We start from the raw sequence: 54147 nt of genomic DNA on the forward strand, positions 1-54147 counted from the left end.
CGCTGGACGATGCCGAGATCAAATATTCGACCGTTCAGAACTGGTATCCGGGTGACGAGAATGGCGTCGGCGGCATCTACAACTTCGTCACCAAGCGCGCGCTCTGTCAGGGCAAGAACAGCAAGGTGTCGTGGACGCAGGTCGAAACCGGCTCGGCGGTGACGTGGAAATATCCGTCCTGCGTGCTGGCAGGCGACGGCTCGGTCGGCGAATTCTACTCGGTCGCGGTCACCAACAATCGTCAGCAGGCCGATACCGGCACCAAGATGATCCATCTGGGCAAGAACACCCGCTCGACCATCGTGTCGAAGGGGATTTCCGCCGGGCGCTCGGACAACACCTATCGCGGGCTTGTCCGCGTGGCGGCGACCGCCGAGAATGTCCGCAACTTTACCCAGTGCGACAGCCTGTTGCTGGGCGACCAGTGCGGCGCGCACACCGTGCCGTACATCGAAGTGAAGAACCCCAGCGCGCAGATCGAGCATGAGGCGACGACCAGCAAGATCAGCGAGGACCAGCTCTTCTACGCGATGAGCCGTGGTCTGGACCAGGAAGCGGCGGTCGCGCTGATCGTCAACGGCTTCGCGCGGGAAGTCTTGCAGCAGCTTCCGATGGAGTTTGCGGTCGAGGCGCAGAAGCTGCTGGGGATTTCGCTCGAAGGGAGCGTGGGGTGATTTTGTTCGCAGCGCTTTTGTCATTGGCGGGATCGGTGGGGCAGCAAATGCCTGCGCCGCCCGCCAACGAGATCAGCGTGGTGGGCAACAAGCTGCGTAAGTTGCAACTAGACCTCAATGTCGATGGAGGTCGGATGACGGCCTGCCGTGCCAAGGTTTCGAGTGGCGACCGCTTCATCGACGACGTTGCCTGTGAATCGGCCCGTGTTTGTATAGGCAAGCGCTCCTCTGCCCGGATCGGGCTTATGAATTGCATCAATGATGGTGTCGTCGCGGCGGTGGCCCGCGAGCGCGCCAAGGAAGAAAGCCGCAATGCTGAAAATTGAAAACCTCCACGCCGAGATTGACGGCAAGCCGATCCTCAAGGGCCTGACGCTCGAGGTGAATGCGGGTCAGGTCCATGCGATCATGGGGCCGAACGGCGCGGGCAAGTCGACGCTGGGCTATGTGCTGGGCGGGCGTCCCGGTTACGAAGTGACCGAGGGTTCGGTGACGTTCGACGGCGTCGACCTGCTCGAGCTGGAGCCGAACGAGCGCGCCGCCGCCGGGCTGTTCCTGGGCTTCCAATATCCGGTCGAGATTCCCGGCGTGTCCAACGTCCAGTTCCTGCGCGAGAGCCTGAACGCGCAGCGCGGGCAGCGTGACGAAAAGCCGCTGTCGGGTGGTGAATTCCTGAAGCTGGCGCGCGCGCAGGCGGATGGGCTGGGGCTGAACCAGGACATGCTCAAGCGCCCGGTCAATGTCGGCTTTTCGGGCGGCGAGAAGAAGCGCAACGAGATGGTCCAGATGGGCATCCTGAACCCCAAGTTCGCGATCCTGGACGAGACGGACTCCGGCCTCGACATCGACGCGCTGCGCATCGTCGGCGACGGCATCAACCGGATCATGCGCGCGCCCGACAAGGCGGTGCTGCTGATCACCCATTATCAGCGGCTGCTCGATTATGTGCAGCCCGACCGGGTGCATGTGCTGGCCGATGGCCGCATCGTGCGTTCGGGTGGCCCCGAACTCGCGCTCGAACTGGAGCGGGAAGGCTATGCGGGCGTCGAGGGAGCGGCGGCGTGACGACCACGCTGGAACTCCCCTCGACCCGCGAAGAGGCGTGGCGCTGGGCCGATATCGACGCGCTTCGCCGCGCGGCGGAGAGCGAGCGGGCAGTGCCGGTCGCGGGGGCGGATCGTTTCCTCGACTTGGGCGGCGCACGGTTGCTGTTCGTCGACGGCGTGCTGGATGAAAGCGCCAGCGATCTCGGCCCGGTGCAGCTGACCCAGATCGACGCCAGCGACCATCCGCTGGGCAAGCAGGCGCTGGGGCGCGGCTGGTCGTTGCGGCTGGATCGCGATGCGGTCGCCGAGCCCGTGCAGATCGTCCATGTCGCCAGCGGTGCGGCCAACCACCTGCCCGCCGAGATCGTGCTGGCCGAGGACGCGGCGGCGCAGGTCTATGAGACCTATGTCGGGCGCGGCTGGACCAACCGGCTGACGCGGGTGAAGCTGGCGGCGTCGGCGCGGCTGATGCGCGCCGTGCGATTGTTGCAGGACGACGGCTTCGTGTCGCTGCGTGAGGAAGCCGAACTGGGCGAGGGCGCGAGCCTGACCGCGACCTTCCTCGCGGCAGGAACGATGGGCGCGCGGATCGACGGCGGCATTACCCAGACCGGCGACGGCGCCTATGCCGAGTTCGGCGGTGCGCTGCTGACCAAAAGTGAGTTGAAGCAGGAGTGCGCTGTCGCTCTGCGCCATGCCGCGCTGAACGGCCAGAGCCATCAGCTGTGGCGCGCGGTCGCCGCCGATCGCAGCCAGGCGAGCCTCGCCGCACGGGTCGAAGTGGCGCGCGATGCGCAGAAGACCGATGGCGAGCAGAGCTTGCGCGGTCTGCTGCTCCAGCGGACGGCGACGGTGAATTTGAAGCCTGAGCTGGAAATCTTCGCCGACGACGTGAAGTGCGCGCATGGCGCGACCGTGGGCGAACTCGATGCCAAGGCGCTGTTCTACATGCAGAGCCGGGGCATCCCGAAGCCGCGTGCACAGGCGCTGCTGACCCGCGCTTTCGTGGCGGACGCGATCGACCGGATCGGCAACGAGGTCGTGCGCGAAGCCTTTGCGGCGGATGCGGACGCCTGGCTGGAGGCGGCGCTTTGAAAGCCATGACCCAAATCCTCCCCATCACCGATGGGGAGGGGGACCGCCGCGAAGCGGTGGTGGAGGGGCTGGCCGGGCGCTGCCCCTCCACCATGCTGCGCATGGTCCCCCTCCCCAAGCATAGCTTGGGGAGGATTTGATGGTTGCGATGGCATCCCCCCTCGACCGGGTGGCGGATTTCCCCGCGATCCCGGACGGCTGGGCCTATCTCGACACCGCCGCGACCGCGCAGAAGCCGCAGGCCGTCATCGACGCGATCACGCGCGCCTATGACACCAGCTATGCCACCGTGCATCGCGGCGTCTATCAGCGCTCGGCCGACATGACGGTCGCGTATGAAAAGGCGCGCGAGGCGACGGCGCGGTTCATCGGGGCTGGCTCGGCGAACGAGATCGTCTTCACGCGCGGCGCGACCGAGGGGATCAACCTGATCGCGCAATGCTGGGCGGCGACCAACCTCAAGGCGGGCGACCGCATCATGCTGTCGATGCTGGAGCATCACTCCAACATTGTGCCGTGGCAGATGGTCGCCGAGCGGCTGGGCGTCGAGATCGACGTGCTGCCGTTGACGGCAGACCACCGCATCGACCTGGACGCGATGGAGCGGATGCTGACGCGTTCGCACAAGCTGGTGTCGCTGGGCCATGTGTCGAACGTGCTGGGCTCGGTGCTGGATGCACGCCGTGCGGCCGATCTGGCGCATGGCGTGGGCGCGAAGATCCTGCTCGACGGGTGCCAGGCGGTGCCGCGCATCGCGGTGGACGTGAAGGCGCTGGATTGCGACTTCTACGTCTTTTCCGGTCACAAGCTTTACGGCCCGACCGGCATCGGCGTGCTGTGGGCGCGGCCGGAACTGCTCGACGCCATGCCCCCCTATCAGGGTGGCGGGTCGATGATCGACCGGGTGAGCTTCGAGAAGACCACCTATGCCCCGCCGCCTGGCCGGTTCGAGGCGGGAACGCCGCATATCGTCGGCGCGCTCGGGCTGCATGCCGCGATCGACTATGTGTCGGCGATCGGGCTGGACGCGATCCATGCGCATGAGGCGGCGCTGGTCGCCCAGGCACGCGAGGGGCTGTCGGCGATCAATTCGGTGCGGTTGCTGGGACCTGAGGACTCGGCGGGAATCGTCAGTTTCGTGGTCCAGGGGGTTCATCCCCATGATATCGGCACCATATTGGACGAGAGCCGGGTGGCGATCCGCGCAGGCCATCATTGCGCCCAGCCGCTGATGGACGCGCTCGGCCTGCCCGCCACCGCGCGGGCGAGTTTCGGCGTGTATAACGGACCCGATGACGTCGCGGCGCTGGTGGATGGCGTCCGGCGGGTCACGAGGATTTTCGGATGAGCGATTACAAAATCGAGGAAGTGGACAGCGTCGCATCGCCGCCCAAGGCGCGTGTGCAGGACGTGGTCGAGGCTCCGGCGGCCGAAGCTGTGAGGGAACGTCAGCGTGATTACCTGTCGGGCTTCCTCTCGCAAAAGCCGACCGCCGACGATCCGACCCAGCCGGGCGGGGCGCTGTATGATGGCATCATCGACGCGCTGAAGGATATTTTCGACCCCGAGATTCCGGTCAATATCTATGACCTGGGCCTGATCTACGGCGTCGAAGTGACCGAGGGCGGCCATGCGGTCGTCACCATGACGCTGACCACCCCGCATTGCCCGGTCGCCGAGTCGATGCCGGGCGAGGTGGAACTGCGCGTCTCGGCGGTGCCGGGGATCGCGACGGCGGACGTCAACCTCGTCTGGGATCCGCCCTGGGACCCGCAGAAGATGTCGGACGACGCCAAGCTCGAACTGGGGATGCTCTGACCATGGCGACCACCTTGCGCCCGCGTCCCGCCGCACTGAACCTGACGCCCTCCGCCGAGGCGCGTGTCGCCGAACTGATGGCGCGCGCGCCGGAGGGGGCCATCGGGGTGAAGCTGTCGACGCCGCGTCGCGGCTGTTCGGGGCTGGCCTATTCGGTCGATTATGTCACCGAGGCCAAGGCGTTCGACGAGAAGATCGACACGCCGGGCGGCACGCTGTTCGTCGATGGCGGCTCGATTCTGTACCTGATCGGCTCGACCATGGACTGGGTCGAGGATGACTTCACCGCCGGGTTCGTGTTCCAGAACCCCAACGCCAAGGGTGCGTGCGGGTGCGGAGAGAGCTTCACGGTTTGAGGGGACGCTTGGGCGTCGCTTAGGTCGAGCAGGCTATTCCTATGGCCGTTCCCCGGCGAAGGCCGGGGCCCGGTTTCTATCTGGCCGAGATGGCGGGATGCTGCTGCATGGGAGGCAAATGCCCCGCGCTGTCGGGAGCACACCGCAACTGGGCCCCGGCCTCCGCCGGGGAACAGGTCGGATCAGACCCGGTGCTCCAGCTTCAGGCTGGCGCCATCCCACTCTACCGCTAGGTCGCGATAATCCGCCACCGTTGCATGCGGCGTATCCATCGCCCCCCGATGCGTCTCGGTAATCACCACCACCGTCATTCCCGCCGCCTCGGCCGCCGCGATCCCGGCGGGGGCGTCTTCGAAGGCCAGGCAATCCTCCGGCGCGACGCCCAGCCGCTTGGCCCCGAGCAGGAAGCCATCGGGCGCGGGCTTGCTCCGCTCCGCATCCTCCGCCGTCACGAACACGCCGGGTAAAGGCAGCCCCGCTGCCTTCAGCCGCACCTCCGCCAGCCGCTTGGGCGCAGAGGTGACGATGGCCCAGCGATCCGGGGGCAGCGCGGCCAGGAACGCGGCCGCGCTGCCGATCGGCACCACATCGTCGACGTCGAGCATCTCCGCCTCGGTCAGCGCATGCGCCTCCGCGATCGGATCGACGCCGGGCAGGTTCAGCCGCCGGATCGTCTCGACCGACTGAACCCCGTGGATGGTCGGCAGGAACACCGCAACGTCCAGCCCCTGCCGTGTCGCCCAGACGGTCCAGGCGCGTTCGGCCGAGGCGATGGAACTCAGAATCGTCCCGTCCATGTCGAACAGGAAGCCGCCAAAGGCGCGCGTCGGCAGATATATGGTCATGGGGGCGTCGTCGTCCCGCTCAGTTGGCCTGGAACACGCCGCACGCGATGCGGCCGCCGCTATTGCCGCTGGGATCGGTCTTCAGGTCGTCGGCGGCGGCATGGATCACGATCGCCGAGCCGTCCGCATCGAGCAGGCCTGCCATGGTCGCGCCCGGCAGCACGACGCCCAGCGTGCCGCGCCCGTCATTGCCGACGGTCATGTTGGGCATGTCGCCCTCATGCGGCCCCTGCGGGTTCATGCTGCCATGCTGGCGCTGGGTGGGGTTCCAGTGGCCGCCCGCCGTGGTGAAGTCCGGCGCGTCGCAGCGGCCGACCGTGTGGACATGGACGCCGTGCATGCCCGCCGGCACGTTCATCGCGTCGAGGGTGATGCGCAGCCCCCCGGCGACTTCGGTCGCGGTGGCGCGGCCCGCATCCGCGCCGGTGCCGGTCCGCAGGCTCGCAGTCGCGCTGGCGCCGTTCGGAGTGGGGGAGCCCGTCTCCATCTTCGTCTGGTCGCAGGCCCCCAGGCCCAGCGCGACGGTGCCGATGGTCAACAGCGTGAGGTATTTCATGACGCAAGCTCCCTGTTCGATACGCGTAGTTGCGGCGTGTTACCCGCCGGTTTCAAGCGGCCAACGCATCACGGGTTCATAGGATGCGCCGCCATGCCCCAGATGGCTCTGGTAGAGGACCAGATGCCCCATGGTAAAAGGCTCGCTCGACAGGCCCGCATGGACCGCGCGCCACCCCTCGATCTCGGGTGTGCGTCCCGCCGAGCCGGGCAGGCGGGCGAGCGTGATGTGCGGCAGATAGGCCCGCGGTTCGGGCGACAGACCCGCACGGACGCAGGCCTGGTCGACCTTGCGATGGAGATGGGCCAGCGCATCGTGCGGCGTGACGCCTGCCCAGAGCGTGTCGATCCGCCCCTTGCGATCGAAGATTCCGACGCCCGAAATCCGAATGCTGGGGGCGGGGGCGTGAACCTGTCCCAGTGCGGCGGCGATGTCCTCCGCCACCGGGCGGTCCACCTCGCCGATGAAGCGCAGGGTCAGGTGCAACTGGTCGTCGTCCTGCCAGCGCGCCTGGGGAACGCCGTCCATCGCATCGGACAGCAGGTCCCGGATCGAGGGGGGCGGGCGGAGGGCGACGAACAGGCGGACCATGACAAAATATGTCTATCGCATTCCGTCGCGCCCACGGGAACCTCTCCCGCTTGAAAAGCGTCCCCAACAGAGCGATATTTCGCTTAACCGGCATATGGCCGGGCAAAGGAGCAATAGTTCACCATGGCAAACTGGTCTGATCCACGGCCGAGCGCCGCGCCGTTCGGTACCACAGCCACCACGGGCTCGACCGCCTATGATGCGGGTCTGCGTTCGTACATGCTGTCCGTCTACAACTACATGACGTCGGGCGTGCTGCTGACGGGTATCGTCGCGCTGCTCTTCGCATGGGGTGGCCGCGACAGCATGGCCGCGCAGGTCTTCCTGAACGGCGGCGCGCTGAAATACGTCATCATGTTCGCGCCGCTGGGCTTCGTGTTCGCGCTGAGCATGGGCGTGAACCGCATGAAGACCTCGACGATGCAGCTGCTCTTCTGGGCGTTTGCGGTCGTCATGGGCCTGTCGATGTCGACCATCTTCCTGGTCTATAGCGGCGGTTCGATTGCGGGAGCGTTCTTCGCGACCGCAGCGGGTTTCGCGGCGCTGAGCCTCTATGGCTACACCACCAAGCGTGACCTGTCGGCGTTCGGCACTTTCCTGATCATCGGTCTGGTCGGCCTGATTGTCGCCAGCATCATCAACATCTTCCTCCAGTCGGGGACAATGGGTCTGGTGATCAGCTTTATCGGCGTGCTGCTGTTCGCAGGCCTGACCGCCTATGACACGCAGCGCACCAAGTCGCTCTATTACGAGGTGCGCGGCACCAGCATGCAGGACCGCGTGGTCATCATGTCGGCGCTGAGCCTGTATCTCGACTTCATCAACATGTTCATGTTCCTTCTGCGTCTGACCGGCTCCAGCCGCGACTGATCGGATCGACAGAGCCAATCCAACGGGCCCGGCGGGATATCCGCCGGGCCTTTTTTCATGAGAAGGGGATGCGGCCATGCGCCTGTCGATCGACGTGACGCTCGACTATGTCCTGAAGCAACCGGCCGATATCCTGCTCCAGATCGAGGCGGCGGCGACTCCCGACCAGCGGCTGGAGCATCAGTCGCTGACCATCTGGTCCGATCACCCCGTGGCGGCGGTGCGCGGCGAGGACGGGATCGGGCAACGCTGCTGGATACGTGCCGATCATGGCCTGCTCGCGCGCTATGAGGCGGTGGTCGTGGTCGAACGCCCTGTCGTCCGGCTGGAGGGGCTGGCGGCGACCCCGGCCAGGGGGCTCTCGGGCGACCTCATCCCCTATCTGCTGCCCAGCCGTTACTGCGAGTCGGACCGGCTGGAGGGCTTTGTCCGCCAGCGTTTCGCGGGGCTTTCCGGCGGCGCGATGGCGGCGGCGCTGGCCGATTGGGTCGCGACCCGCATGACCTATCAGTCGGGCGGGTCGAGCGGCGTCACGACCGCGCTGGATACCTTCGGTTCGCGCAGCGGGGTATGCCGCGACTATACCCATTTGCTGGTGGCGCTGGCGCGGGCGGCGGAGATTCCGGCACGCTGCGTCGCGGCCTATGCGCCCGGCGTAGACCCGCCCGATTTCCACGCCGTGGCCGAACTGTGGCTGGAGGGCGGCTGGCATCTGGTCGACGCGACCGGTATGGCGCAGGCCGACGAGATCGCGCGGGTGTGCGTCGGCCGCGATGCGACCGATATCGCCTTCATGACCGTGTTCGGCGAGGCACAGCTTTGCGATCAACGGGTTACGGTGCGGCGGTTGGACGGATCGGCTTAGGAACGCTTGTCCGATCTGGCTCGTTGATCCGGTCCACTATGATGGGGAAGTGACATGAACGACAGCATCGACGATCGCGCGCTGGACAGCGTCTCGGTCGCGCCGGGCGGCGAGCAGGCCGAGCAGGGCAACCGCCCGCGTCCCCCCGAACAGGATGCCGGGCAGGATCCCGCCATCACCGAGGATCTGCAAAAGAATCCGCAGGATGTCGACGCCCAGCTCGACGAGAGCCTGGACGAATCGATGGACGCCAGCGATCCGCCCTCGATCACCCAGCCCGGCCGCGACGGCCCGGCCGAGTCGTCGGGCTATAGCGAAGAGGATCGTTGATCCGCACCGCATGACCGGGGGCGAGGGCCGGACACGGCTCTCGCCTCGGCTTCTTCCACACGTAATCTGCCCGCCGTTGCGCGATCGCAACAAACTTGCCGAATATGTCGGGTATGGTCGCAATTCGGGAAATTGATTGCCGCGATGGCCATTCGTCGCAATCTATGTTGCGGCGCGGCGTTTTTCATGTTCGTCTGTCCTGGCTCGTTCAGCGTTGCGTTAACCAAATGGGCGCATGATGATCGGGTCAGTTTCGATTGGGCGGGGTGATGATATGGGATCGAGGAGCAGACCGGCCGAAGGCGCAATGACCTTGGCGGAAATGAAGGAATTTGCAGGCTTCGCGGCGGCGACGCAGCGTTATATCCGCCGGTCGCTCGATATCGGGCTGGACCGTGAAGACGCGATGACCCGCTGGTCGCGCGACGTCGTCGAGGCGGCAAGCATCCGCGCCCAGGCCCGGCTGTACCGCAACCTTCCGGAAATCCGACACCTGATCCCGGTCGATAGCGGTCTCGAGGCGCTGGAGCCTTTCATGGCGCCGTTCGTCACGATTGCGGCCTTCGATCTGGGGCAGGGGCGGCTGACCAGCTTTTCGGCCTTCCGGTTCCTCTATGAGCGGCTGATCGGCGCCGAGGTGCGGCCGTGGCTACCCTCGATTTTCTGCGCGGCGGCGGCCTTGCCGCATCTTCACCCCGAATTGCGGCGGCAGCTCCTCCAGTCGATCAGCGAAGCGGCCGCCACCGCAGCGGGCTGGTCGAGCCGTCAGCCTGCCTTCTTCCCGCACTGGGTCGAGAAGGTCGACACCAACGGGACGTCGCTGGCCAACTGATGGTGCGCGATGGCGGGCCGGGGGGCTCCGCCATCGTTCCTGTTCCTGCCCTTGCAGGGGAGGAATTTACCCTCACCGGCACGCCCGCCAGCCCATCGGCCCGCGATAGGCCTGATCCAGATGGAAATGGTCGGCATGCGCGGTATTGTAATCGGGCGATAGGGTCGTCGCGAACAGGTCGCAGGCGCGGTCGCGGACGCGGCGCAGGAACTGGCCCTTCGCCCCCTGATCCTTCCAGTCGCGCAGCACGCTGATCCGCCGCCCGTCCTTCAGGCGAAAGCCCGCTATGTCGACCGCATTGGCGCGGGCATGCTCGCTCCAGTCGCTGGTGCTGCGGCCGCTGATCCGGCGGCAATTATAGCTGCCCAGATGATCGACCGCGACGACCTCGCTGCCCAGCAGGTCGCGCGCGGCGGGCTGGACCGCATCCCATTCCCACAGCGCGAGCGAGGCCGCGACCGGGCAGGACACGCCCAGTGCGGCAGGGCGATAGCCGATGGCCCTAGCCCCGCCCGCCGTGAAGCGCACCGCATCGTCATACCCGCATTGCGCGCCGTCCGACCGGGCGGGCAGCGGGGTATAGCGGATACCTGCGCGGTCGAGCAGGCCAAGGCATTGTGCTCTGTCCTGGGTCAGTGCGGTCAGCTTGCGCCCGGTGAACATCCCGACCGGCTGGCCCAGATCGAGCGGTGCCCAGGGCACATCCTGCGGATGCCGCCGTGCCCAGCCCCAGAGCAGCAGCGCAAGCATCGCCAGTCCGGCGATCACGACCAGCGCGGTCGTCCATCGCCGGAGCGCCCGCATCAGCCGCGTCTCGCGCTGGCGACGGGTTCCGCCGTGATCGGATAACCCAGATCCTCGGGGATGCAGATACAAGCCACGCCGTCGCGCTCCGCCTGAAAAGGGATGATCCGTCGGATCGGCCAGGCCCGCGCGTCGGCGGCGGCCGAAGCGAAATCGCCGTAAAGCGCCAATCGTTCCAGCGTCCGGCGGGTGGGAAGGATGATGCGGATCGCACCGCCGTCCGCTGCCGCCAGCGCGTCGCGGGCGGTCATCCACACGGCCCCGACCGTTTCCGAACCGTCGATCATAGGGGTCGACGCCTCCCGCGCGATCGCCGCCAGATAGAAGCGCGCATCGAAGCGGCGGACGGGCACATGTTCGGGGCACCAACGGGCAAAGGGCGTCAGCGCTTGCGTGTCGATCGTCAGGCCGTGCTCGGCAAGTGCCTCGGCAAAGAATCTTCCCGCCGTCATGGTTGCACGCAGGCGGGTCAGCGTCGCCGCATCGGGGGAGGGCGACAGGCCGATGCCCAAGCCCACTTCCTCGATCGTCTCCCGGATCGCGGCGATGCGGGCGGCGGTTTCCTCCCGGTCGGGGGCGTCGGCGGGGACCAGCGCATGATCGCCCGGATCGACCCGCCCGCCCGGAAACACCATTGCACCGCCCAGAAAGGCCAGTGCCGCGCCCCGCTCGACCATCAGGATTTCGGGAAGCGCGTCGGCGTCCGGCCCCTCGCGCATCAGGATCAGGGTGGCGGCAGGGATAGGATCGGGAGTCATCGCACAGACAACGCACCAAGGGCGTTGGCGGGTGTCAGCGATGGAAGGGAAGGCGGGGTGGTGGAGCTGAGGGGAATCGAACCCCTGACCTCTGCAGTGCGATTGCAGCGCTCTCCCATCTGAGCTACAGCCCCGCCCCGTAACCCGACCATGGTCGGGAGCGACGCCATTAACCCGTGATTCGGGGCGACGCAACACCGCTTTGACGGCCAGACCCAAAAATTTTGGCCTGCTTTCGGCCTTTCGCATCACTCCGTCCGTCGCGGCTGCCACGTCGCCAACGGAACCTGTCTTGATCTGCCTCATTGAAACACGCGGAAGGCACGGCCCGCCAGACGAGCGGCGTCGGCCCCCGCAGGATCGAATTTCAGGAGGGTTTAGGATGGCTTACGACCGCTATTCCCGCGACGCCAATCGTGGCGACCGCGACTTCGACTATGGCCGGGACTACGGCTCGGGGCGCGACTACACCTATTCCAGCGCCCGTGACTATGAAGCCGCCGGTGCGTTCGACGACGACCGCAACGACAGCCGGAATGACGGCCGCCGTGGATATGGCGCGCGCGATTACGGCAACCAAGGCTATGGCCGTCAGGGCTATGACCGCGACAGCTATGGTGCGTCTCGTCAGGATTTCGGGCGTCAGGACTTTGGCGGCCGCCAGAATGAAGGCCGATACGGTGAAGGCCGCTCGGGCAATTATGGCGCCTATCGTGGCGGCGAGAACCGCTACGACCGCGACTCGGGTCGTGAAGGCTATCGCGGCACGTCGAGCTATGGCGATTCGTCGCGTGGCTATGGCTATACCGGCGACCGTTACGGCCGCGACGACCGTCAGGGCCGCAACGACTATGGTCGTTCGGATTATAATCGTTCGGACTATGGTCGCCAGCAGCAGTCGGGCCGCGACTATGGTCGCCAGCCGCAGGGCTATGATTACGAGGATCGCGGCTTCTTCGCGCGCGCCGGGGACGAGGTCCGCTCGTGGTTCGGTGACGAGGATGCCGAGCGTCGCCGCGAAGCCGATGCGCGCTTCGACGAGCGTTATTACGCCCAGCAGGACCATGATTATAACCACTGGCGCTCGGGCCAGATCGCCGCGCTCGACCGCGACTATGACGAATATCGCAGCGAGAACCGCACCAAGTTCCAGAACGAGTTTTCGAGCTGGCGCACCGAGCGCGAAGGACAGCGCGGCCTTCTGCCCAAGGTGAAGGAGCATCAGGAAGTCGTCGGCTCGGACGGCAGCCATGTCGGCACCGTCGACAAGGTGCGCGGCGACCGCATCCTGCTGACCAAGAACGACAAGGATGCGGGCGGCCAGCACCACTCCATCCCATCGCGCTGGCTGAAGTCCGTCGAGGACAAGGTCACGCTCACCAAGACCGCCGAGGAGGCCAAGGCCCAGTGGCGGGATGAGGAAAATGCGCGCGCCATGTTCGGCGATCGCACCAACGAGAACGACCGCTACGGTCAGGCCAATCGCTATGGTCAGACCGGCACGGGCGGCCAATCGGGCGGTTACGGCCAGAGTGCGACCGGTACGACCAGCTCGGCACAGAACAGCAGCAGCACGACGGGTGCGACCTCGACCACCGGCAGCACGACCGGCACGGGGACCAGCACGGGGACCAGCACCACCGGCACCGGCACGACCACCGGCATCGGCACGACGTCGGGCAGCACCTCGGACACCAGCCGGGGTTATTGATAAAGAAAAACGTCACCGAATGGTGACTTTTCTTGAAGGGCTCGGGTGGACATCACCCGGGCCCTTTCCCATGTCCGCAAGCATCGATGAAAAGGATATGATGATGAAGGCTTGGACCCTGGCGGCCCGCCCCAAGGGCACCCCCGTGACGGACGATTTCGCGCTGGTCGAGCGCGAACTGCCCGCCCTGAACGAGGGCGAGGTGCGGGTCGCCAATCGCTGGCTGTCGGTCGACCCCTATATGCGGGGCCGGATGAACGACACGAAGAGCTATGTCCCGCCCTTCCAGCTCGGCGAGCCGATGCAGGGCGGCGCGGTCGGCGAGGTGGTCGAGAGCCGCGCGGACGGCATCGCGGTCGGCACCTTGGTCAGCCACATGGCGGGCTGGCGCGATGAGGCGGTGCTGCCCGCCGCGCATGTCCAGCCGCTCCCCGATCTGGGCGTCGATCCGCAGGCCTTTCTGGGGCAGTTCGGCATGCCGGGCATGACCGCCTATTACGGCCTGCTTCAGATTGCCGAGGCCAAGCCGGGCGAGACGGTGTTCGTCTCGGCGGCGGCCGGGGCGGTGGGCTCGACGGTGGTTCAGATCGCCAAGGCCAAGGGCATGACCGTCATCGGGTCGGCCGGTGGCGCTGAGAAGTGTGACTGGGTCCGCTCGCTCGGCGCGGATACCGTGATCGACTATAAGTCCGGCCAGTCGGTGGTCGAGGCGCTTGGCGAAGCGGCGCCCGATGGCATCGACGTCTATTTCGACAATGTGGGTGGCGATCACCTGGACGCTGCGCTGGCCCATGCCAGGCAGAATGCGCGCTTTGCGATCTGCGGCATGATCGACGTCTATAACGACGCCAAGCCGACGAGCCTGAAATATCTTGCGCGGATGATCGGCAACCGGGTGCGGATGCAGGGCTTTATCTTCGGCGACTTCAAGGACCACGCGGCCTTTTATCGCGACATGGCTGCGATCCTGAAGGATGGCGGTTTGCAGCGCGAAGAGACGGTGTTCGAGGGGCTGGACAAGACGCCGGAGGCGTTCCTGGCGCTGTTCACCGGCGGTAACAAGGGCAAGATGCTGGTGAAACTGTAAGGGGAGGCCTTCCCTCTTTTACTCCCCTCCCGCAGGCGAGTTTCAGGTCGGTCATGCCCCCGGCATGACCTAAACGATGCGGGGCATCGTTTACCTGAAACTGGGCTGAGGGAGGGCGGTGCGTCGAGCGGCGTCGCTTGGGGCCTGCCCTCCCCCCGGCCCCCTCCCGCTTGCGGGAGGGGGAGCGTAAGCAGCGGAGTTAGTCGCGAAACCCCTCAGATCGCGCCCGAAAACGTATCGCACTGGGCCGGATCGCCGGTCTCGATACCCCGGCGCAGCCAGCGCATCCGCTGTTCGGACGTGCCGTGGGTAAAGCTGTCCGGCACGACGCGGCCCGTCGCTTCGCGCTGGAGCGTGTCGTCACCGATGGCGCGGGCGGCGGTCATGCCTTCCTCGACATCGCCGGGTTCCAGCCGGTCGCGGTTCTTCGCGGCCCAGACGCCCGCATAACAGTCCGCCTGCAATTCCAGCCGGACCGACAGGGCATTGCCCTCCGCCTGGCCTGCCGCCTGCTGCGCCTGGCGCACCTTGTCCGACGTGCCGAGCAGCGTCTGGATATGGTGACCGAATTCATGCGCGACGACATAATAGCGGGCAAAGTCGCCCTTCGCGCCGAAGCGGTTGGCCAGCTCGTTGAAGAAATTGGTGTCAAGGTAGATCTTGCGATCGGTGGGGCAATAGAAGGGGCCGACCGCCGATTGCGCGACGCCGCAACCCGACTGGGCACTGTTCGCATCCGGCTTGAAGAAGCGCAGGCCGGGTGCCTGGAAACGCTGACCCGACTCCGCGAAGATCTTTTCCCAGGTGTTGTCGGCATTGCTGAATGCGCGGCAGGTGTCGCGGCGCTCGGGCGAGGCTTCGCAGATCTGGCGGACGCTCTGGCCCGAGGATGAGTCCGCCGACCGGGTGACGGGCGCATTGCCGCCACCGCCGCCGGTCAGCAGGCCGAGGGGGTTCATGCCGACCACCGCCAGGATGATGAGCACGACGACGATGCCGCCGCAGCCGAAGCGGCTGCCGATCAGCGGCAACAGCCCGAACAGCAATCCGCCGCCGCCGCCGCCAAAGCCGCCGCCACCGCTCTGCGCCTCGCCGACATCGATATTATTGTCATAATCGTCGAGCCGCATCGTCTCACCCCTTTGTCATAGTGCCCGCCTATGCGGGTCTTCGCCGGATGGTTGAACCCGCAAAGCCTTCCGGCGGTTGCACGGGTCGGTATCTGATCGCATGGTGCGGTGCATAGCACGGGAGAATGGCATGTTCCTGAAGGGCAAGACGGCGGTGATCTCGGGTTCCACCTCGGGCATCGGCCTGGCCTATGCCAAGGCGCTGGCGGCGGAGGGCGCGGCGGTCGTGCTGAACGGCTTTGGCGAGGCGGACGCGATCGAGGCGAACCGCGCCGCGCTGGAACAGGCCAGCGGTGCGGCGGCGCTTTACGACCCGGCCGACATGACCCGGCCCGACCAGATCGAGGCGATGATCGAGCGCGCCGCGAAGGAAACCGGTTCGGTCGACATCGTCATCAACAATGCCGGTATCCAGCATGTCGCCCCGATCGCCGAGTTTCCGGTCGAGAAATGGGATGCGATCATCGCGATCAACCTGTCCTCGGCCTGGCATATGATGCGCGCGGCGATCCCACACATGCGGCAAAGGGGCTGGGGGCGGATCATCACCACCGCCTCGGCCCACAGCCTGGTCGCCAGCCCCAACAAGTCGGCCTATGTCGCGGCCAAGCACGGCGTGGTCGGTATCACCAAGACCGTGGCGCTGGAGGTCGCGACCGACGGCATTACCGCCAACTGCATCTCGCCCGGCTATGTCTGGACGCCGCTGGTCGAGAACCAGATTCCCGACACGATGAAGGCGCGGGGCCTCAGCCGCGAACAGGTGATCGACGATGTCCTGCTGAAGGCGCAGCCGAACAAGGAATTCGTCACCATCGAACAGGTCGCGGCCCTGGCGCTGTTCCTCTGCCGCGACGAAGCGAAGTCGATCACCGGCGCCAACCTGTCGGTCGATGGCGGCTGGACCGCGCAGTGAAGTGGCCGCTGGTCCTGCTGGGCACGGCGCTGGCGGCGGGTGGCGTGGCGGCCGCGCAGGCGCAGCGGGTCGAAGAGGCCAATGACTGGCGACTGGCGGCGACCGAGGATGACCGTATCCGCCTGCGCGGCTGGCGCAGCGCCTGGGTCAAGGGGCTGGCACAGGCGCGGGCGGGCGGGGCAACGGCCGAGATCGCCGCGCTGGGGCAACTGGCCGATCCCGACTATTCGATCGCCGACCCCAAGCTGCCCGATGGCGATTATCGCTGTCGTACGGTCAAGCTGGGGTCGCAGGGGCGCGCGACGCTGACCTATGTCGCCTATCCCTATTTCCGCTGCCGGGTGGCGGGCGGCGGCCGGCAGCTGGCCAAGGTCGACGGGTCACAGCGACTGACCGGGCGTCTCTATCCCGACACCGATGCGCGCAGCATCTTCCTGGGCACGATGATCCTGGGCGACGAGGAGCGGTCCTATGCCTATGGCCGCGACCGGGCGCGCGACATGGCGGGCGTGGTGGAGCGGGTCGATGCGACCCACTGGCGGATCGCCTTTCCCTATCCGGCTTATGAATCGGTCGTCGACATACTCGAACTGGAGCCGTTGGCGCCCTGAACCGGGGCGGGAGACGGCGTGACCGGCGCGGCGGGCAGCGGCGGGAGCGAGGCGAGATACTCTTTGCCGTGCTGGCCGATCGGCGTGACCCGGTCGGCATTGGCCTGTGCCACGGCCTTCAGATAGGAACGCGGCTTCTTCATCAGTTCGGGATGATCGAGCCCGACCAGGCCCAGCCGCCGCGCCGCTTCCTGCACGAAATGCACGCAGTTGCGGTCGTTCAGATTGTAGTGCGAGTCGCCCGTCTTCTCGTCCCAGGCCGCGACCAGCGCCAATATGTCGCCATATTGCGCATCGGTCATGACATAGGAAAACTGCGCGTCGCTGGTCGAGATGTAGAAGGGCTTGGAGATGTCCAGCCGTCCCTTGACCGTGCCCATCAGGATGGCGGGCGACACCGACCGGGCGGTAAAGCCGTAATTGGCGTCGACCGGCTGGCCTGTCGCATCCACCGTGCCGCGCAGCGAGAAGAAGGCATGGGGGAAGCTGTTGCCCAGCTCATGGCTCCAGAAGGTGATCGTGACCGCCGCCTGCGCGGGCAGCGCGCAGCCGAACGTCAGGGCCAGGGCCATTGCGAGTCGCAGGAAGATCGTCATGACCGCCCTCATAACCTATGTTGCGGGATCGCCGCAGCCGCATTCTCGTATTTTTCGGGCCGGATATAGATGGACGACAGGCTGGGCACGGCGCGCCGCAGATCGTCCTCCAATACCTCGATCATTGTCTCCGCCGCACCCATGGGCAGGCTGTCGACGAAATCGGCGCTGATTGCGGCGAAGATGCTGTCGGGCGCGGTATGGATCGTCCGGACATGATTGACATGGGTGATCCAAGGACGCGCGGCGACGATGCCGCGGATCGTCTCGACCACCTCCGGGTCGGCACGCTCGCCGATCAGCAACCCCTTGGATTCCCGCGCGAGCAGGATCGCGACCAGCCCCAGCACCAACCCGATCAGGATCGAGGCGATCCCGTCGATCCGGGCATCGCCCGTCTCGTGCGACAGCCAGACGCCGAGCGCTGCGATGACGAGGCCCGCCAGCGCCGCCGAATCCTCGAACAGGACGATGAAGCCCGGCGGGTCCTTGGAATCATGGATGGCGCGCCACCAGCCGCTATTGCCCTTGGTGCGGGAGAATTCGCGCACGGCGATGGCCCAGCTCGCGCCCTCCAGTGCGAAGGCGATGGCAAGGACGATATAGTTGACGGTCGGATCGCGCAGCGGCTCGGGCGACTTGATGTGCAGCCAGCCCTCATAGATCGAGATGCCGGAGCCCAGCGCGAAGATCAGGATCGCGACGACGAACGCCCAGAAATACAGCTCTCGGCCATAGCCGAAGGGGTGGATCGCATCCGGGCCGCGCTTGGCGCGCTTCTGGCCGTAGAGCAGCAGGATCTGGTTGCCGCTGTCGACCACCGAATGCACGCCCTCGGTCAGCATCGAGGAGGAGCCGGTGATCCCTGCCGCCACGAACTTGGCGACGCCGATCGCCAGATTGGCCGCCAGCGCGCCGTACAGGACGATATTCTCGCGGATGCGTGCGGTCAGGCCGGTGTCGGGCATGGCCGGTACAGCGTGCGATGGGGGCGGTTGTTCCGTGGGGTTAACGAAGGGGGATGGCAGAGGGCCTATCCCAAACTCCGTTCAGCCGGAGCATAGTCGAAAGCGACGGGCTTCCCCGGCGAAGGTTCGGGCTGCATTTCGACTATGCTCCGTGCGAACGGAGGCTGGGGCTTGGGTCCCGCCTCCGTTCGTGAGCGGTCACCTCAGGACGCGATCCGCCCCAGCCGATGGTACAGATGCGCGAACTTGATCGAGCGGGGGTCGTCGGCGACGCGCTTGACGTGTTCGGCGATGGCTTCCTTCATCAGCGCGAAATCCTCGGTGGAGAAGACGGCGCGGCTGCGTTGCGGTTCGGTCGGCATGGCATATTCTCCTTCGTTATGGGTGTCAGGCGGCCTGGACGAACTGGGCGGCCTCGGTGGATTCGGCGAGCGCGGTGGTCGAGCTGTCCCCGCCCGCCGCGATCTGCGCGATCAGGTCGAAATAGCCGGTCCCCACCTCGCGCTGGTGGCGGGTCGCGGTATAGCCGTTGGCCTCGGCGGCGAACTCGGCCTGTTGCAGCTCGGAATAGGCGGCCATGCCGCGATCCCGATATCCGCGCGCCAGCTCGAACATGCCGTAATTGAGCTGGTGGAACCCGGCGAGCGTGACGAACTGGAACTTGTACCCCATCGCCCCGATCTCGCGCTGGAAACGCGCGATGTCGTCGCGGTCGAGATTGGCCTCCCAGTTGAAGCTGGGCGAGCAGTTATAGGCCAGCATCTTGTTCGGATGCTCCCGCCGGATCGCCTCGGCAAAGCGGCGCGCGTCCGCCAGATTGGGCTTGGACGTCTCCCACCACAACAGATCGGCATGCGGCGCGAAGGCCAGACCGCGCTGGATGCAATGGTCGACCCCGGTGCCCGGCTTCAGGCGGAAAAACCCCTCAGCCGTACGCTCGCCGGTCAGGAATTCATGGTCGCGCTCGTCCACATCCGAGGTGATGAGCCGGGCGCTCTCGGCGTCGGTGCGCGCGCAGATGACGGTCGGTACGCCCGCTACATCCGCCGCCAGCCGCGCGGCATCCAGGTTGCGGATATGCGCCTGCGTGGGGATCAGGACCTTGCCGCCCAGATGCCCGCACTTCTTCTCCGAGGCCAGCTGGTCCTCGAAATGCACGCCCGCCGCCCCTGCCGCTATATAGGCCTTCATGATCTCGTGGCAGTTGAGCGGACCGCCGAACCCGGCCTCGGCATCGGCGACGATGGGCGCGAACCAGTCGCGCGTCGCGCCGCCCTCGGCATGTTCGATCTGGTCGGCGCGGGCCAGCGTCGCGTTGATCTTCCGCGCCAGCTCCGGCCCGGCATTGGCGGGGTAGAGCGACTGGTCGGGATACATTTGTCCGGCGGTGTTGGCGTCCGCCGCGACCTGCCAGCCCGATAGGTAGATGGCCTTCAACCCGGCGCGAACCATCTGCATCGCCTGATTGCCCGACAGGGCGCCGAGTGCCGGGACATAATCCTCGGTATGGAGCAGCTCCCACAGCTTCAGCGCACCACGCCGGGCCAGCGTATGCTCGACCGTGATCGATCCGCGCAGCCGCGCGACGTCGGCGGGGGTGTAGGGACGGGCGATGCCGTCGAACCGCCCGGCGGGGGCGGGGATCAGATTCTGGAAGCTCGGCATCGCATCGTCCTTTACAATTTGACTGTTCTTGACCGAGAGATTGCCGCGAAAATGCGCGATCCAGAAGACGTGGCGCGCCTCCGACCGCGTCATGCCGTCGCCGATCCTGGCATTGTCCAATGTCGACGTGTAAAGAATTGACATTTTCTCGGACGCGGCGCAGCTTGGCGTGCAAGGAGAGCGGCGATGAGCGGAGCCAAGGTCATTGCGGGCCACGCCGTGCGGCGGCTGCGGCGGCAGAATGGACTGTCACAGGCGGCGATGGCGGAGATGCTGGACATCTCGCCCAGCTATCTGAACCTGGTCGAGCGCAACCAGCGGCCCGTCTCGGCCGCGTTGCTGGTGCGGCTGGTCGAGACGTTCGATTTCGATCCACGCGCGCTGACCAGCGATGCGCCGGGCGGCGGCGCGGCGGCGATGCGGCGGCGGCTGGCCGATCCGCTATTCGCCGATCTGGAGATCGACCGTACCGAGCTGGAGGAATGGCTGGCGGCCGCGCCCGGCGGGGCGGAGGCGTTCGCGCGCGCGTTCGACCGGCTCGCCGGGGCTGGCGGTGGAGCAACGGAAGCTCCGGCAAATCCCGACCCGACCGTGAGTGTCCGGCGCGAGATCGAGCGGTGGCGCAACCATTTCCCCGATCTGGATGCCGCCGCCGAGGGGCTGGCCGACGAACTGCGCATGGGGGCAGGCGATCTCTATGCCACGCTGGCCGAACGGCTGCGCGTCCGCCATGCGCTGACCATCCGTATCCTGCCGATCGACATATTGCCCGAACTGCTGACCCGGCTGGACCTTCATGCGCGCCAATTGCAACTGTCCGAGATGCTGGACGGTCCGGCGCGGGTCTTTGCCTTGGCGACGCAACTCGCCCAGCTCGAGGCGCGCGCCGAGATCGAGGCGCTGGCGCGCGGCGCGGCCTTTGGCGATCGGCTCGCCGAGCGGCTGTTCCGGCGATATCTGCACCGCTATTTCGCGGCCGCGCTGGTCATGCCCTATGCCCGGTTCCTGCGGGCGTGCGAGGCGACCGGCTATGATCTGGACATATTGGCGCGGCGCTTCGGCGTGTCGCACGAGCAACTGGCCCATCGGCTGACGACGCTCGGGCGGGTCGGCGCGCGCGGACTACCCTTTTTCCTGATGCGGATCGACCGGGCGGGGCAGGTGTCCAAGCGCTATGCCGGAGCGGCGAATCCGGTGCTGGTCGAGGCGGAGGGACGATGCCCGCTCTGGCAGGTCTTCGCCGCGTTCGAGCGGATGGGGGAGGCGATATTCCAACTGGTCGAGATGCCGGACGGCAGCCGCTTTGCGACGATCACCCGCGCGCAGGAGCGGGCCGGGCGTGACGCTTCCGGGGTGCGGGCACGGTTCGCCATCGTCCTGGGCGTGGAGGCCGGGCTGGCGGGGCAGGTCGCGGCGGCGCGCGGCCACCCGCTGACCGAGGCGGCAACGCCGATCGGCCCGGGGTGCCGCCAGTGTTCGCGTCCCGCCTGTCCGCAACGATCCTTGCCGATGAACGGCCGGGTCTTGACCGTCAACGAACGGGACCGACCGATCAATACTCTGGTCTTTGCGCAGGACTGAACCAGAATTGGGCAGGCCCGCCGCGATTGCTTCACCTATTTTAAGAGAAAACTGTATACGCGACTGACCATGATCTGGCTTCGTCGTCGCATTCAATCCCTGGAATTTCGCTTCGCGACGATGCTGACGGTCGTGCTGGGCGTCAGTCTGGCGCTGGGTGGATGTGGACTTCTGCTCAACAACCAGTTGCTTAGGATGGTTCGCTCGACCCATGAGATCGCGTCTCTGCTGGACCGGCATGACAAAAGGGATGTACGACTTCGCGACTTCCGAATCCAGGTCGGCGACCTGACGCGCCGGTCGGAAAGGGGGCAGAGCGTCCCTGTCGAGCGCTGGCGGGGGCTGGATGCGACGGCGCGGACATGGCTGGCGGAGCCGGTGGTCCGCAACGACCGGATGTCAGGCCCCATCCGTTCGGCCCAGCTTGCGGCGGTGTCGGCGGAACGGCGCTTCCTGCACACCGCGCGGCGCGTGATCGCCGAGGCGGCGGTCGACACGGCCCTGATGAAGCGGACCATGCCGCTGTTCATTGCCCGGCTGCACGACATGGAGCATCATCGCGAGACGGTGCACGGACGGCTCAGTCGCCGCCTGACCTGGCAAACCCGTGAGGTGGAGGCACTGGCGCAGCGGGTGCTGGCCCGGATGATGCTGGCCGGACTGCTGCTCGTGATCCTGGTCAGCGGGCTGATCCTCTGGCTTCGTATCCGGGTGATGCGGCCGCTGATGGACATCGTTGCCGGGATGCGTGCGATGAGCACCGGACAGTCGCTGGAACCGTTATGGCTGCATCGGCGCGACGAACTGGGCGAATTGGCGCGGGGCATGGACATGCTGGCCCGCGCCGCCGAGGAACGCGAGCGTATCCAGCGGCAGGTCGAGTATCTGGCGCATCACGATCCGCTGACCGGGCTGGCCAACCGCGTCGTTTTTGCCGACCGGCTGGATGCCGCATTGCAGGCGGGCCGCAGGATCGCGTTGCTGGCGATCGATCTTGATGGGTTCAAGGGCGTCAACGACACGCTCGGCCATGCGGCCGGCGACATCCTGCTCAAGCGCGCCAGCGAGCTGCTGGCGGCGTCGGTGGGCCATGACGACACGGTCGCGCGTATCGGTGGCGACGAGTTCGCGATCATCCATCATCTGTCCGCCCAGGAAGAGGATGCCGCGGCGCTCGTCCACCGCATCTATGCCGTCATTGCCGAGGATCCCGCGAGCCCGGCGGTGCGGATGAGCATCGGCGTCGCGCTGTCGCCCCGCCACGGTCTGGAGGCCGACGAGCTTCAGGCCTGCGCCGACATCGCGCTATATCGGGCCAAGGCCGATGGTCGTCACTGCGCCCGCCGTTACGACATGGCGATGGACGAGGAGCGGCGGCAACGCCACTGGCTGGCGCATGAACTGCACGAGGCCGTCACGCGCGGCGAACTTCATCTGGTCTATCAACCGATCGCAGATTGCGCGTCGCGCCGGATCATCGGGCAGGAAGCGCTGGCGCGTTGGGATCATCCGGTGCTGGGGCCGGTCAGCCCGGACGTGTTCATCGGCCTGGCGGAGGAAAGCGGCCTGATCGGCGAGATCGGCCAGCGTCTGTTCGTCGATGCGCTGGCCACGGCACGGGCCTGGCCCGCCGAATGGATGCTGGCGATCAACCTGTCGCCGGTACAGCTTCGCGAACCGAATCTCGCCCAGCGGATGCTGGCCGCCACCACGTCCCAGGGCCTAGACCCGCGCCGGATCGAGGTGGAGGTGACCGAGGGCGTGCTGATCGACAATCGCGAAGCCACGACCGCCAATCTGGCGACGCTACGCGCCGCAGGCGTAGGGATCGTGATGGACGATTTCGGCACCGGCTATGCCTCGCTCAGCAGCCTTCAGCAATTTCCCTTCGACAAGATCAAGATCGACCGCAGCTTCATCCAGGCGATGGATCAGGACGGCCCGGCCCTGTCGATCGTTCGCGCCTCGATCGGGCTGGGACGCAGCCTGAACATCCCCATCGTGGCGGAAGGGCTGGAGACCGAAGCACAATACCGGACGCTGTGCGATCTGGGGTGCGATCAGGTGCAGGGCTATCTGATCGGTCGCCCGATGGCGCATCTGGCCGAGGCGGCATGATCCGGGGCAGGGTGGATAGGCCAGCCCTCAGCTGACGCATTCTCCGATCATGCGGATGATATCATGCCCGGTATAGGGCTTGGGTACGAACTGGACCCCGGCGGGCAGGTCCGCCGCGACATGGCGCTGTTCGCCCGACGTGACGATGATCGAGACATGCGGATGGGACTTGTGGGCCTTTGCCGCCAGCGCGGCGCCGTCGATCGAACCGGGCATCGCGACGTCGGTGAACATGGCACAGATTTCCGGGTGCCGATCCAGCGCGATCAGCGCCTCGTCGGCGCTGTCCGCCTGGATCACCACATAACCCGCATCTTCGAACGCGAACTTCACGTGCATCAACAGAAGCGGCTGGTCGTCTACGATCAAAATGGTCGGAGGCTTCATATAACGTGTATTAATTCTGTGCCGCCGCATCCGTTCCGAAAAGGGTGTAATTTTGCGTTCATGTGAGCGTTATACGCCACTGTCCGTGAGTTGAGCCAATTGCGCCTCCGACAGGGACAGCCGCATGGCGGGCGTCAGTTCGGAAAGCTGCTTCACGCTGGTCGCGCTGGCGATCGGCGCGGTGACGCCGGGCTGCGCCATCAGCCAGGCGAGCGCGACCTGCGCCGGGGTGGCCCCTGTCTCCTCCGCCACCGCATCCAGCGCCGCCAGCACCGCGGCCCCCTTGCCATGCAGCAGCTCGCCCATTTTCGCGCCGCGCACGCTTTGCGACAGGTCGGCGTCGCTGCGGTACTTGCCGGTCAGGAACCCGGCGGCGAGCCCATAATAGGGGACGACGCCGATATTCTCGGTGACGCAGTAATCCTGCAACTCGCCCTCGAACTTGTGGCGGCTGACCAGATTATATTCGGGCTGCAGGACATGATAGCGCGGCAGCCCGGCGTCGCGGGCGGCCTCGTTCGCGGATTTCAGCCGCGCGGCGTGGAAGTTGGAGGCGCCGATCACCCGCACCTTGCCCGCCTCGACCAGCTTGGCAAAGGCCTCCATCACGGCGTCCTGCGGCTGATCCTCGTCGTCCTGATGTGCGAAATAGAGGTCGATCCGGTCGGTGCCGAGCCGCTTGAGCGACGCCTCCGCCGCCGCCGCGATCCGGGCGGGGGCCAGCTTTTCGCCGCCTTCGCCGGCCAGCATCCCGACCTTGGTCGCGATCAGCACCTGGTCGCGCTTGCCGCTGGCCTTCAGCCATTCGCCGATCATCGCCTCGGACTCGCCGCCCTGGTGCCCGTCGACCCAGGCGGAATAGACGTCGGCCGTGTCGATCATCACGCCGCCCTGATCGACAAAGGCGTCGAGCACCGCAAAGCTCGCCGCCCGGTCGGCCGTCCAGCCAAAGACATTGCCGCCCAGCACCAGCGGCGCGATCATCAGGTCGGTCGAGCCCAGGCGGCGAAGCGGCATGTCGGTCATGGCGTATCAGCTTTCGTTATCGATGGGATTTTCGTCCCCAACGTCCGAAGGTGCCATCGCGTTCAGATCGACCGCATTGGCATCGAGCATGGCGGCGGCGTCGTTCAACTGGTCATTCTCCGCCGCACTCAACCCCTTGGGCTGGTCGTTGGAGGAACAGGCGGCCAGCGTCAGCAGCGCGGCGGTCAACAGGATACGGATCATGTCGGCATCATGCCAAAAGCGGGGGGCAGTGGGGAAGGGGGAACCCGGCGGCGGGGTGGGTGCGTTGTCGCGGCCTGGATTTCGATCATGAGGTCAATGCGATGCCCGCTTCCCGATACGCCATGTTGCTCGCCCCGTTCAAAATGGGCCTGGTCGGCGGACAGCGCGCCATGACGCCGCTGGCCGCCGTGTCGATCGCGGCGGCACGCGGGCAATTGCCGGTCGGCAAGGGCGTGCTCCGCTGGCTGGCCAACCCCGTCGTTGCGGCGGGCACGCTGGCGCTCGCGATCGGAGAAATGGCGGGCGACAAGCAGAAGACCGCGCCGGATCGCGTCGTGCCCATCGGCCTGGCGGCGCGCTTCACGACCTCCGCGATCGCGGGCGCGGCGCTGGCCAGCCCGAAACAGCGCTGGCTGGGCGCGGCGATCGGCGGCGTGACGGCGGTGATCGCCTCCTATCCCGGCTGGCGCGGCCGGATGGCGGCGCTGGGGCGCTATGGCCAGACCAAGACGGGCTTTGCCGAGGATGCGGCGGTACTGGCGGGAGCGATCGGCGTATTGCGAGGGCGGCGGGGGTAAGGTCCCCGGTCGACATCCCCGTACGCGCTTAGAACGGCGCGGGGGTGCTTCGGTTTATCCAGACGTAATCGGGGTGCTGCTTACTGAAGCGCACCTCGGTAACGGTATGGCCAACGGTACCGAGCCATATCAGCAAGCCATTCGGATCGGCTGATATGTTCCATGGCTTGAGGCGCGCCAATTCGGCTGGAATTGTCGCCTCTCGGTCGCATAGTCCCGAATGAGTTCGGTCGGCGCATTGGATCACGAACTTCGCCTGGCCGGAACGAAAGCGATCCAGTTGTTCGAGAACGGCGAAACCTTGGGATGCGTCGACGCCCGGATTCAAGTGAACGTAATCGGCCGTCGAGCAGCTCGACCGCTTTGCCCGCGCGATCTCCGTCGTTTTGTAGCGATCGTCGGGCATCGCATGATCCAGCACGTCAGCGGGGTCGGCGCGGAAGCCCACGGTCCAACGGACCCTTGTACAGCCTCGGGCTGTCGCCATCGGACGCTCCACGAGATCGGCGTCTATGGCGCCGGGGGCGTTCATTCCCCCGACTGGTGCGACGAACTGTTCGATGGGGCCATGATTCACGTCTTCCAACAGACGCTCGCCAGCGACAGACGGAGGCAGTTTTTGCGCATCGCCAAAGGATAGGGCCGCTTCTGTTTGCAGGAGCAGGGCCAAAAGGATCATGTGTTCCTCATGCTGACGTCATCGAACCCATGGCCGTAAGGGCGGTTGATGAGAGCCATCCGGCCGTCAAGCGGATCAGGAGGCGGCCCGGGGTGGCTGGATGCCGGTATATTGGACCGACATCATCTTCCATTCCCGGCCGATCCTTTGCTCAACATAGGTCACGCGGACGCTGCGCGTGACCGTGCCGCCATTCGGATTGGGCAGCGTATAGTCGACCGAGCCGATGACGATCGCACTGTCGCCGTGTCGGCGCACGTCTTGCGTCTGAAAGTGCATGGGCGGCACCTGCCGCGCCTTCTCGGGCGCGTAGAAGGTCAGGACCGCCGGTCGCCGGTCGATCTCCCCCAGCGGCGAGACCTCAATATAATCCGCCGCCAGCAACCCATCGAGCGCCTTCGCATCGTAGCGGTTGCGCGCCTCGTTGAAGGACTGGACGAGCTTCAGGATCGCCGGATCGCTCGGCCCTTGCGCGGACGCCGTGCCTGCGAGCAGCGCCAGACCGGCGACGATGTACCAAGACCGCATGTTTCTTTCCCCCCAATGAGGGGAAGCTATCCACGAAGCATCGCCGCGTCCACCGCTGGAAACGCTATCCACTTCTCCTGCGATCGTGCGCTTTCCAGTACGGCCTCGACGAACGCCATGGTGCGCAGGCCCGGCTCCAGGCCCGGATACCAGTTCGCCTCGCCCGGGGCTTCGCCCTTCGCCGGACCACCATCGCGCAACGATCCCGCCACTGCGCGATAGAGGTTGCCGAACGCTTCGATATAGCCCTCCGGATGGCCCGAGGGGGTGCGCAGGCGGGGCAGGGTGGTGGGGCTGAGGCCGGGGCCACCGGCGCGGACGATTTCGGCGGGGCGGTCGAGCCAGCGCAGGGTCAGCGTGTTGGGCTCCATCTGCGACCATTCCAGCCCGCCCGTCTCGCCATGGATGCGGATACGCAGGCCGTTCTCCTCGCCCGCCGCCACCTGCGTCGCGCGCAGCGTGCCGCGTGCGCCATCGGCGAAGCGGAGTAGAACGTTGACGTCGTCGTCGAGCATCCGCCCCGCGACATGCGTCGTCACGTCGGCCGACAGCGCCTCGACGGTCAGGCCGGAGATATGCTCCGCCAGCTGGAAGGCATGGGTGCCGATATCGCCCAGCGCCCCGCCAAGCCCTGCGCGTGCCGGATCGGTGCGCCATTCGGCCTGTTTGTTGCCCTCGCGGTCGAGCGCGGTGCTGAGCCAGCCCTGCACATATTCGACATGGACCAGCCGGATGGTCCCGAAATCGCCGCGCGCGACGCGGGCCCGCGCCTCCTCGACCATCGGATAGCCGCTATAGGTAAAGGCCAGGCCATAGAGCTGGCCCGAGGCGCGTGCGGCGTCGGCAATGGCCCGCGCCTCTGCCAGGTTCATCGCCATCGGCTTTTCGCTGAATACCGGGAAACCGGCGTTCAGCGCGGCGATCGCCATCGGCGCGTGGAGGTGGTTGGGGGTGACGATGGCGATCGCATCGATCCGCTCGCCATCGGGCCGCGCGCGTTCGTCGGCAAGGAGGGCGGCGATGGTGGCGTGGACCCGGTCGGGAGAGAGGCCGAGTTGCTCGCCGCTACGCCGATTGCGCTCGGGATCGCTGCTGAAATTGCCCGCGACCAACTCCCAGTCGCCGTCCAGCGCCGCCGCCATCCGGTGCACGCCGCCGATGAACGCGCCCTCGCCGCCGCCCGCCATGGCCAGCCGCAACTTCCGTCCCGCCATCATCCTCTCTCCTGTCATCCCAATCGCTTATAACGCGATATTCGGTGCTTGCATGGCATCGGTTTAGCGGTAAACTCCGGCAACAACCAGCGAGTCTGGGCAAGAAAATTTCGGGAGAGAGAGGATGAGGCAGCTGATCGGGCTGGCCGCCGCCGTACCGGCCATGGTCGCCGGTATCCTGGCCGTGCAGGCACCGTCTACCGCGCAGACCGCCCCCGCCGCGGGCGCGCAGGCCTTTGCCGCGTGCCGGGCCTGTCACACGCTGAACAAGGGCGGGCGCAACGGCGTCGGCCCCAATCTGAACGGCGTATTCGGGCGGCAGGCGGGCTCGGTCGCGGGCTTCAACTATTCGCCCGCGATGAAGGCGTCGGGCCTGAAATGGGACGACAAGACGCTGGACGCGTTCATCGCCGCGCCGATGAAGAAGGTGCCGGGCACCCGGATGCCGATCGGCGTCGCCGACCCCGCCAAGCGCGCCGCGCTGATCGCCTATCTCAAGGCCGAGACCGCCAAGTGATCGCCGCTGGAGCCCCCTCGTCGGCGATGCGCGGCCCGGGCATCTTCCTGGCGCAGTTCATGGGCGATGCCGCGCCGTTCGACACGCTCGACTCGGCGGCGCGCTGGATGGCGGAGGCGGGTTATGAGGGCGTTCAGATTCCGACCTGGGACGCGCGTTGCATCGACCTGAAGCTGGCCGCCGAAAGCCAGGATTATTGCGACGACCTCGCCGGGCGCTGTGCCGAGGCGGGTGTCGCGATCACCGAATTGTCGACCCATTTGCAGGGGCAATTGGTCGCGGTCCATCCCGCCTATGACGCCGCCTTTGACGGCTTCGCGCCGGAGGCCGTTCGGGGCAAGCCGGCCGAGCGGCAGCTATGGGCGGTCCAGCAACTCCGTTACGCCGCCAAGGCCAGTCGGCGGCTGGGCTTGAGCGCGCACGCGACCTTCTCCGGCGCGCTGCTCTGGCCCTTCGTCTATCCCTGGCCGCAGCGTCCCGGTGGGCTGGTAGCGGAAGGCTTTACCGAGCTGGGCAAGCGCTGGCGCCCGATCCTGGATGCGTTCGAGGAAGAGGGTGTCGACCTCTGCTACGAGCTGCATCCCGGTGAGGACCTGCACGACGGCACGACCTTCGAGCGATTCCTGGAGTCGGTCGGCGGTCACAAGCGCGCCAATATCCTTTACGACCCCAGCCATTTCGTGTTGCAGGCGATGGATTATCTGCAATTCATCGACTTTTACCACGACCGCATCCGCATGTTCCACGTCAAGGATGCCGAGTTCAACCCGACCGGCCGGGCGGGCGTCTATGGCAGCTATAGCGACTGGGTGGACCGGCCGGGGCGTTTCCGTTCGCTGGGCGACGGACAGGTGGATTTCGGCGGCATTTTCTCGAAGCTGACCCAGTACGGCTATGCCGGTTGGGCGGTGCTCGAATGGGAATGCTGCCTGAAGCACCCGGAGGATGGCGCGCGGGAGGGGGCGCCCTTTATCGCCGCGCACATGATCCGCCGGGCGACACGCGCCTTCGACGATTTCGCCGGTGGCGGCGATCCGGCCGCCAATCGGCGTTGGCTGGGACTTTAACGATTGCAAGGACTTGACCATCCGCCCCGGAAGGTAAAGTCTGACAAAAAACATAAGCGGGAGAGGGGCATGGAAGCGATACCGGACAATCGGTCGCGTCTGTTCTGGCTGAGCGTGCTGGCGCTGTTCACGGCCGCCGCAAGCGCGGCCTTGCGCGCGGCGGTGGCGAAAAGCCTGAGGGTGGAGTGGATCGACCCCATCGCGCCGGTCGAGGCAGGTGAGTTGATCGGATCGGCGCTGGGATCGGCATTTCTCGGCTTTGCCGCGACCCTGTTCGTGGCGAGCGCGCTGCTCGACCGGATCGGCGCGCGGCAGATGCTGATCGGCTGCGGCCTGTGTTTCCTGATCGGCACCACCGCAATCATCGGCGCGGGCCATGTCGCGACGGGCATGGGCGTTTATCACATCGTCTGGGGCGGGATGCTGTTGAGTGGCATCGGCTGGGGGCTGGCCGAGGCGTCGATCAACCCGCTGACCGCGCGGCTCTACCCGGAAGAGACAACGCACCGGCTGAACGTGCTTCATGCCTGGTATCCCGGCGGGCTGATCGTCGGCGGCCTGGCGGGCGTGTTCCTGGCCGAAGCCCTGTCGTGGCAGGCGATCATGGCGCTGGTGCTGATCCCCGCGCTCGGCGTGCTGGTGATGGCGGCGACCACGCATTTCCCGCCGGTGCCGCGCGAAGTACGCGACGTCGGCTTCGGTGGTATGATCGCGGAAGTCTTCAAGCGGCCGAGCTTCTTCGTTTGGTTCGCCGCGATGTTCCTGACCGCCGCGTCCGAACTGGCGCCGGGCCAGTGGCTCGACGTGGCGCTCAGCAGCCGGGTCGGCATGCGCGGCATCCTGCTGCTTGTCTATGTCAGCGCGCTGATGTTCGTGTTCCGCCACTTTGCCGGGCGGATCGCGGGGCGGCTGTCCAATCCGGGGCTGCTCTGGGTGTCGAGCCTGATGGCGGGCATCGGCCTGTTCCTGCTGTCACGGGCGCAGTCGCCGGTGGCGGCGATCCTGGCCTCGACCGTGTGGGGGCTGGGCGTCTGCGCGATGTGGCCGACCATGCTGGCTTCGGTCGCCGAGCGTTATCCGCGCGGCGGCGCCTGGGCGCTGGGGCTGGTCGGATCGGCGGGGGCGCTGTCCAGCTTCTTCGTCCTGCCGCGACTGGGCGCGATGTTTGACGCCGCCAAGGTCGAACTGGCCGGTGGGCCGGACGCGTTCAAGCGGCTGACCGGCGAAGCGCTGCGGCAGGTCGAGGATGCGGCGGCGTCGCAGTCCTTTGCGCGGCTCGCCATCGTGCCGGTGATCCTGTTGTTCGTCTTCGGCGGCATCTGGCTGGCCGAGCGCCGCCGTCCCCGTCGTCCCGTTGCGGAGAGTGTCGCATGAGCTGGTCGCGTCGCACCGTCATGGGCGGCCTAGCCGCCACCGTGCCCGCCGCCGCGCTGGCGGGGCAGAAGGCGGGCCGGTCGTCCAACGCCGCGCGCTTCACCCTGGGTTTCGCACCGCATCTGGGCAGCTTTGCCAGCCGGGGCGACAGCTCGGTCGAGCAGATCGCCTATGCCGCCGACCAGGGTTTCTGGGCATGGGAGGATAATGAATATCGCCTCCGCCCCGTCGCCGAGCAGGAGGCGATCGCCAAGGCACTGCGCGACCGCAAGATGACGATGGGCGTGTTCGTCGCGTCCATGCCCAAGTGGTCGGAATCGCGCCCCTTGCTGGGCGGTGACGACGATGCCGAGCGACAGGCTTTCCTGGCCGATGTGACCAGCGCGGTCGATGTCGCCAAGCGGGTCGGCGCGACGCGGATGACCGTCGTCACCGGCTTCATGGACAAGCGTCTGCACCCGGCGATCCAGATGGGCCGGATCATCGACGTGATGCGTCGCGCGGGCGATATCGTCGCGCCGCACGGGATGGCGCTGGTGATGGAGCCGCTCAACACCCGGACCAACCATCCGGGCGTGTTCATGCAGTCCATCGCGGAGGGCTATGCCGTGGCGCGCGGGGCGAACAGTCCGGGCGTGAAGGTGCTGGCCGACCTGTATCACGAGCAGATCCAGTCGGGGAATCTGATCCCGACGATGAAGCTCTGCTGGGACGAGATCGGCTATATCCAGTTCGGCGACAATCCCGGCCGCAACGAGCCGGGCAGCGGCGAGATCAATTACGCCAATGTCTGCCGCTTCCTGAAAGCACAGGGCTACACGGGCGTGATCGGCATGGAACATGGCAATTCGGTCAAGGGCCGCGCGGGCGAAGACACGCTGGTTGCAGCGTACCGCGCGATCGATCCGAGAATATGAGGAGGGGAGCGATGCGGATGCTACCGTTGATCGCATTGGCCGTGGCGAGCGGTGCCATGGCGCAGGACAAGCCGGGCATGGGCTTTCGCGATACGCCGATGCTGCCCGGCGGCAAATGGCATGTCCATGATCCCGACCGGCCCGCACCGAAGGTCGTCACCCCCGCCGCGCAACCCGGCGGCGCGCCGTCCGATGCGGTGGTGCTGTTCGACGGACGCTCGATGGAGGCTTGGACGCCCAGCGGCAAGCCTTGGGTGCTGAAAGACGGCGCGATGACCGTGCCCCCACGCGACGGCAAGGCCGAGAGCGTGCTGGTCAGCAAGCAGAGCTTCGGCGACGTGCAGCTTCACCTCGAATTCCGCTCGCCCAACCCGCCGCAGAAAGCGTCGCAGGACCGGGGCAATAGCGGCATCTGGTTCATGCAGCGCTATGAGGTGCAGATCCTCGACGGGTATGATAACCCGACTTATGCCGATGGCCAGGTCGGCGCGGTCTATGCCTGGAAGCCGCCGCTGGTGAATGCGGCGCGCAAGCCCGGCGAATGGCAGAGCTATGACATCGTCTTCGAGCGGCCGCGCTTTGCGGCGGACGGCAAGCTGCTGCGCCCCGCCTATGTCACCGCGCTGCTGAACGGCGTCGTCGTCCAGAACCATCAGGCGATGCTGGGCACCACCATCTGGCGGCAGGTCGAGAAATATCAGGCGCATGGCGATGCCGCGCCGATCCAGCTTCAGGATCACGACTCGCCCGTCTCGTTCCGCAATATCTGGGTCCGCCCGCTGCCGCCCGAGGCGATCGCGCAGGACCTGCCGGAGGATACCCGATGACCCCCCATATCGACCGCAGACATGCCTTGGCGGGGATCACCGCCATGTTCGGCTCCGCGCTGTTCGCGCCCATCGCGCGGGCGGCGGGCGCGGTGGAGCAGGCGCGCGGTACCATTCCCGTCATCTCGGATGGACCGCCCAGCGTCGTGGTCTTCACCCCCGTCCAGCGCGCGACGATGACCGCGCTGGCGGAGCGGGTGCTGCCGACCACCGACACGCCCGGCGCGATCGCGGCCGGGGTGCCCGCCTTTATCGAGAAGATGCTGGCCGACTGGGCGCTGCCCGCCGACCGGGTGCCGATCATCGCCGGGCTGAACGCGATCGAGGCGCGCAGCCAGAGCGTCAACAAACTGGCCGCCGCCAAGGCGAGCCCCGCGCAACAGGACACATTGCTGACCGAGGCGATGGAGGGTGTGCTGCCGGAGGGGCGGGCGTTCTTCGAGCCGTTCCGGCAACTCGTCATCACCGGCTATTACACGTCGGAGATCGGCATCACGCAGGAACGCGAATATCTGCCGGTGCCCGGCGAATATGATGGCGCCTATCCCTATTCCAAGGTCAACAAGGTGTATTCGGCATGATCGATCGTCGTTCGCTGATGGGCGCGGGGCTGGGGCTGGGCGCGGCCGCGCTGCTGCCGGGCATGGCGCAGGCCGCGCAGCTCGGGGCCATCGGGCTCCAGCTCTATACGATCCGCGAGCTGTTCGCCGCCGATCCGGTCAAGACCTTGGAGGCGGTGGCCAGGATCGGCTATCGCGAAGTCGAATATGGCGGGGGCGGCTATGACGCGATGGATCATGCCATGCTCCGCCGCACGCAGGACCGGCTGGGGCTGAAGGCGCCGTCGATCCATGTCCCCTATGACTCGCTGCTCGGCAAGTTCGATGCGTGCGTGACCATGGCGAAGACGCTGGGCGCCGATACCGTCATCCTGCCCTATATGACCGACGAGCATCGGACCGAGGCGGGCTGGAATGCGGCTTTGCCCAACATCAACCGCTTCGCCGCGCAGTTGAAGAAGGCGGGTCTGGGCTTTGCCTATCACAATCACGACTTCGAATTCACCAACAAGCCCGGCGGCATCAGCCTGTACGACCGGCTGCTCAAGGGCACCGACCCGGCGCTCGTGAAGCTGGAGATCGACCTCTATTGGGCGATCCATGCGGGTGAGGATGCGGCGGCGCTCATCCGGCGGCTGGCCGGGCGTATCTATGCCTATCACGTCAAGGATGCGCGCGCCGACGGCAGCATGACGGCGGTGGGCGCGGGGCAAATCGACTTCGCCGCGCTCTTCAAGCTCAACCGGCTGGCGGGCGTGAAGCATTTCTATGTCGAGAATGATCAGGCGCCCGCGCCCTATCTGCCCGACATCACGACCAGCTTCCGGACGCTGCAAGCGCTTCGATTCTAAAACGATAAGACAGATATAGGGAGGACAGCCATGGCGGCGACGAACCGTTTCGACGCGATCGTGATCGGGTCGGGGATCAGCGGCGGGTTCGCCGCCAAGGAACTGACCGAAAAGGGCCTGCGTGTCCTGATGCTCGACCGGGGCGTCATGGTCGAGCATGGCGAGGGTTATCCGTATGACGGCAAGCCCGCCTTCGAGGTGCCGGCGCGCAACATCATGCCCAAGCCGTTGCTGGACAGCGATTATTTCATCGCCAAGCAGGGCTATGTCGCGCCCAGCAATCAGAAATTCTACAATGACGACCGGCTGAACCCCTATGCCTATGACGAGGGGAGCAAATTCTACTGGATCCGTCCCGGTGCGGTCGGCGGCAAGTCGCTGATCTGGGGGCGCTGGTCCTTCCGCTGGAGCGCCGACGATTTCGAGGCGAACAAGCGTGAAGGCGTCGCCGCCGACTGGCCGATCCGGTACGACGATGTCGCGCCCTGGTATTCCTATGTCGAGAAGTACATCGGCGTGTCGGGCTCGCGCGAGAACCTGCCCTATCTCCCCGACAGCGAATTCCAGCCGCCGATGCCGATGAACGTTGCGGAAAAGTGGCTGAAGGAACGGCTGGAAAGCCAGTTTCCGGGGCGCAAGCTGATCCACACCCGCCTGTCCAACATGACCGAGGACAAGCCCGACCAGAACCGCACCAAATGCCAGTTTCGCAACCAGTGCGGCAATGGCTGCTCGTTCGGCGCCTATTTCTCGACCCAGGCCGTGACCCTGCCCGCCGCACGGGCGACCGGGCGGCTGACGCTTCAGTCGGATGCGGTGGTGACGGGGATCGACTATGATCCGGCGAAGAAGAAGGTCACCGGCGTCCGCTATGTTGATGCCAAGACCGGACAGGCGCAGACGGTCCAGGCCAATCTGGTCTTCGTCTGCGCCTCGGCGATGGGGTCGGTGCAGATCCTGATGAATTCGCGGGCGCCGGGTTCGGAGCGCAGCCATTTCGACAGCAGCGGGACGCTGGGCCGCTATGTCATGGACCATATCTTCCGCGTCGGCGTGTCGGGCGAGATTCCCGGCATGGACGACCTGATCGAATATGGCCGTCGTCCGGGCGGCGTGTACGTGCCGCGCTTCCGCAACCTGAAGGGCGATGAGGGGCTCGGCTTCCGGCGCGGCTATGGCTATCAGGGTTCGGCCTATCGCAACGCGGCCAAGCCGGTCGGCTTCGGGGCGGAGATGAAGCATGGCATGCGCCGCTATGGCCCGTGGCAGTTCAGCATGGGCGCGTTCGGCGAATGCCTGCCTTATGAGGATAATCGCGTGTCGCTGCATTCCAGCAAGGTCGATCGCTTCGGCGTGCCGCTGATGAAGTTCGACGTGACCTTCCGCGACAATGAGCTGAAGATGATGGCCGACGCCCGGCGCGAGGGCGAGGCGATGCTGCGCGCGGCGGGCATGAAGAACGTGACCAGCGGGGAGTCCGAGCATGTCCCGGGCGACGCGATCCACGAGATGGGCGGCGCGCGCATGGGGGCGGACCCGCGCCAGTCGGTGCTCAACAAATGGAGCCAGGCGCATGACGCGTCGAACCTCTATGTGACGGACGGCGCGCAGATGGCGTCGGTGTCGTGCGTCAACCCCTCGCTGACCTTCATGGCGCTGACGGCGCGCGCGGCGGATCATGCGGTCAAGGGGCTGAAGGCGGGGGCGGTTTGAGGTCGGAGGCTGTCGGATTTATCGGACGAAAGCCCCTCCCCTTCAGGGGAGGGGGTGGGGTGGGGCCTCGCCACAGGCCACATGCTTGCGGAGCCGCCCCACCCCCGGCCCCTCCCCTGAAGGGGAGGGGTGAGTTTCTGTGACATCGTCTTCCAATCATATCCTTCCGGCCAAACGCCCCGAAGGCGTCACCATCCGCGCGGTCGGCGAGCGGGCGGGGGTGTCGGCGATGACCGTGTCCAACGTCATCAACGGCGCTGGCCGGGTGAGCCCGACGACGCGCGCGGCGGTGCTCGCGGCGATCGAGGCGCTGGGTTATGTCCCCAATGTCGCGGCGCGGCGACTGGCCAAGGCGCGGGCGACGACGCTGGGGCTTTTGTACAGCGACAAGGGTACGCCCTTCATCGACTCGGTGCTGCTGGGCGCGCTGCGGGCGAGCAATGCGCGCGGCCTGCAATTCATCGCGCAAGGTGAGGAAGGACTGACCCGTGAAGCGGCCGAGGCGGCGCTGCGCACGCTGGTGCAGAGCGGCGCGGCGGCGGTGCTGCTCCTGCCCCCCTTTGCGGAGTTGCTGAGCGGGTCGGGACTGTTCGAGGAACTGGGCGTCGCGGCGGCGGCGATCGCGACGGGGCAGACCATGCCCGACATGGCGACCGTCCGGATCGACAATCGTGCGGCGATGGCGGCGATGACCGCGCATGTCGTGCAGGCCGGGCATCGCCGCATCGGCTTTCTGGCGGGGCCGCAGCATTTCTCCGTCGCCGACGAGCGGCTGGCGGGGTTTCGCGACGGGCTGGCGGCGAGCGGACTGGATTACGACCCGTCGCTGGTCGTGCGCGCCGGGTTCGATCCGGCGGCGGGCGCGGCGGCGGGCCGGGGGCTGCTCGACCGGCCCGACCGACCGAGCGCGATCCTGTGCAGCAGCGACGACATGGCGGCGGGGCTGATCGGCGAGGCGTCGCGCCGGGGCCTGCGCCTGCCGGACGAACTGGCGGTCACCGGGTTCGACGATACCGCGATCGCGGCGCGGCTCTGGCCGCCGTTGACCGTGATCCGCCAGCCGGTCGGCGACATGGCCTTCCGCGCGGTCGAACAGGTGCTGGCGGCGCTGCGCTCGCGGGTGGTGGAGGACCAGGTGGTGGATTTCGAACTGGTGGTGCGGGAGTCGGTGGGGCGGGGATAAATCCCTGAACCGTTCGCACTGAGCGAAGGCGAAGTGCACGCCTTGGCGCTATCCGAAATCCTTGGCCTTCGACTTCGCTCAGGCTGAACGGGGCAGGGGGGATGGGCGTTTCACAAACCCCCGTTCCCCGGCGAAGGCCGGGGCCCAGGCGCCATCAAGTTCGTAGGGCGGACCAAAACGGCGGGGGAGGCCAAGCCATCCGGCCCCCGATCGTTCACCGCAACTGGACCCCGGCCTTCGCCGGGGAACAACAATGCAGAAGGGACAGGCGAAACCTTACCCCGTCCGTCCATACTCCGCGACCAGCGCCACCTCTTCGGGATCGCCCAGTACCACGCCGACGCGCTGGTGCAGGCCGACCGCCTCGACATCCATGATCGGGATCGCGCCGTCGATCGACGCGCCGCCCGCCTGTTCGATCAGGAAGCTCATCGGGTTCGCCTCATAGAGCAGGCGCAGCTTGGCCTTGCCGTCCTTGCGGTGGTCGCCCGGATAGAGGAACACCCCGCCGCGTTTGAGGATACGGTGCACGTCCGCCACCATCGAGGCGGTCCAGCGCATATTGTAATCCTCGCCCAGCGGCCCTTCGGTGCCCAGGATACGCTCCTCGATATAGCGGGCGATGCCGGGCGACCATTGGCGGCGGCGCGCCATGTTGATCGCGAATTCCTTGGTGCCGGTGGGGATGCGCATCGGTCCGTCGGTCAGCCGCCACGACCCGATCTCGCGGTCCAGCGTGAATTCGTAGACGCCGGTGCCGACCGTGAGGACCAGCAACGTCTGCGGCCCGTAAATGGCATAGCCCGCCGCCACCTGCGCGCGGCCGGGCTGGAGGAAGTCCGCCTCGGTCACTTCGCGGCCCGCGCAATCCTCGGGCGCGCGCAGGACCGAGAAGATGGTGCCGACCGACAGGTCGACATCGACATTGCTCGACCCGTCGATGGGATCGAACAACAGCAGATATTCGCCGCGCGGGAAGCGATTGGGGATTCGGTGGATCGTCTCCATCTCCTCCGACGCCATCGCGGCCAGATGCCCGCCCCATTCGTTCGCATCGAGCAGCAGGTCGTTGGCGATCACGTCCAGCTTCTTCTGGACCTCGCCCTGCACGTTTTCGCTGCCCAGGCTGCCGAGCACATCGCCCAGCGCGCCCTTGGAAATCGCCTGGTTCACCGCCTTGCACGCGCGGGCGACGGTTTCGATCAGCAGGCGCAGCTCGGCGGGGCAGGTTTCTTCGGAGCGGCGCTGCTCCTCGATCAGGAAACGGGTCAGCGTCGTCTGGCGCGGTGTCGTCATCGTCGCGAATGCTCCCAGAAGGGCCGGGGGATGGGCCGGGAAATGATCGGCCCCGCGGGCTCCCTCCCGCCGGGCCAAGCCATGGTGGCGGGCGGACCATGGACCGGCCATGCGCCACACGCAACCTGACGTTAAGCAAAGCTGGTGCTTTATGGGACCGTAGCAAATCTGTTATATCCCACTTCGCAAATAGGATATGATGGAAGTCGGAGGATCGCATATGACGACCGGACGGCTGATGACGGACACCCCCGTGCAGGGTCATGCCCCGACGGGCATTGACGGCATCGTATCGGGCTTGCGCACCGCCCGGCATGGCTGGCGGGTGCGGCAGGATGCGGGCCGCGATGTCGAGCGTTTTCCGTCGCGCAGCGGGGTCGAGGATGTCGTCGCGCTGGTCGCCGCCGCGCTATATCCGCGCCGCCTGGGTCATTTTCGGGGGGCGGCGCAGGAGGAGGATCGCTTCGTCGCGGCCAAGCTGCTCGCCGCGCTGACCGCGCTGGAACGCGAGATCGGCGCCGAGCTGGCCTATTGGCAGAAGGATGTCGACGCGGCCTTTCCGCCCGAACAGGCGGCGCTGGTGTCGCGGCTGTTCGGCGCGACGCTGCCGCAGGTGCGCGAACTGATCGACAGCGATGTCGAGGCCGCGTTCCTGGCCGATCCCGCCGCGCGCAGCGTCGACGAGATCCTGCTCTGCTATCCCGGCGCCATCGCCAGCCTGCACCACCGTATCGCGCATGAGCTGAACGAACTGGGCGCGCCGATCGTGGCACGGATGATCTCCGAACTCGCCAATGAGCGGACCGGCATCGACATCCATCCGGGCGCGACCATCGGGCGGCATTTCTTCATCGACCACGGCACCGGCGTCGTCGTCGGCGAGACCGCGATCATCGGCGAGCGGGTGCGCGTGTACCAGCATGTGACGCTGGGCGCGCGCTCGGCGCTGGGCACCGCGCCGCGTTCGCCGCGGGACCGGTTCTCGCGCCATCCCATCGTCGAGGACGATGTCATCATCTATGCGGGCGCGACGATATTGGGGCGGGTGACGATCGGGGCGCGCTCGGTGATCGGGGGCAATGTCTGGCTGTTGACCGATGTCGAGCCGGACAGCGTGCTCGTCCAGCCCGAGGCGCTGGCCCTGCCGCGCGCGGACGCGCGGGCGCTGCGGCAGGAATTGGAGGGGACGGCATGAAGCAGGGACGCAAACCGGTCATCGGCCTGATGTGCGGCAACGAGGTTGCGAACCGCCCGATCCAGGCGGTCGCGACGCGCTTCATCGAACCGCTGGTCCAGCTGTGCGGCGCGAGCGTCCTGATCGTCCCCGCCGTTCCCGAAGCGGTCGACACCGCATTGATGGCGGACATGCTCGACGGGCTGCTGCTGACCGGCGGCCGCTCGCATGTCGCGCCCGCCCAATATGGCGACTGCGCCGAACTGGCGCCGCAAGCCTGCGACCCGCAGCGCGACTCGGTCGCGCTGGCGCTGGCCGGGCGGATGATCGAGCGCGGCAAGACGGTGTTCGGCATCTGCCGGGGAATGCAGGAGATCAACGTGCTGTTCGGCGGCTCGCTGACCTGCCTGGGCGGCCTGCCGCGCCATCATCGCGGATCGTGGGAAGGCGATTACGACACGTTGTTCGGCCATCATCACCCGGTCGACCTGATGCCCGGCGGCGCGCTGGCCGGACGCAGCGGGCATCGCCGGGTCGAGGTCAACTCGGTGCATCAGCAGGGCGTCGACCGGCTGGGTTATGGCCTGGTGGTCGAGGCGCGCGATGCCGAGGACGGACTGATCGAGGCGTTCCGCGCACCCGGCTGCGGCGCGGACGTGCTGGCGGTGCAGTGGCATCCCGAATGGGACATCGCGACCTGCGGCGTGGCGCGCGGCTTCTTCACCATGCTGGGCGAGTCGGTGCGCGGCCACGCCTGACCGCCATTTTTCCCGGCCCTCCATCGATTGTCGCACGGACGGTTCGCGCCGTCCGATAGCGCTTGCCTTCGGCGCTTCGCTCGCCGTACATTTGCGCTCATAAAATAAGACTTTCATGGAGAAGGAGTCGTGATGGCGGCAGTCGGCGCGGGACGGCATAAGCGAGGACATGGCTGATGGCGCTGCCTGTCGATCTACCCCCCATGGCCATGACGGGGCGGGGCGGTGACGCCGCAGGCCATGGCGATACGGTCGCGCGCGGCTACCTCCCCGCGCTCATCATCACGGTCAGCCTGTTCTTCCTGTGGGGGATGGCGAACAATCTCAACGACATCCTGATCGCGCAATTCCGCAAGGCCTTCACGCTCAGCGATTTCGGGACCAGCTTCGTCCAGCAGGTCTTCTATCTCGGCTATTTCCTGCTCGCGGTGCCCGCCTCGATGGTGATGCGCCGTTATGGCTATAAGGCGGCGATCGTGCTGGGGCTGACGCTCTATGGCACCGGCGCGCTGCTCTTCTATCCGGCGGCGGCGGCGAGCCTGTACCAGCTGTTCCTGCTCGGCCTGTTCGTCATCGCGGCGGGTCTGGCCTTCCTCGAAACCTCGGCCAATCCGCTGATGGGCGAGCTGGGCGATCCGGCGGGGGCGACCCGGCGGCTCAACTGGGCGCAGGCGGCCAACCCGCTGGGCGCGATCACCGGCATCCTGATCGGCCGCTTCTTCATCCTGTCGGGTATCGAACATGACGAGCGGGCGCTGGCCACGATGGACGCCGCCGCGCGCACCGCCTTCTACAAGGCCGAGGTGCAGGCGATCGCGCCGCCCTATGTCGCGATCGCGATCGTCGTCCTGCTGTTCGCCGTGGCGGCCGCCCTGGTGCGCTTCCCCAGCGGTACGCCGGGGCATGCGGAGGAAGGGCGCAGCGGCCGCTTCGTCGACGTGTTCCGCCAGCCGCGCCTGATGGGCGCGGTCGTCGCGCAGTTCTTCTATGTCGGTGCGCAGGTCGGCGTGTGGAGCTATACCATCCGCTATGCGCAGGCCAATGTCGGCCTGAACGAGCGGGGCGGCGCGGATGCGCTGTTCGTCTCGCTGGTGCTGTTCGCCGCCGGGCGTTTCCTGGGCAGTGCGCTCATGGGTCGCGCCGCGCCGGTGAAGCTGCTGGCGCTGTTCGCGGGGCTGTCGGTGCTGCTGACCGCCGTGGCGGCCGTGCTGGGCGGCTGGCCGGGGCTGATCGCGCTGGTGGCGGCGAGCTTCTTCATGTCGATCCAGTTCCCGACGATCTTCGCGCTCGGGATCGAGGGGCTGGGGCCGCTGCGCCGGGCGGGGGCGTCGCTGATCGTGATGGCGATCATCGGCGGCGCGGGACTGACCGCGCTGATGGGCTTGGTGTCCGACCATGCCGGTATTACCAGCGCCATGCTGGTCCCGACCGTCAGCTTTGTGGTCGTGACGCTCTTTGCCCTGATGCTGGGCCGCCGGAAGGAGATGAAGGAATGAACCGTCTGCAGGGTAAGCGGGCGATCGTGACGGGCGCCGGACAGGGCATCGGCCGCGCCGCCGCCGAGCTGTTCGCCGCCGAGGGCGCGCAGGTGATCGCGGTCGATCGTAATGCCGACGCGCTGGCCAGCCTTGGGGGCTGCACGACCGAGATACTGGACCTGACCGACCCGGCGGCGATCGCGGCGTTCGGGGAGCGGACGGGTGCGGTCGATGTGCTGTTCAACTGCGCGGGCTATGTCGATGCGGGCGACCTGCTGGCGACGCAGGACGGGGGATATCGCCTGTCCTTCGATCTGAATGTCCACGCGATCACCCATATGCTCCAGGCGTTCGTTCCCGCGATGATCGCGCAAGGCGGCGGCTCGATCGTCAACATGGCCTCCGTCGCGGGGGCGCTGATCGGCGTGCCCAATCGCTATGCCTATTGCGCCTCCAAGGGGGCGGTGGCGGGGATCACCCGGTCGGTCGCACTCGACTATGTCGGCAAGGGCATTCGCTGCAACGCGATCTGCCCCGGCACCGTCCAGTCGCCCAGCCTCGACGAACGTCTGGCCGCGACCGGCGATGCGGAGGCGGCCCGCGCCGCCTTTGTCGCACGCCAGCCCATGGGGCGGCTGGGCCGCGCCGAGGAGGTCGCTGCGCTCGCGCTCTATCTCGCCTCGGACGAGAGCGCCTATACCACCGGCCAGATGCACGCCATCGACGGCGGATGGACGATGGCGTGACGCACACGCGCCCGCCTTTCATCGACGCGCATTTCCATCTGTGGGATCATGGCGTGCTGCGCTACCCATGGCTGGATGCTCCTGACACCGCACCGATCGCCGCGAGCTATCGCATCGCCGATTACCGGGCAGAGCTGGCGGCGTGGAATCCGGCGGGCGCGGTGCATGTCGATGCGGGCGCGCATCCCGATCAGGGTGCGGACGAAACGGTCTGGCTGAACAACGTCGCGGATAAAGATGGCCTGCCCAGCGCGATCGTCGCGCGGGTCGAACTCGACCATCCGGCGGTCGAGGCGCAACTGGCATGGCAGGCGGCGCAGCCACGGGTGAAGGGCATTCGCCACCTCATCAACTGGCATCCGACCGACCCCGCGCGCCGCGCCTATGAGCGTGACCTGACCCGCGATCCACGCTGGCGGGCGGGCTATGCGCTGCTCGGTCGTTATGGGCTGAGCTATGATTTTCACGGCTTTCCCGCGCAACTGTCGGGACTGGCCGAGGTCGCAGGCCAGCATCCCGAGGTGCCGGTCATCCTCAACCACCTCGCGCTGCCCATCCCGGCAGACGGGCTGGAGGAATGGCGCGCCGGATTGATCGCGTTTGCCGCCATGCCGCATGCCGCGATCAAGCTGTCGGGGGCGGGGTTCATAGGACCGCGCTTCGATCCCGCCGGTTTCGCCAATATCGTTGCCGAGGTGATCGACCGTTTCGGCACCGACCGGGTGATGGTCGCGACCAACTTTCCGACCGACCGGCTTGCCGCCGGTCTCGACCATACGCTCGGCGCTTACGAGGCGTTGCTGAGCGGCTTTTCCGATGACGAGCGGCGCGACCTGTGGGGGCGCAATGCCGACCGGATCTATCGACTGGGCCTGAACCTATGACCGACATTCCCCGTCGCAAGATGGGCCATACCGACTGCGCCTTGCCCGAACTGGGTTTTGGCGCGGCGGCGATGGGCAATCTCTATGCCGCGATCGACGATGCCAGCGCCGCCGCGACGCTGGACGCCGCGCTATCGGCCGGTTTTCGGTATTTCGACACCGCCCCGCATTATGGCCGGGGGCTGAGCGAGCGGCGGCTGGGCGATAGCTTGCGCGGGCGGGGCGACGTGATCGTCTCGACCAAGGTCGGGCGGCTGATGGAGCCGGATGCCAGCATCGCCGACGACCGCGAGCGCGACGGCTTTCACACCGCCATGCCGTTCCGTGCCCGCTACGACTATAGCTATGACGGCATCCTGCGCAGCCTTGAGCACAGCCTGCAACGGCTGGGCCTAGCGCGGGTCGATATGCTGTTCGTCCATGATATCGGCCGGGTCACGCATGGCGAGGCGGATGCGCGGTATCGTGAGCAGCTGATCGCGGGCGGCGGATTCCGTGCGCTGGAGAGCTTGCGTGATCAGGGCGCGATCTCCGGCTTCGGGCTGGGCGTGAACGAGGTCGAGGTCTGCCTCGACCTGATGGAGGCGACGCGGTTCGACGTGATGCTGCTCGCCGGGCGTTACACGCTGCTGGAACAGGGCGCACTCGATGCGCTGTTCCCGGCGTGCGAGGCGGCCAGTACGTCGATCGTGGTCGGCGGCCCCTATAATAGCGGCATTCTCGCCACCGGCAGCGCGGCCGCCGGGCGCTATAATTACGCGCCGGCGCCCGAACCCGTCCTCGCCAGGGTCCGCGCGCTGGAGGCGGTCGCCGCGCGCCATCGGGTTTCGCTGCCCGCCGCGGCGCTTGCCTTCGTGCTGGCCCATCCGCTGGTGGCCAGCGTCATTCCCGGTATCGCCGATCCGCAACAGGTATCCGACACGATGCGCCTCTACGCCGAACCCATCCCGTCCGCCTTCTGGACGGACTTGCGTGCCGAAGGGCTGGTCCGCTCCGACGCGCCCCTGCCGGGAGAGCGCGCATGAGCGTCGTCGCCATCCGGCTGACGCCGACCGACAATGTCGCCGTCTGCTGCCGCACGGTCGAGCCGGGCGAGCAGATCCTGGTCGACGGCCATGCGCTGACCGTGACCGAACGCGTCGCGCTGGGCCACAAGCTGGCGGTCGTGCCGCTGGCGACCGGCGACAAGGTCATCAAATATGGCATGCCGATCGGATCGATGACGCATGACGCGCCCGCCGGAGGCTGGGTCCATATGCACAATATGCAAAGCGACTATATCCCCGCGCATCTGCGCGACACGCATGGAGATCATGCATGACCTTGGGCATGGACACGGGCCTGACCGAACGGAGCTGGCAGGCCTGGGCGCGCCCCGACGGGCGCAAGGGCATTCGCGATGCCATCGTTGTCGTCTATCTCGTCGAATGCGCGCACCATGTCGCGCGGCGGATCGTCGACCGGATGGACGATCCGCGCGTGCAGCTGATCGGCTTTCCCGGCTGCTATCCCAATGACTATGCGCTGGCGATGATGAAGGCGCTGACCACGCACCCCAATGTCGGCGGCGTCGTCCTGTTGTCGCTGGGCTGCGAAAGCTTCAACCGCGAGGCGCTGGCCGCCAACGCACGCGAACAGGGGCGCCCGGTCGAGACGATCGTCATCCAGCAGTCGGGCGGAACGCGCGGCGCGATGGAGGCGGGGATCGCCGCCGTCGAGCGCGTTCGCGCAGCGGCGGATGCGCAAGGAGTGCGCGTGCCGATGACCATGTCGGAACTGGTGATCGGCACCATCTGCGGCGGGTCGGACGGGACCAGCGGCATCACCGGCAACCCGGCGGTCGGCCGCGCCTTCGACACGCTGTATGACGCGGGTGCGATCTGCATCTTCGAGGAAACCGGCGAGATGATCGGGTGCGAGGGCCATATGGCCGAGCGCGCCGCGACGCCGGAGGTCGCGCAGGACCTGATAGCCTCGGTCGCGCAGGCCGAGCGTTATTACCGCGCCATGGGCTATGGCAGCTTCGCGCCGGGCAATGCCGAGGGCGGCCTTTCGAGCCAGGAGGAAAAGTCGGCGGGCGCCTATGCCAAGTCGGGCAGCCGTCCGATCACCGGCGTCATCCTGCCTGCCGAACAGGCGCCGGGGCCGGGGTTGTACCTGCTCGACGTGGTGCCCGCGGGCGACCCGAAGTTCGGCTTCCCCAACATCGTCGACAATGCCGAGATCGGCGAACTGATCGCGTGCGGCGCGCATATCAACCTGTTCGTGACCGGGCGCGGCTCGGTGGTCGGATCGGCCATCTCCCCGGTGATCAAGGTCGCGGCCAATCCGGAAATGTACGCCCGGATGGAAGGCGATATGGACGTGAATGCCGGGCGCATCCTCTATGGCGACGCGACGCTCGACGAGGTGGGGGCGGAGATCGTCGACCTGATCGTCGCAGTGTCGGGCGGCGCGCAGACCAAGTCCGAAGCGCTGGGACATCAGGAGTTCGTGCTGACCTACAAGGCGGCGGGGGCGAAGGGGCCGGGCTGTCTGCCCAACGCGGCGTGAGGAGGACTGTATCACCCCTCCCCTTCAGGGGAGGGGCCGGGGGTGGGGCATCGCCGCAAATGCGACGCTGGTGGACAGGCCCCACCCCAACCCCTCCCCTGAAGGGGAGGGGCTCGCATTGATTCAAGGCAACGTCATCCCATTGTAGCCTTCGACTTCGCGCAGGCTGAACGGAGTGGGCAGGTCAGGCGCGGTGCGTCGCCAACGTGCGCAGCTCCGGCATCGCGACCCTGTTGCCCGAACCATTGACCCAGCGGACGAACCCACCGACTCGCTTGTCGATCTTCGCCGCGTGGCCCTGGAAGATGTCCGACAGCCGGTGGTCGAGAAACGGATTGGCGAAGCGTTCCAGCGTCGTGGCGATATAGGCCCGCGCTTCCTCCGCCATGCCGTGCGCGGCAAAGCCCGGCAGCACTTCCTGCGCCATCACCCGCTCCAGCGCCGCCCGCGTGTCCGCATCGGTCAGCGCCTGGCGGACCGTCAGGTCCGCCGCGCCGCCGCCGTCATACCATTGCGCCGCCAGCCAGCTATGGCCGAGATTGAGGATGTGCAGCTTCAGCCGCTCATACCGGTCCAGATCGTCGGTCAGCACGATGTCGGGATGGGTGAAGGGCAGGGCCAACCGTGTCTGGCGCTCGATCGCCCATAGGGCATAGGGCTCGGCGACGGCACCGGCCGGATGGAGCGGCTCGCTGACGATGCGGTCGACCAGGGTGTTGGCCCAGACGCACTCGCGCTCCAGCCAGTCGAGGAACGCCGCCTCGCGCCCCTGATCGCGCGCAAGCCCCCGGATCGCGGCCCGCAGCACGTCGCCGTTGCGCACCACCAGTTCGCAGGGCAGCAGCGTGACGCCCGCCCGCCCGGCCTGCCAGCGCCGGTGCAGCAATTCGGTCAGCATTCCGCAAAAGCTTCTTGGTACCTGACCATGGGCGGGCGCGGTCCGGTCCTCGTCGGGGATGGCATAGCCGCTGTCGCCGGTGTTGGAGACGATATGCGTCGCCGCCCCGACCGCCAGTGCGACCAGCCGGTCCCAGTCGCCCGCCGCGCTCAGTCCCTCGCGCACGCTGCGCACCTGGATGGTCCGCTCATGGCGTGCGCCGTCGCGCAGGCCGCGAAGGATGACGGGAAAGCCCGCCGGGTCGGCGAAACCGGCCAGCCGCCGTGCCCGTTCGGGATCGCGGGTGGTCTGGACGATGACGATCGGCGGCACCGCCTGCCCGGCCGCGCGCGCTTCCTCGGCGAACAGGTCGACATGGGCTTGCAGGAAGCGGCTGGTGCCGAATTGCAGGATGACCGCCGCTTCGCTCATTGCGCGTCCAGCGAGAAGATGCGGTCCATGCCCACCCATTTCTCGCCCGGCGCGGCATGGGGCAGGACCTTCTGGAAACGGTCCATCGCCGCTTCCCACCGGGAGTCGACCGCCGCCAGCGCGGCCGGAATGGCACGCGGAAAGTCGTCGGCCACCTCCGCGATCATGAACAGCCGGTCGCCGGTGCGCCAGATTTCCATCGACACGAAGCCTTTGGCCCGGATCGCCTGGGTCACTTCGGGCCAGGCCGCGCCGGGGGCATGGGCCTTTTCATATTCGGCGATCAGATCGGCGTCGGCGACCAGATCCAGGGCGAAACACAGGCGTCGGGCCAAGTCGGGCCTCCTCTCTCCAGGGCGGCAGGACCCATTCTGTGCGTCCCATCCGCCGGAGGGTGTTTTAGCGTTCCCATCCTCCGCCAGCAATGGCATATGTGAGAGTGAAATCGCATATGGGAATCTGGAGAGGGTCGCAATGAAGGCACTGGTTTGTGTCCAGCCGCATGACATCCGCGTCGAGGATCGGCCCGTGCCGGTGCGGGGAGAGAGCGAAATCCTGATCCGGATGCGCCGGGCCGGGATCTGCGGCACCGACTATCATATCTATGGCGGCAAGCATCCGTTCCTCCAATATCCCCGGCTGATCGGGCACGAGCTGGCCGGGGAGATCGCCGAGGTTCCAGAGGGTTCGGCCTTCATGGTCGGACAGGTGGTGACCGTGAACCCCTATATCGCGTGTGGCACCTGCCGCGCCTGCCGCCGGGGCAAGCCCAATTGCTGCGCCCGGATCAGCGTTCTCGGCGTGCACGGCGACGGCGGCATGTGCGAGCTGTTGGCGGTGCCCGAAAGCGCGGTGATCGATGCGGTCGGCCTGTCGCTCGACCAGGCGGCGATGGTCGAGTTCCTGGCGATCGGTGCCCATGCGGTACGTCGGGCCGGCGTCGCCAAAGGGGAGAGCGTCGCGGTGATCGGGGCCGGACCGATCGGCGTGGCGGCGGCCTTGTTCGCGCGGATCGCGGGCGCGGGTCGGATCGTGCTGGTCGATACGCGCGCGCCGCGCCTGGCCTATGCGCGCGACCATCTGGGTTTTGCGGAGGGTGTGGTCGCCGACGATGCGCTGGGCGCGACGCTGGCCGAGATGACCTCGGGCGAGATGTTCGACCATGTGTTCGACGCCACCGGCAACATCCATGCGATGCGCGCCGGGCTGAACTGGGTGGCGCATGGCGGCAGCTATACGTTGGTGGGCGTGTGCAAGGACGATCTGGTCTTCCCCGATCCCGAATTCCACAAGCGCGAGACGACGCTGATCGCCAGCCGCAATGCGCTGTCGGTGGATTTCGACCATGTCATCGCCAGCATCCGCAGCGGCGCGGTGCCGACCGACGCGATCCGCACGCATACGCTGACGCTGGACGACGCGCCGACGCGCCTGCCCGAACTGATCGACGAAGCGGATTCGGTGTTGAAGGCGATCGTCACCATCGCCTGAGCGGACCGGCGGCTCCGGGCAACATCGCTTGCCCGTGGCGGGCCATCGCCCTAATCGTCGATGGGTGAGGGACGATATGACGGGCGACGGGGTCAGGACCAGCGAAGGACGGACGCGCAAGGGCAGCTATGCCGCACCCGCGCTGGACAAGGCGTTCCTGATCATCGAACTGCTGGCCAACCATCCGGGCGGGATGCTGGTCAGCGAGATGGCGACGGCGCTGGGCCGTTCGCTGGGCGAACTGTTCCGCATCGTCGTGGTGATGGAGGAGGCGCGCTACCTCGAAAAGTCGCCGATCGATGATCGTTATCGCGTCACGTATAAATTCCTCGACATCGCGTACCGCGCCACGCCTGCCCGGCAACTGACCGCCGCCGCCCTGCCCGAGATGCAGTCGCTGGCGCTGCGTGTCGGCCAGTCCTGTCATCTGGTGGTGATCGAGGGCGGGGCGGGGCTGGTCATCGCGCGCGAGGAAAATCCCGGCACGCGGGGCTTCGCGCTGCGCATGGGCGCGTCGATCGATATCGTGGCCAGTTGTTCGGGCAAGGTGCTGCTCGCCTTTGCCGCGCCGGCGCAACTGGGCCGAATCCTGGACCGGGCGGAGGCGGCGCAGGGCCGCGTCATCGACCGCGCGCCCTTGGCCGAGGAGCTGGAGCGGGTGCGCATTCAGGGGCATGGCCTGCGCGAAAGCCCGATCACGCGCGGCGTGACGGATATCAGCGCCCCGGTCTTCGGTTTCGGCGGCGACTGCATGGCGGCACTGACCATCCCCTTTCTGGAGACGATCGACGGATCGCAGCAATGCTCCATCCCGGAGGCGACGCAGATCCTGGTCGAAACCACCGCCCGCATCTCGCAGGCGCTCGGCTATCGCGGGGACGATGCGGGCAAGGGGCTGCCCGCATCGCACGGATAGGGGCGGTCAGTCGGGGCGGGTTTCCGTGCCCCGGTTCGTCGCGTTGCCCATCGTCAGATACAGGTGCTGCAACATCGCCGTCATCGCGTTGATGCCCCGATCGGTCAGGGTGACGGCCAGCCGCCGGTGATCCGCCGGGTCGGTGCGCCGCCGCAGCAGCTCGGCCCCCTCCAGCCGATCGATCCGGCGCAGCGCGCTGGTGGCGCTTTCGCCGGAGACGAGGATCAGTTCCTTGACGCAGATCGACCGGTTCTGCTGATCGGCGATGAACAGCTCCAGCATCATGTCCCAGGCGGAATCGCGGAACACGTCGCGGGGAAAGAATTGCGCGGTCGAGGCGCGCATCAACTGCGTCTGGCGGGCCAGATCGAGCAGGCTGGGGGCGGTGACTTCCCGCATTGCGGGCGGCCGGATTCCACGATGAGCCGGGGGATGATAGAAAGCGGCAAGATCCTTGGGCATGAGGTGATCCTTGGCTGAGGGCAATGGACGGTCATGTCCATGGCATGGCGGCGGATGGGAGGAGCGGGGCTGGCCGGTCATCGTTCGCGCAATCCTTCGCGGGCGCGGTTGAGCGGCTTGAGGAGATATTGCAGCACGGTCTTGCTGCCGGTGTGGATGTCGGCGGTGGCGATCATGCCGGGCACGATCGGAAAGCGCTTGCCCGCCTTGTTGACCAGCGAGTCCGCGGTCGTGCGCACGAAGACGCGGTAATAATAGACGTCCGGGTTCACCTCGTCGCGGATCGTGTCGGGCGAGATGCTGCTGACCTTGCCCTCCAGCCCGCCATAGATCGCATAGTCATAGGCGGTGATCTTGACGCTGGCGCGCTGGCCGGGGCGGATGAAGGCGATGTCGCGCGGCTGGATGCGCGCCTCGACCAGCAGGCGTTCGTAGAGCGGCACGATCTCCATGATCTTGCCGTTCGGGGGCACGACGCCGCCGATGGTCGATACCTCGATATTCTTGACCACGCCGCGCACCGGCGAGCGCAGGGTCAGGCGTTGCAGCGTGTCGGAGCGGCCGCGCACGACCGGGGCGAGCGCCTCCACCTCCTCGCTGACCTTGGCCAGGTCCTGCCGCGCCTCGACGATATATTGCGAGCGCAGGTCGGACTTCTTCAGGTCCAGGTCGGCGCGTTGGCGCTTCAGGCGCAGCACCTCGACATTGCTGGCGGCACCGACCTCGATCAGCGACTCGCCGATGCCGACCTCACGCCCGATCAGCGCCAGCGACTCGTCGATCAGCCCGATGGAGCTGGCAAGGCTGCGGCGGCGCGCGTCATAGAGTCGCTGTTGCTCGGCCTTGAGCGCGGGAAAGGCGTCCAGCTCGCGCGAGAAGGTCAGGGGGGTGCCGTTCACCTCCGCCTGCAACCGCGCCTGGGCGGCCAGCGCGGCGCGATACTTGGCGGCGCTTTCCTCGACGGTCGATCCGGCCTGGGTCGGGTCGAGCTGGGCGAGGATCTGGCCCGGCTTCACGATATCGTCCTGGCGAACGAGCATCTTGGCAAGGATGCCGCCCTCCAGCGATTGCAGCACCTGTTCGCGGCTGGTCGGCACGACGCGGCCGGTGCCGGTCGCCACCTCGTCCAGCTTGGCGAACCAGGCCCAGACGAGCAGGACGGCGAACAAGGCGGCGAGCGCCCAGTTCATCCGCTTGGCCGCGAGCAGCGGGGCGGCGCCCTCATCGGCGAAGGGCAGGTCGGCGGGATGGGTGAGCGCGGTCATGCCGCCTGACTCCGGCCGGTCTGGTTCTGGGCCGCACCCTGCATCGTCGCGAGCGCGGCGGCCTTGGGCTGGTCGAGCAGGATCTGGCCCTGATCGATGACGATGATCCTGTCGACCAGTTCCAGCACGCGCATCCGGTGCGTCGCGACGATGACGGTGCGGCCCTGGCCCCAGGCGCGGAAGCGGTCGATGAACAGGCGCTCGGCGGCCTCGTCCATCGCGGCGGTGGGTTCGTCGAGCAGCATGACCTGCGGCTGGCGGATCAGCAATCGGGCGAGCAGCAGCGCCTGTTGCTGGCCGCCCGACAGGCCCAGCCCGCCCTCCAGCACGACATGCTCCAGCCCGTCGCGCAGGCGCCGGATGAAATCGATCGCCCCCACCATGTCCAGCGCGGCGAGGATCGTCTCGTTGCTCGCCGTCACCGCGCCCATGGTCAGGTTCTCGCGCAGCGTGCCGTGGAACAAGCGGCTATTCTGGGTCAGCAGCGCGACGTCGCGACGGACATCGGCGGGGTCGATCTGGTGCAGCGCCAGGTCGTCGAGCAATATCTCGCCCGACACCGGCTGCAACATGCCCGACAGCCCCTGCAACAGCGTCGACTTGCCTGCGCCGTTGCGGCCGAGCAGCGCGATCTTCGCGCCCGCCGTGATCTCCAGCCTGGGCACGGTCAGCGCGGGCGGGGCATTGGGGTCGGCATAGGTGAACACCGCGCCGCGCAAGGAAAAGCGTCCGTCGACCGAGGGCAGGGGAATGCGATGCTCGGCATCCGGATTGTCGACCGGCAGGCCCATGATCTGGTCGAGGCTGTTCGCCGCGACCTTGGCATGTTGATAGCGGCCGAGCAGATGCGACACCTGTCCCATCGGTGCCATCATCCGGCTGGCCAGCATCGAGGTAGCGACCAGTGCGCCGGTCGTGATGTCGCCTGCGATCACCATCGGCGCGCCGACGAAGATGACGGTGGCGTAGACCGCATTCTGCACGCTCTGCGCCCAGGTCGACAGGCTGGCGGTCAGGCCGCGAAGCCGCAGCTGCGCCTCGCCCGCCACCGCATTGCAATGGTTCCACTGGCGCTGGAAGCGCTCCTCGGCCTGAAGGGTCTTGATGTCCTCGATCCCCTGCACCGACTCGATCAGCAGGGCGTTGCGCAGCGAGGTCTCGCGCATCGACTCGGTCGCATAGGCGCGCAGGCGGCGCTGGGCGAGCAGGCTGGGCAGCAGGAGCGCGATCAGCGCCACCACCGGCACCAGCGCCAGCGAGCCGCCGATAAAGGCCAGGATGACCAGGAACAGGAAGAAGAAGGGCAGGTCCGCCACCGCCGCGACGGTGGTGGAGGTGAGCATGTCGCGCACCTGATCCAGATCGCGAAGCTGCGCGATGAAGGTGCCCGTCGAGGTCGGCCGCGCCCGGTTGCGCACGCGCAGCGCATGGCCGAACACCACATCCGACAGACGCAGGTCGGCGCGCTTGCCCAATATGTCGGTGATCCCGACGCGCAGCCGCCGCAGCACGAAGTCGAACCCCGTCGCCAGAATGACGCCGATGAACAGGATGTAGAGCGTCGGCATCGACTGGGCGGGGACGACCCGGTCATAGACCTGCATCGAGAACAGCACCCCCGCCAGCCCCAGGCAGTTGGTCACGACCGAGGCGATGGCGACATGGCCATAGCCCTTCATGTCCTGAAGCAGCAGGCGGCGGAGCCAATGCTCCTCGAACGGGCGGATATAGTTGTCCACCCGAACATCCTTCGCCGAACGGGCGGGGCGGGGGACGACGAACATTCGCGTCTGTTCGACCAGGGTGGACAGCGGGCGCTGCGCGCTCTGCCCTTCCTCGCCCGCGACCGAGAAGACCGCCTGACCATCAGCGTCGATGCCGGTGATCAACGCCAGTTCGCCATCGTTCAGCCATGCGATGACCGGCAGTCGCCAGCTGGTCAGCCGCATCGCGCCGGGCACCACGAAGCGCACCGACAGGCCGCTCGCCCGCGCGAGCGCCCGGACGCGCGCCTCTTCGTCGCCGCCGCCCTGCCACAAGGTCGTCAGCCGCGCGCGCTGCTCGGCAAAGGGCATGCGGTAATGACGCGCGACCTGGCCCACCATGTCGATCCAGGCGAGCGGATCGGTCTGGGGCTGGGTCGGGGGCTGGGTCGGGCCGCTCACAGCGTCACGCCCCGGATCGAGGTGCCGGTCAGCCCGAAATCGTCACGCGCCCGGCCCGAATAATAAAGGCATTCGATCGCCAGCCGCCGCAGGTCGTGGGTGGTATTCACCGCATCGAAGCGCGCCTGCTGCAACTCCTGTTCGGCGTTGAGCAGGTCGACCAGCGTGCGGGTCCCCATGTCGAGATACTGCAGGCGATAGA

General features: G+C 67.0%; 60 protein-coding genes and 1 tRNA gene (2 of these 61 only partly in view). 37 read left to right on the forward strand and 24 right to left on the reverse strand.

Going from position 1 to position 54147, the window contains the following annotated elements; all coding sequences use genetic code 11:
* The 7 genes from sufB to ACQR50_RS03750 form a co-directional block, all read left to right on the forward strand.
* On the forward strand, nt 1-674 hold the 3' portion of the coding sequence (gene sufB, locus ACQR50_RS03720) for a Fe-S cluster assembly protein SufB (RefSeq protein ID WP_056430137.1). The gene continues 790 nt to the left of window position 1, outside the view; the window shows 674 of its 1464 coding nt (coding positions 791-1464); the start codon falls outside the window, past its left edge; its stop codon occupies nt 672-674.
* Nucleotides 671-1000, forward strand: a complete 330-nt coding sequence (locus tag ACQR50_RS03725; RefSeq protein WP_428969831.1) for a hypothetical protein — start codon at nt 671-673, stop codon at nt 998-1000. The genes sufB and ACQR50_RS03725 overlap by 4 nt, the downstream gene beginning before the upstream one ends.
* Nucleotides 987-1739 carry a Fe-S cluster assembly ATPase SufC gene (gene sufC / locus ACQR50_RS03730; protein WP_056430133.1) on the forward strand — a complete coding sequence of 251 codons (753 nt, stop codon included), beginning with the start codon at nt 987-989 and terminating at the stop codon, nt 1737-1739. Before ACQR50_RS03725 ends, sufC begins: the two co-directional genes overlap by 14 nt.
* Nucleotides 1736-2815 carry a SufB/SufD family protein gene (locus ACQR50_RS03735; RefSeq protein WP_428969832.1) on the forward strand — a complete coding sequence of 360 codons (1080 nt, stop codon included), beginning with the start codon at nt 1736-1738 and terminating at the stop codon, nt 2813-2815. Before sufC ends, ACQR50_RS03735 begins: the two co-directional genes overlap by 4 nt.
* A gap of 139 nt (nt 2816-2954) precedes the next feature.
* A complete protein-coding gene (locus ACQR50_RS03740) occupies nt 2955-4163 on the forward strand; it encodes an aminotransferase class V-fold PLP-dependent enzyme (protein ID WP_428969833.1) in 1209 nt (402 codons plus the stop codon).
* Nucleotides 4160-4633, forward strand: a complete 474-nt coding sequence (locus tag ACQR50_RS03745; RefSeq protein ID WP_428969834.1) for an SUF system Fe-S cluster assembly protein — start codon at nt 4160-4162, stop codon at nt 4631-4633. The genes ACQR50_RS03740 and ACQR50_RS03745 overlap by 4 nt, the downstream gene beginning before the upstream one ends.
* A 2-nt stretch (nt 4634-4635) precedes the next feature.
* Nucleotides 4636-4989 carry a HesB/IscA family protein gene (locus tag ACQR50_RS03750; protein WP_056430123.1) on the forward strand — a complete coding sequence of 118 codons (354 nt, stop codon included), beginning with the start codon at nt 4636-4638 and terminating at the stop codon, nt 4987-4989.
* A 182-nt stretch (nt 4990-5171) separates the two neighbouring features.
* Here the strand turns inward: ACQR50_RS03750 and ACQR50_RS03755 are convergent, their stop codons facing one another.
* Genes ACQR50_RS03755 through thpR form a run of 3 tightly spaced genes read right to left on the reverse strand, consistent with a single transcriptional unit; the run spans nt 5172 to nt 6981 of the window.
* Nucleotides 5172-5834 (reverse strand): HAD-IA family hydrolase, encoded by a 663-nt coding sequence (locus ACQR50_RS03755; RefSeq protein WP_428969835.1) that lies wholly within the window; start codon nt 5832-5834, stop codon nt 5172-5174.
* A 19-nt stretch (nt 5835-5853) separates the two neighbouring features.
* The gene (locus ACQR50_RS03760) at nt 5854-6390 is read right to left on the reverse strand and encodes a superoxide dismutase family protein (RefSeq protein WP_428969836.1); all 537 of its coding nucleotides are present in this window, start codon (nt 6388-6390) and stop codon (nt 5854-5856) included.
* Between the two features lie 39 nt (nt 6391-6429).
* On the reverse strand, nt 6430-6981 hold the full coding sequence (gene thpR / locus ACQR50_RS03765) for an RNA 2',3'-cyclic phosphodiesterase (RefSeq protein ID WP_428969837.1): 552 nt from the start codon (nt 6979-6981) through the stop codon (nt 6430-6432).
* A 123-nt stretch (nt 6982-7104) separates the two neighbouring features.
* Between thpR and ACQR50_RS03770 the strand changes: the two genes are divergently transcribed.
* The 4 genes from ACQR50_RS03770 to ACQR50_RS03785 all read left to right on the forward strand — a co-directional run bounded on the left by ACQR50_RS03770 (nt 7105) and on the right by ACQR50_RS03785 (nt 9878).
* Nucleotides 7105-7851, forward strand: a complete 747-nt coding sequence (locus tag ACQR50_RS03770) for a Bax inhibitor-1/YccA family protein (RefSeq protein WP_428969838.1) — start codon at nt 7105-7107, stop codon at nt 7849-7851.
* Nucleotides 7852-7927: 76 nt separating this feature from the next.
* The gene (locus tag ACQR50_RS03775; RefSeq protein ID WP_056430108.1) at nt 7928-8716 is read left to right on the forward strand and encodes a transglutaminase-like domain-containing protein; all 789 of its coding nucleotides are present in this window, start codon (nt 7928-7930) and stop codon (nt 8714-8716) included.
* Nucleotides 8717-8770: 54 nt separating this feature from the next.
* Nucleotides 8771-9046 carry a hypothetical protein gene (locus tag ACQR50_RS03780; RefSeq protein ID WP_076715168.1) on the forward strand — a complete coding sequence of 92 codons (276 nt, stop codon included), beginning with the start codon at nt 8771-8773 and terminating at the stop codon, nt 9044-9046.
* A 274-nt stretch (nt 9047-9320) separates the two neighbouring features.
* Complete coding sequence (locus ACQR50_RS03785; RefSeq protein ID WP_056430102.1) at nt 9321-9878, forward strand: hypothetical protein; 558 nt, start codon at nt 9321-9323, stop codon at nt 9876-9878.
* 72 nt (nt 9879-9950) lie between these two features.
* On the opposite strand, the gene ACQR50_RS03790 is transcribed toward ACQR50_RS03785, so the two are convergent.
* The 3 genes from ACQR50_RS03790 to ACQR50_RS03800 all read right to left on the reverse strand — a co-directional run bounded on the left by ACQR50_RS03790 (nt 9951) and on the right by ACQR50_RS03800 (nt 11574).
* Nucleotides 9951-10682, reverse strand: a complete 732-nt coding sequence (locus tag ACQR50_RS03790) for an extensin family protein (RefSeq protein ID WP_428969839.1) — start codon at nt 10680-10682, stop codon at nt 9951-9953.
* Nucleotides 10682-11440, reverse strand: a complete 759-nt coding sequence (locus ACQR50_RS03795; RefSeq protein ID WP_428969840.1) for an NUDIX hydrolase — start codon at nt 11438-11440, stop codon at nt 10682-10684. Before ACQR50_RS03795 ends, ACQR50_RS03790 begins: the two co-directional genes overlap by 1 nt.
* Before the next feature lie 58 nt (nt 11441-11498).
* A tRNA-Ala gene (locus ACQR50_RS03800) sits at nt 11499-11574 on the reverse strand.
* 248 nt (nt 11575-11822) lie between these two features.
* On the opposite strand from ACQR50_RS03800, the gene ACQR50_RS03805 reads away from it, so the two are divergent.
* A complete protein-coding gene (locus ACQR50_RS03805) occupies nt 11823-13151 on the forward strand; it encodes a DUF2171 domain-containing protein (protein WP_428969841.1) in 1329 nt (442 codons plus the stop codon).
* A 100-nt stretch (nt 13152-13251) separates the two neighbouring features.
* Nucleotides 13252-14238 carry an NADP-dependent oxidoreductase gene (locus ACQR50_RS03810; protein ID WP_428970635.1) on the forward strand — a complete coding sequence of 329 codons (987 nt, stop codon included), beginning with the start codon at nt 13252-13254 and terminating at the stop codon, nt 14236-14238.
* A gap of 215 nt (nt 14239-14453) precedes the next feature.
* On the opposite strand, the gene ypfJ is transcribed toward ACQR50_RS03810, so the two are convergent.
* Entirely contained in the window at nt 14454-15368 is a 915-nt protein-coding gene (gene ypfJ, locus ACQR50_RS03815; protein ID WP_428969842.1) for a KPN_02809 family neutral zinc metallopeptidase, read from the reverse strand.
* Between the two features lie 130 nt (nt 15369-15498).
* Between ypfJ and ACQR50_RS03820 the strand changes: the two genes are divergently transcribed.
* Nucleotides 15499-16284: a 3-hydroxybutyrate dehydrogenase gene (locus ACQR50_RS03820; RefSeq protein ID WP_428969843.1), complete on the forward strand. Its 786-nt coding sequence runs from the start codon at nt 15499-15501 to the stop codon at nt 16282-16284.
* Nucleotides 16281-16895 (forward strand): DUF4893 domain-containing protein, encoded by a 615-nt coding sequence (locus ACQR50_RS03825; RefSeq protein WP_428969844.1) that lies wholly within the window; start codon nt 16281-16283, stop codon nt 16893-16895. Before ACQR50_RS03820 ends, ACQR50_RS03825 begins: the two co-directional genes overlap by 4 nt.
* On the opposite strand, the gene ACQR50_RS03830 is transcribed toward ACQR50_RS03825, so the two are convergent.
* The 4 genes from ACQR50_RS03830 to aceA all read right to left on the reverse strand — a co-directional run bounded on the left by ACQR50_RS03830 (nt 16847) and on the right by aceA (nt 20217).
* Nucleotides 16847-17491, reverse strand: coding sequence for a hypothetical protein (locus ACQR50_RS03830; protein WP_428969845.1), 645 nt, complete (start codon nt 17489-17491; stop codon nt 16847-16849). The genes ACQR50_RS03825 and ACQR50_RS03830 overlap by 49 nt on opposite strands.
* Before the next feature lie 8 nt (nt 17492-17499).
* Nucleotides 17500-18459, reverse strand: coding sequence for a cation diffusion facilitator family transporter (locus ACQR50_RS03835; protein WP_428969846.1), 960 nt, complete (start codon nt 18457-18459; stop codon nt 17500-17502).
* A 203-nt stretch (nt 18460-18662) separates the two neighbouring features.
* Nucleotides 18663-18821: a hypothetical protein gene (locus ACQR50_RS03840; protein ID WP_167345467.1), complete on the reverse strand. Its 159-nt coding sequence runs from the start codon at nt 18819-18821 to the stop codon at nt 18663-18665.
* Between the two features lie 25 nt (nt 18822-18846).
* Nucleotides 18847-20217, reverse strand: coding sequence for an isocitrate lyase (aceA, locus tag ACQR50_RS03845; RefSeq protein WP_428969847.1), 1371 nt, complete (start codon nt 20215-20217; stop codon nt 18847-18849).
* A gap of 93 nt (nt 20218-20310) precedes the next feature.
* Between aceA and ACQR50_RS03850 the strand changes: the two genes are divergently transcribed.
* The gene (locus tag ACQR50_RS03850; protein WP_428969848.1) at nt 20311-21705 is read left to right on the forward strand and encodes a helix-turn-helix domain-containing protein; all 1395 of its coding nucleotides are present in this window, start codon (nt 20311-20313) and stop codon (nt 21703-21705) included.
* Between the two features lie 69 nt (nt 21706-21774).
* Entirely contained in the window at nt 21775-23823 is a 2049-nt protein-coding gene (locus tag ACQR50_RS03855; RefSeq protein WP_428969849.1) for a putative bifunctional diguanylate cyclase/phosphodiesterase, read from the forward strand.
* Nucleotides 23824-23850: 27 nt separating this feature from the next.
* Here the strand turns inward: ACQR50_RS03855 and ACQR50_RS03860 are convergent, their stop codons facing one another.
* The 3 genes from ACQR50_RS03860 to ACQR50_RS03870 form a co-directional block, all read right to left on the reverse strand.
* Entirely contained in the window at nt 23851-24192 is a 342-nt protein-coding gene (locus tag ACQR50_RS03860) for a response regulator (protein ID WP_428969850.1), read from the reverse strand.
* Nucleotides 24193-24279: 87 nt separating this feature from the next.
* Entirely contained in the window at nt 24280-25236 is a 957-nt protein-coding gene (locus ACQR50_RS03865; protein WP_428969851.1) for an aldo/keto reductase, read from the reverse strand.
* 6 nt (nt 25237-25242) lie between these two features.
* Nucleotides 25243-25440: a hypothetical protein gene (locus ACQR50_RS03870; protein WP_428969852.1), complete on the reverse strand. Its 198-nt coding sequence runs from the start codon at nt 25438-25440 to the stop codon at nt 25243-25245.
* Between the two features lie 101 nt (nt 25441-25541).
* Here ACQR50_RS03870 and ACQR50_RS03875 point away from each other — a divergent pair, with 101 nt between their 5' ends.
* Nucleotides 25542-26018, forward strand: coding sequence for a DUF4126 family protein (locus ACQR50_RS03875; RefSeq protein WP_428969853.1), 477 nt, complete (start codon nt 25542-25544; stop codon nt 26016-26018).
* 28 nt (nt 26019-26046) lie between these two features.
* Here ACQR50_RS03875 and ACQR50_RS03880 read toward each other — a convergent pair whose 3' ends face one another.
* The 3 genes from ACQR50_RS03880 to ACQR50_RS03890 all read right to left on the reverse strand — a co-directional run bounded on the left by ACQR50_RS03880 (nt 26047) and on the right by ACQR50_RS03890 (nt 28439).
* On the reverse strand, nt 26047-26697 hold the full coding sequence (locus ACQR50_RS03880; RefSeq protein ID WP_428969854.1) for a hypothetical protein: 651 nt from the start codon (nt 26695-26697) through the stop codon (nt 26047-26049).
* A gap of 75 nt (nt 26698-26772) precedes the next feature.
* Nucleotides 26773-27225 (reverse strand): nuclear transport factor 2 family protein, encoded by a 453-nt coding sequence (locus ACQR50_RS03885; RefSeq protein WP_428969855.1) that lies wholly within the window; start codon nt 27223-27225, stop codon nt 26773-26775.
* A gap of 26 nt (nt 27226-27251) precedes the next feature.
* Nucleotides 27252-28439 carry a Gfo/Idh/MocA family protein gene (locus ACQR50_RS03890; protein WP_428970636.1) on the reverse strand — a complete coding sequence of 396 codons (1188 nt, stop codon included), beginning with the start codon at nt 28437-28439 and terminating at the stop codon, nt 27252-27254.
* Nucleotides 28440-28602: 163 nt separating this feature from the next.
* Between ACQR50_RS03890 and ACQR50_RS03895 the strand changes: the two genes are divergently transcribed.
* The 9 genes from ACQR50_RS03895 to ACQR50_RS03935 all read left to right on the forward strand — a co-directional run bounded on the left by ACQR50_RS03895 (nt 28603) and on the right by ACQR50_RS03935 (nt 37448).
* A complete protein-coding gene (locus tag ACQR50_RS03895) occupies nt 28603-28956 on the forward strand; it encodes a c-type cytochrome (RefSeq protein ID WP_184104058.1) in 354 nt (117 codons plus the stop codon).
* Nucleotides 28957-28982: 26 nt separating this feature from the next.
* Nucleotides 28983-30023, forward strand: coding sequence for a sugar phosphate isomerase/epimerase family protein (locus ACQR50_RS03900; protein ID WP_428970637.1), 1041 nt, complete (start codon nt 28983-28985; stop codon nt 30021-30023).
* Between the two features lie 69 nt (nt 30024-30092).
* Entirely contained in the window at nt 30093-31397 is a 1305-nt protein-coding gene (locus ACQR50_RS03905) for an MFS transporter (protein ID WP_428969856.1), read from the forward strand.
* The gene (locus tag ACQR50_RS03910) at nt 31394-32314 is read left to right on the forward strand and encodes a hydroxypyruvate isomerase family protein (RefSeq protein ID WP_428969857.1); all 921 of its coding nucleotides are present in this window, start codon (nt 31394-31396) and stop codon (nt 32312-32314) included. The genes ACQR50_RS03905 and ACQR50_RS03910 overlap by 4 nt, the downstream gene beginning before the upstream one ends.
* 17 nt (nt 32315-32331) lie before the next feature.
* A complete protein-coding gene (locus tag ACQR50_RS03915; protein WP_428970638.1) occupies nt 32332-33141 on the forward strand; it encodes a 3-keto-disaccharide hydrolase in 810 nt (269 codons plus the stop codon).
* A complete protein-coding gene (locus tag ACQR50_RS03920; RefSeq protein ID WP_428969858.1) occupies nt 33138-33722 on the forward strand; it encodes a gluconate 2-dehydrogenase subunit 3 family protein in 585 nt (194 codons plus the stop codon). Before ACQR50_RS03915 ends, ACQR50_RS03920 begins: the two co-directional genes overlap by 4 nt.
* Nucleotides 33719-34552, forward strand: a complete 834-nt coding sequence (locus ACQR50_RS03925) for a sugar phosphate isomerase/epimerase family protein (RefSeq protein ID WP_428969859.1) — start codon at nt 33719-33721, stop codon at nt 34550-34552. The genes ACQR50_RS03920 and ACQR50_RS03925 overlap by 4 nt, the downstream gene beginning before the upstream one ends.
* A gap of 30 nt (nt 34553-34582) precedes the next feature.
* A complete protein-coding gene (locus tag ACQR50_RS03930; protein ID WP_076715201.1) occupies nt 34583-36265 on the forward strand; it encodes a GMC family oxidoreductase in 1683 nt (560 codons plus the stop codon).
* A gap of 139 nt (nt 36266-36404) precedes the next feature.
* Nucleotides 36405-37448 (forward strand): LacI family DNA-binding transcriptional regulator, encoded by a 1044-nt coding sequence (locus tag ACQR50_RS03935; protein ID WP_428969860.1) that lies wholly within the window; start codon nt 36405-36407, stop codon nt 37446-37448.
* A gap of 276 nt (nt 37449-37724) precedes the next feature.
* Here the strand turns inward: ACQR50_RS03935 and ACQR50_RS03940 are convergent, their stop codons facing one another.
* Entirely contained in the window at nt 37725-38744 is a 1020-nt protein-coding gene (locus ACQR50_RS03940; RefSeq protein WP_184105136.1) for a class 1 fructose-bisphosphatase, read from the reverse strand.
* A gap of 238 nt (nt 38745-38982) precedes the next feature.
* Here ACQR50_RS03940 and epsC point away from each other — a divergent pair, with 238 nt between their 5' ends.
* The 8 genes from epsC (at nt 38983) to ACQR50_RS03980 (ending at nt 46337) form a co-directional block, all read left to right on the forward strand.
* Nucleotides 38983-39939 (forward strand): serine O-acetyltransferase EpsC, encoded by a 957-nt coding sequence (epsC, locus tag ACQR50_RS03945; protein WP_156360958.1) that lies wholly within the window; start codon nt 38983-38985, stop codon nt 39937-39939.
* Nucleotides 39936-40676, forward strand: coding sequence for a gamma-glutamyl-gamma-aminobutyrate hydrolase family protein (locus ACQR50_RS03950; protein ID WP_172839626.1), 741 nt, complete (start codon nt 39936-39938; stop codon nt 40674-40676). Before epsC ends, ACQR50_RS03950 begins: the two co-directional genes overlap by 4 nt.
* Before the next feature lie 176 nt (nt 40677-40852).
* Nucleotides 40853-42172, forward strand: coding sequence for an L-fucose:H+ symporter permease (fucP, locus tag ACQR50_RS03955; RefSeq protein ID WP_428969861.1), 1320 nt, complete (start codon nt 40853-40855; stop codon nt 42170-42172).
* Nucleotides 42169-42900, forward strand: a complete 732-nt coding sequence (locus ACQR50_RS03960; protein WP_184105138.1) for an SDR family oxidoreductase — start codon at nt 42169-42171, stop codon at nt 42898-42900. The genes fucP and ACQR50_RS03960 overlap by 4 nt, the downstream gene beginning before the upstream one ends.
* On the forward strand, nt 42897-43784 hold the full coding sequence (locus tag ACQR50_RS03965) for an amidohydrolase family protein (protein ID WP_428969862.1): 888 nt from the start codon (nt 42897-42899) through the stop codon (nt 43782-43784). The genes ACQR50_RS03960 and ACQR50_RS03965 overlap by 4 nt, the downstream gene beginning before the upstream one ends.
* Nucleotides 43781-44809, forward strand: a complete 1029-nt coding sequence (locus ACQR50_RS03970; RefSeq protein ID WP_428969863.1) for an aldo/keto reductase — start codon at nt 43781-43783, stop codon at nt 44807-44809. The genes ACQR50_RS03965 and ACQR50_RS03970 overlap by 4 nt, the downstream gene beginning before the upstream one ends.
* Nucleotides 44806-45105, forward strand: a complete 300-nt coding sequence (locus tag ACQR50_RS03975; protein ID WP_428969864.1) for a UxaA family hydrolase — start codon at nt 44806-44808, stop codon at nt 45103-45105. Before ACQR50_RS03970 ends, ACQR50_RS03975 begins: the two co-directional genes overlap by 4 nt.
* Nucleotides 45102-46337: a UxaA family hydrolase gene (locus ACQR50_RS03980; protein ID WP_428969865.1), complete on the forward strand. Its 1236-nt coding sequence runs from the start codon at nt 45102-45104 to the stop codon at nt 46335-46337. Before ACQR50_RS03975 ends, ACQR50_RS03980 begins: the two co-directional genes overlap by 4 nt.
* Before the next feature lie 184 nt (nt 46338-46521).
* Here the strand turns inward: ACQR50_RS03980 and ACQR50_RS03985 are convergent, their stop codons facing one another.
* Complete coding sequence (locus ACQR50_RS03985) at nt 46522-47646, reverse strand: mannitol dehydrogenase family protein (RefSeq protein ID WP_428969866.1); 1125 nt, start codon at nt 47644-47646, stop codon at nt 46522-46524.
* Entirely contained in the window at nt 47643-47981 is a 339-nt protein-coding gene (locus ACQR50_RS03990) for an L-rhamnose mutarotase (protein ID WP_428969867.1), read from the reverse strand. The genes ACQR50_RS03985 and ACQR50_RS03990 overlap by 4 nt, the downstream gene beginning before the upstream one ends.
* Nucleotides 47982-48120: 139 nt before the next feature.
* Between ACQR50_RS03990 and ACQR50_RS03995 the strand changes: the two genes are divergently transcribed.
* Both ACQR50_RS03995 and ACQR50_RS04000 read left to right on the forward strand, forming a co-directional pair.
* Nucleotides 48121-49137, forward strand: a complete 1017-nt coding sequence (locus tag ACQR50_RS03995; RefSeq protein WP_428969868.1) for a zinc-binding alcohol dehydrogenase family protein — start codon at nt 48121-48123, stop codon at nt 49135-49137.
* A gap of 64 nt (nt 49138-49201) precedes the next feature.
* Nucleotides 49202-50053, forward strand: coding sequence for an IclR family transcriptional regulator (locus tag ACQR50_RS04000; RefSeq protein WP_428969869.1), 852 nt, complete (start codon nt 49202-49204; stop codon nt 50051-50053).
* 6 nt (nt 50054-50059) lie between these two features.
* On the opposite strand, the gene ACQR50_RS04005 is transcribed toward ACQR50_RS04000, so the two are convergent.
* From ACQR50_RS04005 to ACQR50_RS04020, 4 genes are all read right to left on the reverse strand, one after another.
* The gene (locus ACQR50_RS04005) at nt 50060-50452 is read right to left on the reverse strand and encodes a MarR family transcriptional regulator (RefSeq protein WP_428969870.1); all 393 of its coding nucleotides are present in this window, start codon (nt 50450-50452) and stop codon (nt 50060-50062) included.
* A 140-nt stretch (nt 50453-50592) separates the two neighbouring features.
* Entirely contained in the window at nt 50593-51780 is a 1188-nt protein-coding gene (locus tag ACQR50_RS04010; RefSeq protein ID WP_428969871.1) for an HlyD family efflux transporter periplasmic adaptor subunit, read from the reverse strand.
* Nucleotides 51777-53945, reverse strand: coding sequence for a type I secretion system permease/ATPase (locus ACQR50_RS04015; RefSeq protein ID WP_428969872.1), 2169 nt, complete (start codon nt 53943-53945; stop codon nt 51777-51779). The genes ACQR50_RS04010 and ACQR50_RS04015 overlap by 4 nt, the downstream gene beginning before the upstream one ends.
* On the reverse strand, nt 53942-54147 hold the end of the coding sequence (locus tag ACQR50_RS04020) for a TolC family protein (protein ID WP_428969873.1). The gene runs 1048 nt beyond the window's last position; 206 of the gene's 1254 nt are visible here — the last part of the coding sequence; its start codon lies beyond the right edge, outside the window; the stop codon is at nt 53942-53944. The genes ACQR50_RS04015 and ACQR50_RS04020 overlap by 4 nt, the downstream gene beginning before the upstream one ends.

The sequence above is a fragment of the Sphingomonas sp. Xoc002 genome, from assembly GCF_050408055.1.
GTDB lineage: Bacteria > Pseudomonadota > Alphaproteobacteria > Sphingomonadales > Sphingomonadaceae > Sphingomonas > Sphingomonas yabuuchiae.

What these genes read in the sequence shown, in the direction of transcription:
- ACQR50_RS03925 (WP_428969859.1), top strand. Translation starts at nt 33,719, where the DNA reads ATGATCGATCGTCGTTCGCTGATGGGCGCGGGGCTGGGGCTGGGCGCG.
- aceA (WP_428969847.1), bottom strand. Translation starts at nt 20,217, where the DNA reads ATGACGCGGTCGGAGGCGCGCCACGTCTTCTGGATCGCGCATTTTCGC.
- ACQR50_RS03995 (WP_428969868.1), top strand. Translation starts at nt 48,121, where the DNA reads ATGAAGGCACTGGTTTGTGTCCAGCCGCATGACATCCGCGTCGAGGAT.
- ACQR50_RS03940 (WP_184105136.1), bottom strand. Translation starts at nt 38,744, where the DNA reads ATGACGACACCGCGCCAGACGACGCTGACCCGTTTCCTGATCGAGGAG.
- ACQR50_RS03805 (WP_428969841.1), top strand. Translation starts at nt 11,823, where the DNA reads ATGGCTTACGACCGCTATTCCCGCGACGCCAATCGTGGCGACCGCGAC.
- ACQR50_RS03745 (WP_428969834.1), top strand. Translation starts at nt 4,160, where the DNA reads ATGAGCGATTACAAAATCGAGGAAGTGGACAGCGTCGCATCGCCGCCC.
- ACQR50_RS03810 (WP_428970635.1), top strand. Translation starts at nt 13,252, where the DNA reads ATGATGAAGGCTTGGACCCTGGCGGCCCGCCCCAAGGGCACCCCCGTG.
- ACQR50_RS03885 (WP_428969855.1), bottom strand. Translation starts at nt 27,225, where the DNA reads ATGCGGTCTTGGTACATCGTCGCCGGTCTGGCGCTGCTCGCAGGCACG.
- ypfJ (WP_428969842.1), bottom strand. Translation starts at nt 15,368, where the DNA reads ATGCGGCTCGACGATTATGACAATAATATCGATGTCGGCGAGGCGCAG.
- ACQR50_RS03820 (WP_428969843.1), top strand. Translation starts at nt 15,499, where the DNA reads ATGTTCCTGAAGGGCAAGACGGCGGTGATCTCGGGTTCCACCTCGGGC.
- ACQR50_RS03870 (WP_428969852.1), bottom strand. Translation starts at nt 25,440, where the DNA reads ATGATCCGTATCCTGTTGACCGCCGCGCTGCTGACGCTGGCCGCCTGT.
- ACQR50_RS03750 (WP_056430123.1), top strand. Translation starts at nt 4,636, where the DNA reads ATGGCGACCACCTTGCGCCCGCGTCCCGCCGCACTGAACCTGACGCCC.
- ACQR50_RS03890 (WP_428970636.1), bottom strand. Translation starts at nt 28,439, where the DNA reads ATGGCGGGACGGAAGTTGCGGCTGGCCATGGCGGGCGGCGGCGAGGGC.
- ACQR50_RS03830 (WP_428969845.1), bottom strand. Translation starts at nt 17,491, where the DNA reads ATGACGATCTTCCTGCGACTCGCAATGGCCCTGGCCCTGACGTTCGGC.
- ACQR50_RS03905 (WP_428969856.1), top strand. Translation starts at nt 30,093, where the DNA reads ATGGAAGCGATACCGGACAATCGGTCGCGTCTGTTCTGGCTGAGCGTG.
- ACQR50_RS03915 (WP_428970638.1), top strand. Translation starts at nt 32,332, where the DNA reads ATGCTACCGTTGATCGCATTGGCCGTGGCGAGCGGTGCCATGGCGCAG.
- ACQR50_RS03960 (WP_184105138.1), top strand. Translation starts at nt 42,169, where the DNA reads ATGAACCGTCTGCAGGGTAAGCGGGCGATCGTGACGGGCGCCGGACAG.
- ACQR50_RS03900 (WP_428970637.1), top strand. Translation starts at nt 28,983, where the DNA reads ATGCGCGGCCCGGGCATCTTCCTGGCGCAGTTCATGGGCGATGCCGCG.
- ACQR50_RS03770 (WP_428969838.1), top strand. Translation starts at nt 7,105, where the DNA reads ATGGCAAACTGGTCTGATCCACGGCCGAGCGCCGCGCCGTTCGGTACC.
- ACQR50_RS03795 (WP_428969840.1), bottom strand. Translation starts at nt 11,440, where the DNA reads ATGACTCCCGATCCTATCCCTGCCGCCACCCTGATCCTGATGCGCGAG.
- ACQR50_RS03785 (WP_056430102.1), top strand. Translation starts at nt 9,321, where the DNA reads ATGGGATCGAGGAGCAGACCGGCCGAAGGCGCAATGACCTTGGCGGAA.
- thpR (WP_428969837.1), bottom strand. Translation starts at nt 6,981, where the DNA reads ATGGTCCGCCTGTTCGTCGCCCTCCGCCCGCCCCCCTCGATCCGGGAC.
- ACQR50_RS03780 (WP_076715168.1), top strand. Translation starts at nt 8,771, where the DNA reads ATGAACGACAGCATCGACGATCGCGCGCTGGACAGCGTCTCGGTCGCG.
- ACQR50_RS03740 (WP_428969833.1), top strand. Translation starts at nt 2,955, where the DNA reads ATGGTTGCGATGGCATCCCCCCTCGACCGGGTGGCGGATTTCCCCGCG.
- ACQR50_RS03850 (WP_428969848.1), top strand. Translation starts at nt 20,311, where the DNA reads ATGAGCGGAGCCAAGGTCATTGCGGGCCACGCCGTGCGGCGGCTGCGG.
- ACQR50_RS03865 (WP_428969851.1), bottom strand. Translation starts at nt 25,236, where the DNA reads ATGACCGACATGCCGCTTCGCCGCCTGGGCTCGACCGACCTGATGATC.
- ACQR50_RS03910 (WP_428969857.1), top strand. Translation starts at nt 31,394, where the DNA reads ATGAGCTGGTCGCGTCGCACCGTCATGGGCGGCCTAGCCGCCACCGTG.
- ACQR50_RS03855 (WP_428969849.1), top strand. Translation starts at nt 21,775, where the DNA reads ATGATCTGGCTTCGTCGTCGCATTCAATCCCTGGAATTTCGCTTCGCG.
- ACQR50_RS03840 (WP_167345467.1), bottom strand. Translation starts at nt 18,821, where the DNA reads ATGCCGACCGAACCGCAACGCAGCCGCGCCGTCTTCTCCACCGAGGAT.
- fucP (WP_428969861.1), top strand. Translation starts at nt 40,853, where the DNA reads ATGGCGCTGCCTGTCGATCTACCCCCCATGGCCATGACGGGGCGGGGC.
- ACQR50_RS03920 (WP_428969858.1), top strand. Translation starts at nt 33,138, where the DNA reads ATGACCCCCCATATCGACCGCAGACATGCCTTGGCGGGGATCACCGCC.
- epsC (WP_156360958.1), top strand. Translation starts at nt 38,983, where the DNA reads ATGACGGACACCCCCGTGCAGGGTCATGCCCCGACGGGCATTGACGGC.
- ACQR50_RS03775 (WP_056430108.1), top strand. Translation starts at nt 7,928, where the DNA reads ATGCGCCTGTCGATCGACGTGACGCTCGACTATGTCCTGAAGCAACCG.
- ACQR50_RS04010 (WP_428969871.1), bottom strand. Translation starts at nt 51,780, where the DNA reads ATGACCGCGCTCACCCATCCCGCCGACCTGCCCTTCGCCGATGAGGGC.
- ACQR50_RS04005 (WP_428969870.1), bottom strand. Translation starts at nt 50,452, where the DNA reads ATGCGGGAAGTCACCGCCCCCAGCCTGCTCGATCTGGCCCGCCAGACG.
- ACQR50_RS03980 (WP_428969865.1), top strand. Translation starts at nt 45,102, where the DNA reads ATGACCTTGGGCATGGACACGGGCCTGACCGAACGGAGCTGGCAGGCC.
- ACQR50_RS03760 (WP_428969836.1), bottom strand. Translation starts at nt 6,390, where the DNA reads ATGAAATACCTCACGCTGTTGACCATCGGCACCGTCGCGCTGGGCCTG.
- ACQR50_RS03950 (WP_172839626.1), top strand. Translation starts at nt 39,936, where the DNA reads ATGAAGCAGGGACGCAAACCGGTCATCGGCCTGATGTGCGGCAACGAG.
- ACQR50_RS03970 (WP_428969863.1), top strand. Translation starts at nt 43,781, where the DNA reads ATGACCGACATTCCCCGTCGCAAGATGGGCCATACCGACTGCGCCTTG.
- ACQR50_RS03835 (WP_428969846.1), bottom strand. Translation starts at nt 18,459, where the DNA reads ATGCCCGACACCGGCCTGACCGCACGCATCCGCGAGAATATCGTCCTG.
- ACQR50_RS03875 (WP_428969853.1), top strand. Translation starts at nt 25,542, where the DNA reads ATGCCCGCTTCCCGATACGCCATGTTGCTCGCCCCGTTCAAAATGGGC.
- ACQR50_RS03895 (WP_184104058.1), top strand. Translation starts at nt 28,603, where the DNA reads ATGGTCGCCGGTATCCTGGCCGTGCAGGCACCGTCTACCGCGCAGACC.
- ACQR50_RS03880 (WP_428969854.1), bottom strand. Translation starts at nt 26,697, where the DNA reads ATGATCCTTTTGGCCCTGCTCCTGCAAACAGAAGCGGCCCTATCCTTT.
- ACQR50_RS03985 (WP_428969866.1), bottom strand. Translation starts at nt 47,646, where the DNA reads ATGAGCGAAGCGGCGGTCATCCTGCAATTCGGCACCAGCCGCTTCCTG.
- sufC (WP_056430133.1), top strand. Translation starts at nt 987, where the DNA reads ATGCTGAAAATTGAAAACCTCCACGCCGAGATTGACGGCAAGCCGATC.
- ACQR50_RS03930 (WP_076715201.1), top strand. Translation starts at nt 34,583, where the DNA reads ATGGCGGCGACGAACCGTTTCGACGCGATCGTGATCGGGTCGGGGATC.
- ACQR50_RS03755 (WP_428969835.1), bottom strand. Translation starts at nt 5,834, where the DNA reads ATGACCATATATCTGCCGACGCGCGCCTTTGGCGGCTTCCTGTTCGAC.
- ACQR50_RS03975 (WP_428969864.1), top strand. Translation starts at nt 44,806, where the DNA reads ATGAGCGTCGTCGCCATCCGGCTGACGCCGACCGACAATGTCGCCGTC.
- ACQR50_RS03790 (WP_428969839.1), bottom strand. Translation starts at nt 10,682, where the DNA reads ATGCGGGCGCTCCGGCGATGGACGACCGCGCTGGTCGTGATCGCCGGA.